A 41,148-nucleotide genomic window follows, 5' to 3' on the forward strand; every position below is an offset into this window, starting at 1 on the left:
GAGCAAGCGGGCTACCGACAGGTTACGATCTACCAGCTCACGGTCGAACGCCTGCATCGCTTGTGCGGCTTTCTCTGCTGGCGCCGCTCCCGAGAGAACCGACCACGATTGGGCGATCGCGTCGATACGGCATTCCTGGTTACGGATCGAACCTATCCATTCCGCACTATCGGTGAACGCTCTCCGGTACCATTGTCCATCCCAAGCGTATTTGTCTGCAGCCGCAGACAGCTGCTTTTTGCTCTCCAGGTATCGTTCTGCCCGCTCCAGATCACCGCGAAGACGACAATATTCCGAGAACCGCTCAAGAACATCGCATAAAAACCAGGCTAGCCACACGCTTTCTCCTCGTCCTTCTGCTCCGATACGGCTCATGCCGTCATTCCAATCACCAATTCCGATCAGCGGAAGCCCATGCTCCCCTAATCTCAGCAAAGCCCGCTCGATTGCGCGTAGACTATGTTCATACACATCGGCGCTCTGCTGAGATATCTGTGTAATCTCGTAGCGTTCGTGCTCATCTGCACCCAGAGGATCGCTGTATAGAAAATGGACCTGTTCCTCAAGAATCCGGTCGTCCTGCGTATGCTCGATATATCTTGAGACAGCATAAGGCAACCACAGGTAATCGTCGGAGAATCGAGTACGAATCCCGCGGCCTGTTTCCTCATGCCACCAATGCTGCACATCGCCTTCCTCATATTGGTGCGCGGCATGCAGCACTATCTGTGCTCGGGTAAGATCTGGACGTGTATGAAGAAGCGCGAGCGAATCCTGAAGTTGATCCCGAAACCCGTAAGCTCCTCCTGCCTGATAAAATGCCGCCCGAGCCCACATTCTGCAGCAGAGTGTCTGATAAAGCAACCAACCGTTCAGTAGAAGATCCATCTCTTTGGAAGGACTTGACACCACGATCTGCTCCGTAACCTCTTCCCAGAATCGGGTTGCTTGTACGAAAGCCTCTTGGCATATACGGGTATCACTGTATGTTTCCGCAAGGCTAACGGCCGCTTCACGCGAATCCTCACAGCCGAGCACCACATAGATAACTTTCTCTGCATCGGGTTCAAGCGTTAACTGGATTTGTATCGCACTGCAAGATTCAGAGGAGATACCCGTTCTACCGGAAAGCCTCTCCCGATTCAGTGCAGCGGGTTGCTTATGCGTGCCATTGCGGCCGATAAACTCCCAGCGGTCTCCAGTCCATGAATATTCGTTAGAGACCGAACCTTCGGAATCGGCAGTTGGATCCAGTTGCGGATAGACACCCAAAAAGGCGGTGGCACCTCTGAAATGCTCCTGATACGTGTTGTGCGCCTGTAAAGTACGGGTATGGTCGTCCCATTCCGTAACGATAAAGGAGGCATTCGCTTCGCGCCGGACCCCCAACACCCATTCCGCGTAATACGTAAAGGACAAGCGCCGCGGGATCGAAGTTCGGTTTCTCACCCTGATTTCTATAACCTTGACCGGATCTTCTTGCGGGACAAACACTGTCGCCTCGTGCAGCACGCCGATTCTCTCATGACGGAACCTTGTATATCCGCGCGCATGGGTAACCTCATAAGCTTGATCCACTGGAGCACCCGATGGGAATATAGTCCATACTTCTCCGCTCTCCTCATCGCGCCAATAGCCCATTTCCCCGGGAGGATCAAGCACAGGATCGTTGGACCATGGCGTAAGCTTGCATTCCCTGCTGTTTCGCCACCAGGAGTAGCCTGTCCCTTGCTCAGAAACAAGACAGCCAAATCGCGGATTGGCCAGTACATTTATCCATGGCGCAGGCAGAGGATGATTGTTTTGGAGCAATATTCGATATTCGCGTCCATCAGGAGTAAATCCCCCCCACCCATTAAAAAACAGCAAAGCGTTCCTGTTATCGCTTAAAGTAGGATCGTATCGGATCAGCCGTTTATGGGAAACAAGGGGCTCAGGCAGAACGTTGTGATCTGCGGGCCATCGGAGCTGTGCTTTCAGGCTTCGGCCGTTCGCTATCATCATCAAATGCGCAACCGAAATCAGCAGTGTCAGGTCTTCCTCCGGCAGGGTATTGCCGCTTATAACGAATACGCCTCCCAATTGGCCGCGTTGTTGCACGCCTTCCTGCGCTGCCCGTTGCAGCGCATCCTGCAAATCCTGCTGGTATCCTCCCGGAGATTCATTCAACAGCACCAGGTCAAAGAAGATTCCCATTCGGCGCAAATATTCGTATCCTGCAAGCAGCTTCACAACAAACGGTAAATGCTCCCGATTGGCGATTCGAACAAGAAGAATTGGACGGTCACCCGATATCCCATACGACCAAAGAGCGGATTGGCTTTTACGGTTACGTGCGATGCTTTCCTGCTGCTCTTTCCCAAGCGGCGAGCGATACAACAGCCGGCCGGCCAAACGGTGGAAATCCGCTGCTTCCGAGGCAGTAAGATGCAGATGCCGCAACTCGATCTGATTTCTAGTCCAAGCAAGCTGAAACGTTCGCTCGATCGACGAATTCGCTGAACAACGATCAACAATCTCCATCACTTCTTCTTTCGAATAACCGATACACGTAATGGCGAACAGTTGCATCTGTTGCCCCGGCTCTATGGCCAAGCGCTGCCGCATGACAAACACCGGATCCGTCACGGCACCAACTGTCCCGAGCAAACGGGAATCGATTCCCTTAGGACGGGATCGACTAAACCCGCGGCCTATAAATTTGGCTCGGTCCGTTTCTATTTCTGCCGGACCCAGAGTTGCGCCTCCGGGTACGAGCGCATGCGCCGCCCAAAGCGGCTTCTCCTCGTCATGGCGCGGCCTCCGTCGAGCCAACAAGCACCCTGCTGCCTGATTGTAGGCCGTCTCCACGAACAATTTACTGAAGGCCGGATGCGCATCGTCCACTCTCGGAGTGGCCATCACGATTTCCGTATATGTCGTTACCTCCATGATCCTCGTTTCGGCGCCGGTGTTCGTAAGAGTCAGTCTCCTCACATCTGCATTCCGTTCCGGGGACACGCCAATTTCCAGGCTTGTCCGAATATCGCCGTCTTCACGCTGAAATGTGACGCGATCAAGCGCAAACTGAACGCGTTGTTCCGCAGAGGGAACGCGGCACGGTTGAAACCCGGGTGACCACATCTTGTCCTGAGTCACATCGCGAATGTAGACAAAGCTCCCCCAGTCCTCTTTCACTATATCTTCGCTCCACCGTGTCAGAGCCAATTCCCCAAAGCGGATGAATCCGCTGCCGCTGTCCGTTACCATCGTCGTGATGCTTCCATTGGAAAGGATACCAATCTCGGGTACAGGCGCCGGACCTTCGGGGAGATGGCTCTCCCGCATGGGGGCACCATTCTGTGTCAGATCCTTGCCTTCCGAGTACGTCCGGTTCATGGCTGGATGTTTGATCATTTTGGGTCGCGCTGGTATGCGTTCCTGAAGCAGCAGCTCCGCAGCTTGAACGCGCTTGTCGGCGTGAAAGCGGTCCGTCATGCTCTGCGGCAGCAGCAGGTTGGCAAGGGAAAGGAGACTCATGCCTTGATGGTGGGCCATAAAGCTGCGAATGACTCTAAAAGATTCTTCCTTCGGCAATCGCTCGGTCGTATAATCAATGGCCTCAAAGTAACCGTACACCCCTCGGGCGTCGAGCGTATCGAGCTTGCGCAGGTTCTCGATCCCGGACCGTTTGGCAAAAGGCAGAGCCAAGATCGATGCATAAGGGGCTATCACCAGATCTTTCTCGAGCCCACGCTGAAATCCGAGCCCGGGAACACCGAAAGCCCGATACTGGTAGTTCAACTGGTGGTCATACGCATAATAACCGGATTCCGAAATACCAAACGGCACATCCCGCTGCCGCGCATATTCGATTTGCCGTTTCACGACGGCCTGATAGGTATCACTCCAGACCGTTCGCCGATATGTGCGCATGAACAGACTGGGCATCAAATACTCGAACATCGTTCCCGACCACGAGAGCAGCGCTATTCGCCGTCCGTAACTGGTCATAGTTCGCCCTAATCTGAACCAGTGGGCTACTGGAACATGTCCCAGGGCAATTGCTATAAAGCTGGTCTGTCTTGATTCCGATGCCATAAGATCATAGAGAACAGGGTCCAACCGGTTGAGCGATGCATCGTAGCCTAATGAAAACAGCATCGTTTTGGGATCGAACAGCGGAGCGAATTCCGTCTTTTCAACCAAAGTCTCTATACGCCCAATCAACCATTTTCCCCGCGTCAACCAATCACTTTCTTCTGTTTCCACCTCGGCATCCGTTACGGTCCGAACAGATTCCTTATGCTTCCCTTCAAATTCAAGCCATTGCGCCAGTCCTTCTTTGACTGCAATCAAACAGCAAATAAAGTTACCGGAATCCACACTGGATACATACTTCGGTTGCAGCGTTTCGAGCGTGGTCGTATCGATCCAGTTGAATAAATGCCCATTCCATGTTTCCAGTCGTTCCACGGTTTCGATCGTGCGCTCCAAGCGCATAACGAGTTCGGACGTATGAATAAACCCAAAATCCCGGGCAGCTAGGGCAGAGGCCATATATAATCCGATATTGGTAGGCGATGTACGGTGTGCGGTTCCATTCGGCGGGTCGATTTGCACGTTGTCTGGGGGAAGCCAATGATCTTGCTCCGTTACACTGTCCTCAAAAAATCGCCAAATCTGTTCTGCCAGCTTCCTCAACCCATCCTGCTCGATCTCGGTAAGCGTCTCCTCAGGTAGTGGTTGGGGTTTGTTCAGCCAAAGTATCAGGATTGGAGCCAACGCCCAAATAACTGCCAGGACAAGCCCAGCCACTCTGGGTCCCGCAGCCTGTTGAGTTGCTGCAGCGAGCGCACTGAGTAAAACTAGTACGTATCCACCCTTCATCCCAAGCATTATCGGTTGCCGTACACTCCGACTTCGGCGCTGTACTTCTGCAGAGCTGACCCATTCCAGCAGATTGCGTTTGGATACGAATAAACGATATAAGGTTTTGCCGATCGCATCCAGCATCAGAACGGTTTGAAATGGCAATACCGCAAGCTGAACCGCGACCTGTCCGGCAATAATCCCTAGACCGCGAAGGTTAGCAAATAGATGCCGAATGGCCATGCAATGGCGGATGGCGGGCAAAAACAAAGTGGCAAGCACCACGATCAGCCACCGCCCGGCATTCCCGGGGAGTATCGTCAACCCTAGACACAGAATCGCAAATAATGCCGGCGGCATTAGGCTTCTACGCATGTTGTCAATAATTTGCCATCGGGTTAGGGAAGACAAATCTACTGGTAAAGACGTTCCCCTACGATCGCATAAACGGGGGAGCAGCCAGCAGAGCAATTGCCAGTCACCCCGTACCCAGCGGTGCAATCTTTTCTGATAGGTGTCGAAGGCAGCAGGCTGATCATCTAATAACTCCATGTCAGAGAGCAAGCCAGCACGCAGAAAGCCGCCTTCCAACAAATCGTGACTGAGGACGCGATTCTCCGGAATCCGGTCACACAGCAGCTGTGCAAATACATCTACATCGAATATTCCTTTTCCTGTGAAAATACCTTCCCCCAGTCCGTCCTGGTAGGGATCGGATACGGCAAAGGCGTATGGATCGATTCCCGGCGCACCCGACCATAGTGAAGTAAGGCGAGATTGCATGGCTCCAGCGTAACTGGTAGCGATGCGAGGCTGGAGCACCCCGTATCCCTCGATTACTCGGGTACGCTTTTCATTCAACCGCGGCCGGTTATATGGCAAATGGAGGGCAGCGATCATTCGTTGCGCGCTGCCTAACGGAAGCTGCGTGTCGGCGTCGAGCGTGATTAGATAACGAATCTTCTTAAACCAAGTTTTGTCTCCTGTTATTACATCGTAAGTAGTGTCCATGCGTCCGCGCAGTAATTCCACAAACTCCACCAATTTGCCTCGCTTGCGCTCCCATCCCATCCATACCTCTTGGGACGGATTCCACAATCTGCGTCGCTGAAAAAGATAAAATTTGCTGTCACCGGAGCTAGTGTACTTAGCGTTCAGTGCTTTGATCTTCTCCTGTGCAGCTTCCACAACAAGCGAATCCTCTGGAAGACGCTCTTCCTTGGCGTCGCCGAAATCTCCCAGCAATGCGAAGTAAATATTCGGATCGCGGCTCGCCAAATAATGCAGCTCCAGCCGATCCGTCAATTCCTTTACTTCTTCCGGAGTCGACCAAATGACAGGAACGATGATCATCGCAGCCGCATCCTCTGGAATGCCGTTGGAAAATTCGTATCGCAGTAAAGGGGACGGCTTGCTGCGGCACTCGATCAGCCAATGAACGGCCGTAACGCCCCATTCGCTTGCAGGCAGCAATAATGCGCCCAGCACGATGATCCACTCTGACAGCTCATTGGCCATGCCGCTCCCTATCCACCAAGCGAAGCCGATCAATGCCAGCACGAAGCAGAAGATTAGCAGAGTAAAGTAAGACTCAGCTCCCTGCTTTCCCCAACCAACTGACAGATTGCGCCTTGATGTGCCGCACATCGCAAGCGCTTGCCGCAGCCGCTTTATCCCATCCGCTTCAAGCAGGTAATAGGCGGCGATTCCACGACGCGGCAGTTCATCCGAAGTGCTGTTGACTGATGACTGAGTTATCTCACATGCCTGCTCAAATACGTGCTCGTATTCGTTATCCGCCAGCTCTACGGCCTGTTCAGCAACTCTGCTCTCCGGAACACCGAAGCGGCGGGCCAATTTCTCCACTCGCTTACGCAGCAGATCGCGGCTTGTGGCATCCAACTGCGGGTAGATGCCTGAGCGTTCCTCAAGCAACACATGCTCGACCAGACTGAATCTCGCGAAAGCTTCATGCCAGTTCAACCGTTCGATTTTGCGCAGACTTCCGATCAAGTTACCTGTTTGCACTTGATAAGCGGCCTGCATTTGATATTCGTAGGACTGGATTCGGTCAAGACTATCCATTCCGTTCTCCAATTTGCACTTCAGCCATTCACGCACAATGGCAGAATCGTCCTCCCATTCACGCAGATGGCTGACCAGATGAACAATCAGAGGTCCAGACAGCGGCACTTCCAATCCTGCACGTTCAAGAGCCGCGTTCAACGCTGCAGGGTCCGACTGGAATGGTTTGATAGTCGACATTAATTGTTCCACGAACATGCAGACATCACGTCGTTCGCGAACATGGTCTGCTATTTGGGCAAGCCGGCTCAACAGGGCAATACGCAAAAATATCGGAAGAGCCCATACCTCCGCAATGGTCAGCACCGAGATCTCCTGATAACTCCGTATATAAGCAACAAACGAATCTTCGTCGAGTTCTCCTTCTGTCTGCGTCAAATATTCGATACAGAGAGGCAGCAGACGGGGTACTCGATTTTTGATCAGCTGCGGCAATTTGTTCAACAAATGTTTGCCAAGTTGGTCCCGCACAACCAGGGATTGCTCCAGAATGAACCCTGCGTGATCCAGCAGCCATTCTTCTGCTGGTTGGGAGCATAGAGCACCGCAGCTCTGCAGAGAAAATATGAAACGTTCAATTTTGTCCGTCTCGTTATGAAATTCCCGCAAGAAATGGTTTGACGGTCGCAGGCTTACTCGGGAATCATCTGTCAATGCTAGTTCATGAGCTCTTTGGCGAAGCTTCTCTAAATTCAGTGTCATAGGTTCTCCTAGTAATTACGATTAGAAAAGCCACCTGCGAATACTTCAAATTCGCAAAGCGGCCTTTAAATGCTTTAGTCTCTTATACACCTTAGTTTTGAACAGTACTGTATAAGCCCATCCCAATTTCCCCAGATGCAACCCCGACACTTCACAGGTTGTTTTTTCTTGATAGGTTCCGTTGGGATTAATAGTTTACCCATTGTCAATCCTCTTTCTTTTATTCGTTTTTGAAAACCACGTTCATTATTTCCCAGGAACATCTAAGTTATTCTTCCGAATGGAATTTGGAAAGGTAGGCATACTACAAAAAAAAAGTAATGGGGGTTCAATTGATGAGAAAAAATCCATCTGCCAAAAAAGTGATGGTTATAACGGTAGTAACCATGTCGATCTTAATGACCGGGTGTACAGCAAACCAAAGAAACAACATGAGACAGCAGGGCACCCATATGCAGCAGCAACAGCAGCCGTGGCAGCAGCAACAGGCTCAGGAGCCGCGTAATGTGGATAACCGGGTTCAAGTGGCTCATGAAGCAGCTGCTAAAGTTGCAGAAATTAACGGCGTACAGCGGGCTAATGTATTGGTAACCCAAAGAAATGCCTATGTTGCGGCTGTTTTAGTTAGCAACGGGCAATTAACAACCGAGATTGAACACCAAATCGCGAATCAAGTCAAAGCAACGGATCCGAATATTCACAATGTGTACGTTTCGACTAGTCCGGAATTAGTCGATCGCTTCAATTCTTATGTAGCTGATATTCAACAAGGAAGACCTGTTGCCGGTTTTGTTGAGCAGTTTAAAGAGATCATACAAAGAATATTTCCGAATGCCAGATAATTTCTCCGCAGTAATGGTGCCAAACAACAAAAAAATCCAACCATTGAGGTTGGATTTTTTTTGTTTTTATATTGAAAGATTCAATTATTGAGCCCTTTCCCGGGCGTGACCACGAGCTTATCGCTATCAGTCAACCTTCCGAATGAAGCAGAAATATCCGTTTTTCCTTTGCTTAGGGCTGTAAGCATGCCCGTGGAAGATACCATGGCCACCTGCTGTTCGCTGCTTGTAAAGGAACTTCGGAACGTCACATCTTGCTTCGTCCCGTCACTATATGATGCAGTAACCGTTAGCTGCTCGGACTCACCTTCCTTCATGGGCTTGATCTTCTTTAGCTCAAGACCGGTAAGCGCAGCGGTTACCTGTACGATAAATGCAACCGATTTCCCGTTATACACGGCTGTAATCGTTGTTTCACCAGCTTCTAACGCTGTTACTAGGCCAGATTCATCTACGGATGCCACATTAGGATTACTGCTTGTGAAGGTCACACCGGAAACAACTGGAACCGAGGTGCCATCCGAATATGTCGCCGTTACCACGGATTGTAGAGAATCCCCTCCCCGCATCGGGCCAAGACCGCTAAGCTCAATCGCCGCGAGTGCAGCGTTCACCTTCAGCACGTAACGGCTCTCCTTACCTTGATAAAGGGCTGTAATCTCTGTCTCGCCTGCTGCCAGAGCCGTAATCAATCCAGATGCACTCACGGATGCGATTTCGGAACGAGAGCTAGTGAACGTCACTCCTTGCGTTAGGTTTGCAACTGTGCCGTCTGCATAAGTGGCGGAAACAACACTTTGTTTCGTTTCACCCGCTGTCATTGGCGTAAGACCTGCAAGTTGGATCGAGCTGATCTCAGGCGATATCTCGACCAGAATCTGTGTCGTCTTTCCTCCGTACGATGCTGAAATTGTTGCTTGACCATAGCCAACCGCTGTTACAAGACCAGCCGGCGAAATGGATGCTGTCTCAGGTTTGCTGCTTGTAAACGTAACGCCAGCGGTAATACGGCCGGTGCTTCCATTAGAGTACGCCGCTGTCACCTGCGCTTGACGTGTCTCACCCACTTTCATCGTCGGAGTAAGTCCGCCAAGCTCGATACTAGTCAGAGACAAGTCCGTGCCTGGGATGACGCTCAGCTGCATCCCGCCATAATAGGCTTCCAGAATGCGATCATAGCTCCAGCCTTTGCTTCCCAGCAACGAAGCGCCGAACTGACTCATACCGACACCATGTCCGTTGCCCCCACCGTAGAACGTAACACCATTCACTTCCCCGTTCGCATCTTTACTTAAATCAAAAGTAAAGAAAGCGGAGTATAGAATGCTAGGGTTTTTCAAAGTGCCTGCCGGATCGTAGACGGTTGAACCGCCTTTAGCCCGGTAAGCCAGAATGTCACTTCCGCCTGTATAGGTTTTACTTGGACGGATCGTGAAGCGAATATTGAACTCTTTGACAATTTTATATGTGCCGGTACTGCCTTCTACAACAAGCTCAGTAATGTTACCGCCTGCACCGCGCTTCGCAACATACATGTTCTTGAAGTTGCCGATTCCGGTCGCGGGGATCGGCTTGCTGGCAAAGCTACCATCAGCCTGCTTCGTCAGGATGAAGTTCGGGTCTGCACTATAACGTCCAGACAGATTGGCATTAATTGTGTTTTGCAGTTCAGTATTAGTAAGCCCGACCTTCCAGCGGAAATACAGCGATTCGGAATCGTAGCTGGCATACGACAGCGTTTTATAGAATGCATTCACTTGCTGTTCGTCCTGTGTATCGATATTCAGAATTTTGCTGCTGTCAGCTGGATCATATGTGTAACTCCGTGCTAACAAATAAGGTGCCGGTGTTCCTGGGAATCGGTTCGTGACAGAGTCCGCCCACACTTCGTGACGGGAAGCGCCATATCCCCCTGAAGTCGAGTAGAATCTGGCATCGACCAGTTCACCGCCGTTCTTCATGATTGTACCGGCTGTCTCGTTCACAGCCTGATTCGTCAAAATATTCTCCGCTGAGTTGTTATAAACCTGACTCAGTGTGCTGTCATCAATATGAAAGCCCTTATCGGCAAACCTGCTGCTCACATAGTCGGTCAGCGCATAAGTCCGAGCGGCGACCGCTTGGGCCTTGAGCGCTTCCAGTCCGAATGATGCCGGCATCTCGCTAGGTACAACTTGATACAAATATTGCTCCATGTCGACCTCATTGATGACGCGCAGCTTATCTTTGACAGGCGTCATGTTCAACTCCAGTTCCCCTCTATACTGCGGTTTCCCTTGAGCACGGGTAATGGAAGTGATCTGGATCAATGTATCTGGCACAGCTGATTTAGCATAAAGCCGGTTAGCCGTTCGATAAAGCTCTGAACCGTTCACCATTGCTTTGATTTGTCCAGCATCAATTGAAAAAGCAATCGTCGAGCCAGCCGCTACATCAAACGACCGTCCTGCTATTTTATCCGTTAATTTGATGCCTTGAACCGATTTCAGATCCACTTGTGAATGATCGAGCTGCGTCATATCCGTAATGTTGCTGATATCTTTACGGATCCCTACGCGCATACGGTTCATTGGAGTCTCTCCCTCGATAACAAACCGATATACGAGACCTGCTTTGTTCGTGTAAACAGCCACATTCTCGGCTCCGACCATGACGTCGGTCATCGTACGTTCGATGGTTTGCCCGTTAATCATCTGTTGCACAATAACGGCATCCGCCAGCGCCTTTGAACCGGATAGCTCAAGCTCGATGGTCTTAGCGGCGGTGTTCTTTACCATGATCTTCTCACGAAGAATAGTAGGCGCTGCTTGGCTTACTTGAAGCGAGTAAGTGTCAGACAGACTGCCGTAGGTTGCTGTAATCACCGTCTGGCCCGCATCTAAAGCGGTCACATAGCCCGTCGAATTTATTCTCGCCACATTCGGCTCACTGCTGGTGAACTGAACTCCAGAACCAATCGGGACCTTGGAGCCGTCCATCAGAACGAAGCTTGCCTGCGCTCGAACGACTTCGCCTGTCTCCATCGGAGCCAGCCCTGACAGCTCGATCTCGTCGCCAATTGCCGAACCAGCAACTAATAGGTTGAGTTGGGCTTCACGGTTACCCGACTTGACTGTGATTGTCGCTTCGCCCTGCTTGATCCCTGTAACAATGCCCTGCGCATTGACCGCAGCGACTTCCGGAGCGCTGGACGTCCACTCCGTCTTGAACGGAGACGCAACAGGCAAAGTAATCGGATCGTTCGTGCTCGTCATGAATTTGCCGTCCGCCTTTAGTTGAACCTGCTGATTTACGGCAAGACGGTCTGGGGCCTCTTTAAAAACAATCTGCTCAAGGAGCGGGATTACATCCCATGTTATGCTGCTTCCATCGATTTTCAAGTTCAAGTAATGATAGAAGCCGCCCTGCTCAGGCGTGGTGTGTGTATATTTTCCGCCGCCGCCCGAGATGATGTAGTCCACACCTTGCACCTTCTTGTGACTGTAGGCGTGGAGATCTCCGCTCAACACGACAATATTCTTGTCTGCATTAGCATTTTTGTAAGTGCCAAGCAGGTCATAGAACTTAGCCGCTTCCTCGGGGTTCTTGAAACCATGTCCCGTGTTGTAATCTACTCCGCTTGCGCTGACTTCATCCGGCGGTACGTGCATGAATACAAGAACATTAGGCTGGTCGTTCTGCTCCAGTACTTGCTCGAGCCATGGCCATTGGGAAGCATCCGAATTCGAGACAATACCGCTTGCAGAGTCGATCCCGATGATCCGAGTATTGCCGTAATCATATACGTATGTCGTTTCTCCGAAAGTCCTCTGATAGTTCAGTCGAGAACCGCTCCCTGAGATTTCGTGGTTTCCGATGGTGACCACATACAGTGCCTTGAATAAGCTCATATTCTGCAGCCCTGTTGCGAAGTTGGCGGCTGTGTCATTCTCAACAATGTCACCTGTGTAACCTACCAACTCCGAAGCTTCGTTATTAATGCGGCTTATTTGCTCGCGAAGCAGGATGTCAGGAGCTGTCTGTCCTTGACCGGCTGTATAATAGCCGCCATCCCCGATGATGCTCATCTGGAATTTCTCCGAATTCGCCGGCTGTCCGAGCGGTGATCCGATTGTGAAGCTCCACGAGATACTTGTTACATTGCCAGCCTTATCTGCCGCCGTCAGCTTGGCTGAGTGCGTCGAACCTGTCGCTAGCTTTAATTCAGGCGTATAGTAAACTGTACTGCTGGCTTCATCGTACTGATGCGGCACGACCGCTCCGTCCAGCTCCAATACAAGCTTCGTGCTGTCGGTTCCGCTGTAATCATCTGCCGCTTTGACAGCAAGCCGCGGTTGATCAGTGCGGGTCATAATCCCGTCCATGGGGCTAATTACACTAAGCACAGGCGATTCCACATCTGGTCCAGTGTAGATTGTGAAAGTCCATTCTGCCCTTGGTACTGCGGGATTACCTGCTTTATCTATGGCATCAATGGTTACTGTGTACGTCCCATCTGCTAAGGCTGCAGAAGGAACATAGGAAACTTTCCCGTTCACAGCGTCGAATTGATGAGTGACGACCTCATTATTAAGCTTCATTGTGATAGAGCCGCTATCCACACCTTGGCCTGCATCTGTTACCACAGCAGCGACGGCCGGTTTGTTAGAGTATACCTTCTTACCAGCAGACGGTGTCATTCCGCTGAATACCGGTCCTTCAAGGTCTTCTCCTGTGTCGCTATAAATCGCGCGTAAGTGGTCGAACACAACGGCGCCGCTATTCTTGTTCGTATTGCTAGTCTCGACAAGGTATAGCTGAGTCAGCTTCATCGGCAGCGCCATCCCTTCAGGGATGTCCGCTGTCACGTACTTCCAGCCGGACCAATTCAACTCGCCTGTTCCGGTGAAGTCTATCGGCTTCTTAGTGCCGTTGCCATCCTGAACTTGACCCCGCAGCCAGTGATTCTTCGCATCGCCGTATACCCATAACCCTAGCTTAATCGGATAACCTTCGATGGAACGGCCTGCGGATCCATCGGGAGCTTTGAAGTTCAAATAAGCAGCCGATGTTCCAACAGTGCCAGTGAAATCATACGTAAGCCGGCTAGCGTGCGTCCCATAACGGACCGGATTCGGGCGGCTCATCAGATCAAGCTTCGCCGAGTTCGCCCTCACGGACGAGACGGCGATATCCGTGATATCCTCAAAATCTTCAACCATCACAGGCGGTTTGCCTACACTCACCATCGCTTCTGCCTTGACGCCGCCATATGCGACAGTCACTTTGCCGGAGACGACTTCCGACGATGCAGTTAATACGCCGGCATTTGAAATCGTTCCAATATCACCTTCCTTGCTCCACGTAAGGCGCTGCGGTGATAATTGGATCTCGTTACCTGCTGCGTCGAATGCTGCAGCCGTGAAAGTCTGAGTCGATCCGGGATTAACAACCGCCGGATTCGGCGTTATTGTAAGCCGGGCGATCTGATCGGTCACCGTTACAGGTATTTGTTCTGAGACACTGCCAGAAGCCACTGAAATTTGCCCAACTCCTGGAGTTGATGCAGAATTGAATACACCTTGGGCTGTGATCGTTCCAATTGCGGGTTCAGCAGTCCAAGCAAGCGTCGCAGAATCAACTGAGACACCGTTATAAGAGATATCCTGTCCTTTGGCCGTAAAAGGAATTGTACTGCCCACTAATACCGTAAGCGGTCCTTTTGGCTGAGGCTTGAGATATTTAAGCTCGGTTACTGGAGCCTTCGAGACTACCATGAGCGAGTTGGAATTCGATCGTTCATACCCGTCGGAAGGGCGATTCAGAACGGAAAGGGACTGATCACCCGGCAAACGGGCTGCATAGGTGGTGGATCCCCCTCCGTCCACATTGATTGCCGTTTCCATACCAAGGCTCTGCAAATATTGCGCTCCTTCGGCTAAGGTAACACCATCGCTATATGTAGGCTGCCGACCGTCGAAGGTAATAAAATAAAGCTTACCCGCTCTCTCAGCCACGAATGTCCGAGGATGACGATCTACATTATCGGCTAGCGCCTCCGCAGTCGCGGCCCCATTCTTGACGAGTACGGCACCGCCGCTAACAGCTTGAGCTGCCTCGTTCAAGCCGTTATCCATTTGCAGATTCAGCTCGACCGCTGCTCCAATAGCCAGATTCGTCTTAACCCAATCTGCATCTGTTCCAGTTGCAGACAGAACGAATTTGCCAGGCGGAATCACACTGCCGCTCTTATCCTCAACCGACTCTACTTGGGCTTGAATCGGTTTATTCAGCTCCAATCGACTGCCTGCTGCCGGAGCAAGTACAACCTCGACCCCAGTTCCTGTCGTTTTTGTTGTATTACTGAATTTGTCGGAGTAAAGGATCGTTTGATTGGCTGCAGACGTTGACCGCACCCGGTTCACTCCGTTCAGCGCTTTACTTGGTCCATTGCCTGCTAACTTTACGGAGCCAGTGAATCCGACGCTTTGTTTGATGGCAAAGCTGCCGTCCGCCATAACTCCTAGGACCGATCGCGACGAGGCCGGTGCGGTTACAAGCTCACCGTTCGTAATCTGCATCCCGCTCGGAACTCCAGCAAATGCGGGATCTGTGTTGTAAAAGTCCATGTTAAATGCACCGATGACCCGGTATTCATCGCGATCAATTTGCAAGGCTTGATTGCGTACCGTATCCAATCCGACCACTTTCCCTTTGGGCGATGTCACTTCCAGTTGAATGACCGGGTTGGACGGGTCGACCTCCATCATATTAACTGCTTCTATGTGTTCGCCGCCTTGCAGAGTCATTCCTTTATGACTGACACCGGGGGCTACAGGAAAACCTTCTTCGCGCACAACGGCGAATCCGCCGTTTTCTACTGCTAATGCCGTATTGGCGGAGAAACCCGCTCCATTTAATAAAGTTCCAACGAGTAAGATGGATGTAATGAAAGCGCTAACTTTTTTCCTAGCAGCGATACCAAAAATCATTTCACACTTCCTCCTCTAATATCGTACACGATTTTTGCTTGTGTTTGCACTTTTAGCTGTTTGTATGGGGTCAACTCCTCCTTTCTTTTTACTTATGAAATATTATTTCATTGATTTCATGTTTTTTAGTTTATAATGTTTTATGTCTCTTGTACATAGGGAAAAATGTCTGATTTTGCTAAAGTTTTTGTAAAAAAGAACTAACTCTCCTGTACTAAAAGCAGAAAAATAACTGAAAAAAAGTGGGACAATCTTAACATAACAACACCATTAAACACCAAAGAAACCGAACGTGAAGGACGTCGGCTTCGTATTGGCTGAATTCTCAATATAATATAAGCTGCATTTCTATAGTTTGTACAGTTGCTGACCACGCCGTATATTTTGTCGAAATGGGTTCAGCGCCCTATAGCAGGTTTTAGATATAACCGTTACTTTCCCCTCTGTTCCACTGTTACTTGGATGCTTTGATCTTTACCCATTCGTTGTCACTAGGGGCTTGTATGTTATACCATACGGACCCGTCATCAGCTACCCACTTCTCATAGGCGCGTACTGTTCTCGTGCTGAAATAGCCCTTCTTGTGAAATAATTGTCCAGAGACAGGAAAGTAGTAGCTCTCTGTATTGCCATCAAGTGTAACTTCATCTGTCGTTAACACGATATTCTCTGGATGGACCATTAAGGTTTTCAGATCTATCCACTTCAAGCCTTCGCCCGTTTGAAGATGAACCCAATTCCCTGATCCCTCGATGGCGTTGTAAGTTCCAGCCGCAAGCTTGCAGCCTTCGTCATAAGTGTGGATTCGGTTAGCGCACTTGGCCTCTTTCGTCACCTCGATAGGGGCATTTATCTCATAGTAGTAGCGAATAACTTCATAAAGAGGCGCAATCCAATGACTGCTGCCATTCCATTTGACCTGGTACCATTGAGGCTTGTAAGGAAGCCCCTCCCAACCGAATGCGGTCACTTGCACGACACCGGCGGGTATCCGTTCCCCTTGTCCCTCACCCTGATAAGGCTGCGCGTAGCTATTCTCATCCCCGGACAGCTTCATATCATAGGACTGTTCCAATATCCGAATATTTTCTAACAGCGCGGGGTTGATTAACCATTTCTCCCCAATCCATGTTTGCACCCTGTACCATGTACTGCTCCCCTGCATAAATTGACGGGCTGTATTCGAGAACTTTGGAGTGGTGCCAATAGCTCCCGTTACTTGAAGTTTCTGCGGCCCAAGGCTCGCGCCTATAGGTGACATGAAATCCGGAGTATTGTATAAGGAGGCCGTGTTCATAAGCGTTACTTCCCGCACGTCCTCGTTATAATTACCATAATACACTCCAGCATTGTTCTGAATCCATTTGGCCCCGAGCCATGTCTTCACCCTGATCCAATTTCCCTGATCTGGCGATGTTGCCGGATCGCGATCCCAGTTGTCCCAGTCCACTTCAACGGCTTGTATAGCCCCGATTGTACCTATCGGCTGAGCCTCTGGATCAGGGCTATCATAGATGTCCGCAGGTGAGAGGATCACTACGCTATTCGACAAGGTTGATCCAGCTTCAGCATAATTCCCGCCCCAGATTGAGGATAAGCAAACAATAACTGCAAGAACAGATGCTCCAAACGCTACTCTAAACGATTTCAATCTTCCCACCACCCTGTACGATTTACATATAATGGTTAGACGTACTGTTTTTCCATTTTGTTGCTTTCGTATAATAAAAAAGAGAAGATGCCAATTTGGCAATCATCCCTTAGGGGTAACTCTCTTATAGCTTCCTATCATTTTCTGACGCCTTTTAACCACTTTAGCTGTTTTTTTGAGTTATAATGGAATTTGAGATTGAGAGCTAGGTCGGTATGGATGGGAGTGTGCAGATTTGGCCAAAGCAAAGATATTTATCAGCTCCGTAAATGAAGACGGTCTGAAGCCATTAAGAAGACAAGCTTTTCGCGACCTGACGGCACTGGGGCATGAGCCTTTAATGTGGGAAGAGAATCTGGGGCCTTGGCCTGCAAATGTGAATCCGGTAGTCAAATGTCTGGAAGCGGTTGAGCAATCGGACTTGTACCTTTTATTTATTGGCAGTTCCGCTGGAACCTATTATCGAGAGGCAGAGCGAACCGTAACCCATCTTGAATTTATTAAAGCGTTTGACAAAGGCAAGACCATCTTGGTATTTGCGGATATTCGTGTAAAATCAATGTTCTTTTCGATCGTCAAGAAGCTGATAGATGAAGTGATCGAGCATTACCTGGTTGAAACACAGCAATACCCTTCTCCTGAAGAGGTCATGACCGCCCTGAAGCGAAATGACAAAGTTCCAAAAGAAATCGATCCTTACGTCTGGTACCTTTTGTACGATATGACCATTCGTAATGTATACGTGGATGACTTGTCCCTTGGCGTGCACATTCATTGGAACGATTACTTCAGTGATCTGTTGAGGAGAGGCTCCATGCTGCTCCCGCTCCAGAGCTCGATTATCGAGAATAATGTCCGATTGGAACAGTATGATGAAGCATTTAGCGCTTTAGCGGATATGATCCCTCAGCTGCACCTGGGCGGATTGCGGAATACGGAGTATTTTTTGAAAGCGATCATGAATAGAATGTCTGGAGGCACTATCCAACATCACTATGGCCCTTTTATGTCGGAGACGGTTGGGCATTTCGGTTCCTGTTGCGGTGCTACTTTGTACATCCAGGAAGGCGAGCGCATGAAATTTGTTGCCAAGGCCGGGGATGCTTCAGGGGTGGCAGGTTTTAATATTCAAGATCAAAGCTCTTATGTAGTGCTGACTTACAAACTGAAAACGGATGTGGTCCACTATAAGGAGTCGAAGCAGATGTTCTATTGCTCGATGGTTAGCGGTCCCTACATATTGACGCTTCACTTTCCGTCTGCAACTGCGGCAGGATGGAATAATCAGAAATACGTGCTCTACCAAGAAAGTGTAAATGATGCTATACTTAATAAAAACCCTTACTTGATCGAACTGATCAAGATTGTACTAGGAGGGATGCAGCGATGAGTGTATATGTTTCGATAGATGGTAAAGTAAGTCTCGCCATAGGGGAGCAGCCGAAGGACGCATTACTGTTCGCGCCTACTAAGAAATCGTCGGCCCAAGTCATTCGGGAACAACGCGATTCCTGGAAGCGGAACAATCAGATGATCAAGGACCGTTTCGAAGAAGCGACTAGACGACACTAGAGCTAAATCACACAAGCACCCGTTAGGTCGATATGGACTGGCGGGTTTTCTATTTGCATGAATGTGTTGGATGAAGGAGTTGACGGTTAGGCGATGGATGTCAAAGAAATAGATGTAACAGCAACAACCTGTCCTATATGTCAATTGAGCAACAAATGCGGTATAACAGCTGGGATGCCGGCAGACGGCAAGTGCTGGTGCATGGAAGGGCCGCGCTTCCCAAAGGCAATCTTCGAGCTGATTGCAGCGGAAGATCGGGGCAAGTCGTGTATTTGTCAGGCATGCCGCGATAAGTTTATACGGGGGAATGGGCTATAAGTTGACATCTATCGACTTCATCCACCTGGTAACATATGGGTTATCAAGTCGGGGAAGGGTACCAAGAAACCTGCTCGTGCACCGTGCACCGAACAGGTTTTTTCGACGTTTAACGAACCTGCAGCCCAAGCTTCCTCATCTGTTGGAAGAAATCCGGACAAGTCTTGGAGACGCATCCCGGGTCCTTCAAGCGGATGCCTCCTACCCGCGAAGCAATTAAGGCCAGTGACATCGCCATACGATGGTCATCATAGGTGTTCATCGCGCTAGAGGTCGACAGCGGCTTACCTGGGAAGATCGTCATGCCATCCCTTCTCTCTTCTACCTGGATCCCGAGCAAAGTCAAAGACTCGCACATAGCGCGGAGACGATCGCACTCATGAGCACGAATATGCTCTACATCTGTGATCGTAATCGGAGCGTCTGCGAATACAGCCAATACGGCTAATGTCAAAGTCTGATCCGACATCTCCCTCATGCTCACAGTGAACCCGCCTTTCAACCCAGCACCTGCGGCAGGCCCCCGCAATTCAATCTCGCCTTGACCTCTTTCTATCTGACAGCCCATACGATCCAGAATATCCAGCATGCCAATATCCGGTTGAGTCGTATCAGCACTGATTCCCCGTATACGCACATGCCCGCCAGTTAATGCTGCATACGCTAGAAAGTAGCAGCAAGTCGATGCATCAGACTCTAACTGTATGTCTCCCGCCACATATCGCTGAGGATTCACGACAAAATGATCAAAGCTGTCATTAACCTCCGCGTTAACGCCGAACTGCTTCATTAGATCGAGTGTAAGTCTCACATAGGCGTGCTGAACGATCCCTCCATCCGATACACGGATCTCTACCTTCTCGCGAGCATAAGGACTAGCGAGCAAGAGTCCGCTGATGAATTGACTCGATACCGCACCTGAAACCGTAACCGTACCTCCCTCCAGACCTTGCAGTCCCACACGTAAAGGGAGTTGTCCTGCCGACCCCATATACTCCACTCGTCCGCTAAGCTCATTCAAAGCATCCACTAGGGGTGCAATTGGTCTTTCCGAGAGGCGTTTGCTCCCTTCAAGCACCCAACGACCGCTTGAAGAACTCCCAGAGCCTGCAACAGGTGCAGCAGCAGCCAATGCCCCTGGGAGAAACCTGGCAATAGTGCCTGCTGCTCCCATGTATATCTTTCCCTCTGTACGCGGCCATCTCCCACCGCAACCCTCAATAGTTACTGTTGCAGGATCCGCCGCATCATCCATCTCAACCTTCAAGCCTAGCTCCCGCAGCGCTTCCAGACACCAATAGGAATCATCACTGCGCAAAATATTCCGAAGTGTCGACTTGCCATCTGCCATAGCAGCCGTGATGATAGCCCGGTTTGTTAAGCTTTTGCTGCCTGGGACAACAACAATTGCTCCATCAGGCGCGCTTATCGGAGGATGAAGTTCCACCTCAGCTTCTTTCAAACCGCTTGCCCACGGCGAACGAGCCTCTTGCTCCGGCAAAGTATGTTCCTGCATACGAATCCCCTCTTCCAATGAGTTGCACGAATTGTGCTTATTTCTTATTATAGAGAGGTGCATAACATAAAAATAATTGGTATATTCTATCCCAGACATAGAGAGGTTCTATATTATGAGTGCGATGGATTATTATAAGGTGTTCTATTATGCCGCTAAGGAAGGAAGCATCACTAAAGCTGCTCAGGAACTGTTCATCACGCAACCAAGCGCCAGTTATGCGATCAAGCAATTGGAGGAGCAGCTAGGTGTACGATTGTTCACACGTAAAGCCAAGGGTGTTATTGTGACGGAAGAAGGGGCAGCGTTATATCGATATGTGGAGCAGTCTTACCTGCTAATTCAAGCGGGGGAACGAAAAGTAGCAGAGATGCGAACGTTCCATGACGGAGTTGTCCGGCTGGGAGCAAGCGATTCTCTGTGCAAAGCCTACTTGCTGCCTTTTCTGGAGAAATTCCGTATCAAGCATCCGGGAATTCGCATTCTTCTCTCGCATGGGAGAAGTGAGGATATATCATCACGACTGCTGCAAGGATCGATTGACTGCGGGATCGTTCACCTGCCTGCAGACCACCAAGTACTTGTGCGAGCAGTCAAACCGATCCAAGATTGCTTCATAGCCACCCCTGCCTATATAGCCGCTCACTTTAACAAAAGCACAACCTCACTGTCACTGGATGAGCTTCTCAAGCAACCTTTCGTGATGCTGTCTGAGATGAGTAGAACTCGTGCTTTTTTCAACGCTTTTCTGCAAACTTACGGTCACATCCTAACACCTGACATAGAGGTTGGTAGTGTAGATCTTCTGTTGGAGTTCGTGCGCAAAGGGATGGGGATCTCTTTCATCACTAAAGATTTCGTAGCTCAAGAGCTGGAGTCAGGCGCCCTGACAGAGCTTACAGTTGAAGCTAGTCCCATCCCCCCAAGGACGATAGGGGTTATAACTCGACCAGAGAACTCGTTATCTCTCGCAGCAGCCTATTTTGTCCAAGCATTAACCGAACAGTTGAACTGAGTCCTGCTTAAGCCTGATTACGTTCCAACAAAGCTTCACCCTGCTTCCTTATCTTGGCTCTAATACATAAGCAGTTGTCACTTAATTTCTCCTTGTGACAGCTGCTTTTTTTCGTTGAAGTCGGATTTCAGGGGCCATTTTTACAAAATCTTATTTTGACCCTCTATGCATACTCTAGTAGCTTTTAAGAGAACTTGATTATCCAAGTATTACAAAAAAAGCGGAAAGGAGACAGGTCGTCCTAGGGGATGGCAGATTTTTACATGCAAGGGATTAACGATATCTCGGAAGGAAGAAGGTAGAAACCAATGACAGGTTTAAGCAAAGAGACGAGAGCAGCGGTCGTCTACACACTCTTATTCGCCATATTGTTCTCTGTATATTCACCGGTACCATTCGCACAAGCAATCGATTCTGAGACTTCTGTCACTGATTCAGTAAAACCTCAAATCGTACATGAACCGGTTGCATCCGTAAAAACACCTCAAAACCTTAGCGTAACCGCACAGGTATACGACAATGTCAACGTTTCTGAAGTCAAGCTCCACTACAAAGCGCAAAACGATTCCGATTATACAGTCATAAACATGACCTACGGAACTGTGAATGAAAATGGCTTTATCCATTATTCCGGACTCATTCCTCAATCTGTTATGACCCTGAATGAAAACGTCCAGTACTTCATGGAAGTATCGGACGGTACCAACAAGTCACGTCACCCGGAACAACCGGACAGCGCACACACCCTTCATATCGGGCCACTGGATGGCGGAGCGGGTCCGTATCTTTTGATAAGTGAAGTGGTGTTCAACTCCAGAGATTTGAAGGCTGGCGTGTATGGCGAATCTTTTGAGTATGTAGAGCTGTACAACAACAGCAATCGTCCGATCCCATTGAAAGAGTATTCGTTAATATTCGGCAATTGGACCGCTGCTCCGCAAAATAAATTTGATATTACGGATGACAAAATTGTATTACCAGGTGAGACCGCAGTACTGTGGAATTACAAGGTGGATCAAAACGCTACAATCCAAAATTTTATCGATAATTACGGAAAATCGGTGACGGCCGACAAAATCATAAAGCTGCTTCCAGGATACGGCTTTAATAACGACGGGGGCCGCAACCTGACCCTTATTACCGATACAGGGACGATTGTTTCCAAAGCCGAATACAATCTCACAGGCAGTTCAACAGACAAATCTGACGATAAGGACCACACAAGCGTGACTTATCTGGCGGATCCGAGCGGTGCCCCGCTTATGCTCAAGAGAAGCAGCAAACAGCCGCCTACACCGGGTGCTATCCTACCTGACCAGATACCAGATAAAAGAATGGTGCTTCCTGCCGACTTCTTGAAGCCGGTGATCAGACATATGATTCCTACTGGCTCGACAACGCCCCAGGATCTGACGATTTCGGCTCATGTAACCGATGATCAGAACGTTGCCGGCGTTACCCTGTTCTACAAAAAGGCAGAAGAAGCTACTTATACGTCTGCAACGATGACAGTGGGCGACAATGATCAATATATGGTTGTGATTCCGAAAGAGGCCATGACCAAAACCTCCAAGCTTCAGTACTATTTCGAAGCGACGGATGGAACAAATGTGAATAACAGTATGGAAACAGAAGGGAATTTATACGAGATTCAAATTATCGGTTCGGCTAAGCCTCTCGACTCCCAATTGTTGATTACCGAGCTTGTTCCGGCCAATAAAGGCGGCGATGATTACGAGTATGTCGAGATTTATAACAATACGAATCAGGCCATCAATCTGGAAGATTACAAGCTTCTCTATGAAAACCGCGGAGGAGCATCCACCGCGATCGATATCGACACGGAATTTGTTCTACCATCTAAGCAAACCGCTGTCCTCTGGCTTCAATCTTATACAACAAGAGGAAAGCCGGTCACGGATTTCAATTCGCATTATGAAGTCAGTCTAGACTCATCGACAGTACTCCCTGTATATTGGAACGGACTCGGATTGCCCGATGCCGAGGAAGGACGTATGCTGATCGCTGCAGACGCGGCTAACCCGATCTCACATGCGGCTGACGGCATTATTTCGCAAGCCTGGTTCAGTGTCACCGGGGACGAAGCCATTGACGGGAAAAGTGTCGTCTATGAGTACTCGAAAGAAGGCAGCAACCGGATGTTTCTGCGAGGATACGGCCAAACGCCTACGCCTGGCGAACTGCTGAATGCCCAAGTTCCTGCGGACCCGATTCGGGTTGCCGAAGACCAATTAAAACCGGCCATCAAACATACTCTTGTATCCGATCGCCCGGAAATTGCCAATCTGAAACTGGAAACGGCAGTTACCGACAAACATAGTGTCAAACAAGTCAACCTGTATTATAAACGGAATGGGGAATCCGACTACACACGCGTTAATTTGCTCGAGTCTGGCGCTGACCTGTATATCTCGGAAATCATACCCCGAGTTAATCTCCTTAATGCAGAATATATCGATTATTATTTTACAGCATCAGATGGATTCCAGACCGCTTCCTCGCTGGACAACGGTGGAGCACCCTATCGCCTTACTTTTGCCCGCCCTTCCGAACCGCTTCTGTTGAATATCGCCCAAGGCCAGTTTATTCGCGGAAGCCAAGCTGTGGAGGGACGCAGTCAGTCCGCTGGGAATGCTCTCAGCCTGTCGCTGGACGGCCAATCTATTGAGACTAAGGTTGCAATGCCAGAGGATGCCTATATTATGTTCGAAGCACAGGATATGCAGGCTTCATTTCAGAACGGTCTCTTCGTTAACGACGAACTGGCGAGCATTATGCCGGGAGTTACCAGCTATAGGTCTGCCATCTTAAACTTACCGAAGCACCTGCTCAAACCGGGTGTGAACAAAATAACGATGACCTCTGGGAATGGACAAGATCCCAAGGGCCTCGATGGAAACAATGACGATTACATTCTGCAAAACGTGCAAATTGTAAACTGGAACGGAGAAAAACCGTCCATTTCTGCACAATCGCAAACCGATAAAGGTGTGTTGGCCCCCGTCGCCAATCCGGCTGCACGGATTACGATCAAGGACACATTACCGCAAATACACTATACGATTCAGCTGCCAAATGAAGCGTTCCCTGCAGTTGTCAGTACTCTCGACACGACAACGTTAGCGGATGGAGAACATACCTTCCGTTTGTCTGCTTCGAACGGTGAAGACATAAGTGTAAAAGCTGTAATCGACAACACCGTGCCGGTTATCGGAAGCGTTTCTGTAGAGGAAGGCAAGTCCTACAAAGGACAAGTTACGCTTGACGCAGCCGTATCCGATGCGACTTCCGGCATTGGTTCAACTGAAGCAACGTTGGATGGGGATCCGGTAATTCTTTCGTCCTCCCATTACTTGGAAGCCGGGACGCATTTGTTCAAGATAAAAGTGACAGACAAAGCAGGCAATGAAGCGATCCGCGAAGTGTCGTTCATCACGGATAACGCACATCCGGACAAGCCGTCCGAACCCCTGCCAGCACTGAACGCAACTAATGATGGACGCGATGTGAACTTGAGCGTTAAAGTAACGGATCCGAACGGAGATCCGATGGATGTCATGTTCTATAAAGCCTATAAGCACGATTTTGCCGGTGACTCCAAGATCAATGCTTATTCGAACTCAACTGACCGTGAACCGCCATTGGAATTAGTTCCTGCGGGAGAAACCAAATTCACTGCAGAAGCCGTCACGAGTGTAAAAGATAAGGACGGAAGCTATTTCGTAACCGATTCGGATGGTCAGTTCCCTTATCACCGCTTCGACTTCAAATTGACCGAAGAACCTGCGCCAGAAGATGAAGTGGAAGTCGTATGGGATGGCCATTCGCTTGCCGGTCGCCAAGTGACCATGTACACCTGGAATTTCAACACATCGAAATGGGAGCGGGCTACGTCGGGAATCGGCGACCAAGACTTCCAGTTGAAAGCGAAGGTTAACGCAGGGGACATGGTGCGGGGCAAAACGCTTCATGTACTCATCCAGGATTTGTTCCCCTCCCCTGACGACGTGGATTTCACTTTCGCCTGGGTAAGTGATACGCAGTATTATGCGGACTCTTATCCTCATATTTACAAACAGATGATGGAATATATCGTCGATCAAGAAGAGGAGAAAAAGATCATTTATTCCATTCATACCGGAGATCTTGTCGACGATTGGGATCGTCCAGACGAATGGGCGGTCGCCAGTGACAGCATGAAGCTTCTCGATGACGCCGGGATGAATTACGGGGTAGTGGCTGGCAACCATGACGTTCATTTCTCGGATTCGGACTATAGTGAATATTACAAATACTTCGGACGTGACAGGTTCGAGAAACAACCGACCTACGGAGGCGACCTCAACAACAACCGGGACCATTACGACCTTGTCTCTCAGAACGGCCAAGATTTCTTGATTATGTATCTGGGCTGGGATGTTCAGGAAGAAACGATCAAGTGGGCTAACGATGTCCTGAAAAAGTACCCGAATCGTTACGCCATTATCGCTACGCACTCTTACATCACACCGAGTGGAAATTACGGCGGCGACGGATATGGACAAAAAATATGGACGGAGATCGTAGAGCCGAACCATAACGTCTTTATGGTGCTTTGCGGTCATTTCCACGGGGTTGCCTATAACGTCAAACATGTCGGTGACCGCACGGTTGTGGAGATGCTTTCGGATTATCAGTCTGGTCTGGAAGGCGGCGGCGGTTATATCCGGTTCCTTCAGTTTGATCTGGACAACCAAAAAATTCATGTTAACACCTATTCCCCTTACTTGAACGACGAAAACTATTTCGATGAGCCGGGAAAAGACGAATTTGATATCGAGTATCCGGTCAGAGCGGTGGAAAAGCAGGTTGCAACCGATTATATCGGTGTCAATGTGTACACGAAACAATCCATCGGCAGCCGTAAAAATGTAGAGAGCGGATCGAGGGCGACCGTGGAATGGGACAAGTTAAAGCGGAAAGATTACTTTAGCTGGTATGTATCGGTATCTGACGCCTTCGGTGGAAAGTCAGTTTCGGATGTCTGGAGATTCCGTACAGAAAAGGATCGGAATCAGGATGAGAACGATGAAGATGAATCCAAACAACCGGAATAGCCACAACAGGTAAACGGTTGAAACGCTAAACTGCTCGAGCAAATGTAATAGCAATAGGTTAAGCCGGACTGGCGAAAGAGCAGAACATGGCTCTTTCGTCAAACCAGGCTTGGCTGGTAATGATAGGGAGGAGCCAGGCATAATGCGTTCGCTTATTAAACGATGTTGCTTCAGCCTTGTATTTGTTGTATTGCTTATTCCAATCCTTCTGCCCGGGGCTGTTCCCAAGGGGGAAGCTCATTTATCAACAATCGGCTACTCGGATATATACATTGAGAAAAATATAATTAATTACAAATTATATCTGGATCCCCAAGAGGTCGCACAATGGGTAGACACTGGGTCTCCCACCCGTGTGTTTGTTATCGAAAAACCGTCTGAGAATAAAGGATCGGAGCAGAAAGCGGGATGGACCGAAACCGATTTGAAACCGTTGTTGGAGAAAAAATTGGATGTCCGAAGCTCGGATAATTCGGCTAAGCCTAAGATTAAGGAAATTTCGATCCAAAAACGCGGCGATACTTCCTATTTATTGGTAGACATTAACTACGAATTCCCCGACCCGGTCGATACGTATAAAATCAATTACAATTTATTTTTTAAAGATTTGGATCCGAAACACCAAAATTTCGCTACTATTCATGCAGGGACTGCAGCAGTGAATTCGGTGTTTACGGAGAATCACACTATGGTTTCAGACAGTGTTCCTAAATTAGCTGCCAGTAAGGTTACCACTGAAATTACGATTCCAGGCTGGGTGAGCACCTTCATCGATTACGTTCGTCTGGGAATGGAGCATATTTGGACTGGTTACGACCATCTTCTTTTTATCGTCGCTCTGGTACTCTTGAAACAAAGAATGACTAGTTATCTGAAGATCTTAACGGCCTTCACGATCGGACATAGTATTACAATCGCACTCGCCGCACTTGATATAGTGAGAGTGTCTGCCGATCTGATAGAGCCGCTAATCGCACTCAGTATCGTTTATGTGGCGGTAGAGAATATTTGGGCCAAACGGCTTCCGTGGCGGTGGGCCGTCGCTCTTGGCTTCGGGTTGATCCACGGCTTCGGCTTCGCGCAGGTCTTGAAAGGTTCTCTTGGTGAACAATTTATACTATCTCTTTTTTCCTTCAATTTAGGAGTTGAAATCGGACAAATCGCGGTGTTGGCGGTTCTTCTCCCCTTGCTTGTTTATTCAGGCCGCATTAAGTGGTATCGTCCGGCGGCATACACTGTATCAGGTTTGATAGCGGCAATCGGGGGGTACTGGTTTATAGAAAGAACTATGTTCTAACGGGCTGGAAGGCCCTCCTATCACAACGAGGATTTAGTTGCAGAAAAGCAATTAATTCGCCCGAACAGAGCCAGAAAACACTAATTAGTTGCAAAAAAGCAATTATCTCAATTAGTTCTCCTTCAAATCTCCTACATTCATTCATTTAGTTGCTTTTTTGCAATTAAAAACCTCTGGATAAGCAAACAGTACCCTACAGGTAGACATTTTTTGGTGTCTGCTCTATAGGGTACTGTTTAGATCGCTCCAGAGGTTGGTTATTGTGTTCAGTATGGTACTTTATTTGTTCTAGTCTACTCTAATCTACTTTACTCTACTCCACTTGAACGGCCTGCTTCTGCGCGATCAAACACAGCTCTGCTGCTTTGAAAGCATGTGCTTGCGTCATGGCGTTCTCCGTACGGTTCAAGCAATCCAGCACCAGCTGACCAAAGTAAGGGTAACCAACTTTTCCAGCTAACTCCAGATGTTGGACCCCTTCATTGTTAACCAGATACAGATGGTCGGACGCGCCGCTGCGCCCGATGTCGATATATTTGCGAAGCTCGATATAACCATTCGTGCCCATAATGACGGTGCGTCCGTCCCCCCATGTGCCAAGCCCATCAGGCGTGAACCAGTCTACACGGAAATAATTCGTAGCCCCGTTATCACCAATCAATGTAGCATCGCCGAAATCCTGAAACTCCGGATAATTCTTATTGTTGTAATTCGCAATCTTGCTCGATACTACTTGCGCGTCTTTGGCCCCCGAGAAGGACAGAAATTGCTCAATCTGGTGGCTGCCTATGTCACAAAGAATGCCGCCGTATTTCTCCAACTGGAAAAACCAATCCGGACGCGATGGCAGGTTCAGGCGATGCGGACCTAAGCCGATAACCTGAAGCACTCTGCCAATCGCTCCGTCTTGAATAAGCGCCCCAGCATGTACAGCACTCTCCACATGCAATCGTTCACTGTAATACACGGCATATTTCAACCCCGTTTCCTGCACTTTGGCCTTGGCTAGCTTCAATTGCTCAATCGTTGTGAACGGAGCTTTGTCTGTGAAATAATCTTTGCCATGCTCCATCACTTTCACACCCAACGGTCCGCGTTCCGAGGGGATTGCAGCCGCTGCCACTAAACGCACCTCTGGATCCTGGAGAATTTGCTGGGCGTCAGAAGCCGCTTTCACCTGCGGGAATTTGGCTATGAAGTTCGCTACTTTATTAGGATCGGGATCGTACACCCATTTCAGATCAGCTCCCGCTTCAATCAGACCATTACACATGCCGAATATATGTCCATGATCGAGACCCATAGCAGCAAAGACGAACTCCCCTGCCTTCACTACAGGTGCCGGTTTACCTTGCGGCGCATAGTTCATTCCATCTGACTTTTGCATATTTACATCCTACCTTTCACGTCTACCAAGAATGGTTGCACTTAGACTCTAGTTAATAGAGTACAGGAGAAGGCTTCTTTCTGATTGCACCGTATTATGTAAAAAGGCATCCTCATTTATACGTCATTGTTCATTTACTAACCATTCTTAAGAAAAAACTGACCTATGGCCAGGTCCTTTGTGTAGAATATCCGTTTGGCGCATGGAAGGGCAGCAAGATGGGCTCCAATCGCTCTTGAACTTCGGTTCTTTTGATTCTACTTTTTATCGGTTTGAACCCAAGATTCAAATGCGACCGCTGACGCTTTTCCGCTCCATCTTCCTGCCCTATTCTGTTCGACTATCGGTGGTAGTCAGCCATTACTACTTAGGTCCTGTGGAGATCAGATAGCCAGTCCTAGTATAGGTTATTAAGGCGGAAAAGACAGCTTCTTCTGGGATAGCAAGTTTTACTATTGGTTATTGGCCTGGGTTTGAGGGAAATTGGTTCACAATGCGGTAATAGGGGATAGTCAGGTTGGCTAATTAGTGCCTGGGTGATGAAATGGCCCAAATAGACAGTAGTAATATGGCTTATATGTAAGCGGCGTACCAAGACTACCCATACTTTCTATTCTCTTTAAAAAACGAGTCTCTAACCTTCTAGAGACTCGCATCGCTTTTAAACATAAGGGTTATTGGCACGCTCAAACCCGATTGTTGTTTTTCCGCCATGTCCAGGATACACCTGTACGTCATCGTCAAGATCGAACAAAGTGCCGTGAATGGAATCGAGCAGCTGTCGGTTATTCCCGCCGGCGAGATCTGTTCGGCCAACTGACATCTTGAACAGCACATCTCCGCTGAACAGATGCTTGCCTGCATACAAGAAGCTCACGCTGCCAGGAGAATGGCCTGGTGTATAGAATACTTGAAGCTTCTCTCTGAGCAGTTCTAGCGTCATTCCTCCGTCGAGCGCGTATTCCGCAGGCGTACTCTCAATCGAAGCGCCGAGATCCGGCCAACGAGCGGAGCCGTTCTTCTTCGGATCGGTCAGCCAATCGGCCTCTGCATCATGCAGATAGACCGGGCATCCTTTCAGCTTGCGGATCTCATCCACACCGCCGATGTGGTCGAAATGCGCATGTGTCAGCAGAATGGCCTCAATCTGCATCCCCTCAATGCGCCTCACAAGCGACTTCGGATTCATCCCTGGATCAATAATAACACCGCGGCTGCCATCCTCTGTACTAAGCAAATAAGCATTCGTCCCGATCGGGCCAAGCTCGAACTTCTCAATCTTCAACATTTGTATGTCATCCAATCCTATTAAAAGTCTGAGAGCAAATCGCGCAGCTCGCGCACAATAACCTGATGGTAGCCAGTACCTTCGCCATATTGCACCATCATCTCGGCGCGGGCTACTTTGATCTTCTCTTCGTAGTCCGAAGCATTACGGTCTGGATTCGCTTGCTTGAAGCTGGTCATCACAGCTTGAACATGCTTGGGACGAGGTCCCCATTGTCCAAGCACGAGTCCGCCAGTATCGGCGAATATTACGATAGGAACTGCACGCCCTCCGCCTGTGAGGAACTGGTCCATCGTGTCCGGGTGTTCTTCCATGATCAGTACTTCTGTCGGGATTTCAGAATCCTTCAATGCCTGGAATACCACCGGGATGTTGCGTACTACATCGCCGCACCAATCCGCAGCAAGGATCAAACAACGAAGATCATCGCGATTGCTAAGCGAAGCGAAGAACTCGCGGTCATCCTCATTCTCCCATACAAAAGCGTTATACCATTCCAAGAATTTCTCTTGGTTCTTAGTCATTCCATCCATAAATTGCTGCGGAGAAATTCCCTTGCCCAGCTTGTGAGACAAATTTTTTGCGCTCATCGTTTACCCTCCATTATGGTGTGTCACCGTTGGACACGAATAGGATATTGAATTGAATGATGCCATCAGTTCCCTTAGTTTTATTGTAGCAAATGCAACAACTTAACACCAACCAACTGCACTCATTCTTTTCCGCCTACAAGCTCTGATCCTGTATTCTACCGTTTGTTAATAAATTTACTATTCTTTTCAATCAATGCTGCAATCTCTGCAGCCTGACCTTCACCAAGAGGATATTTAGGCTTATAGGACTTGATATAGCTCACCAGCTGATCTGGCTTCACCGCTGCGAACACAGAACTTTTCCCCACTAACCGAACATCCGGATGCGGAAAGCATATAACCCCTACAACATCCGCTTGCACATGATGCTCGCGGAATAGCTCCTTCAGCACAAATTCATAACGGTATGATTGCGCAGTCGGATCCTCCTTCACACCAGTCTCGGCACCGGCAACCGGCGCCCCATCGAGCTCCTTCTTGATCGGCCAGTCGGCGCCATGCTCAGGAAACACAACATCACCGGACATGGTCTTCGTCTCAATATGAAACACCCCATTCGGTCCTATCACAATATGCTCAATGGCTTGGGAAGCACTGCCAGACTGCACTTGACGACCGCTGATAACGCGATATTCCACACCCAGAGCCTGCAGCTCCCGAGCTGTATTATGATTATCGGCAGCAATGTATCCGCTGATGTAAGCTTTCTTTTTGCCGCGTTTCCAGAACTTGTAGGCTATGTATAGCACAACAAGGGCAATAACTACCCAGACACTGACTTTTACATAAGGAGCGGCCTTCTCGTCAATGTTTTCCCAATTCTCACCTAATGTCTTCCCCATATAAACAAAAAATATAGACCAAGGAATAACAGCGAGTGTAGTTAAAACAGTAAATTTCAAGAGCGGCATTCGAACGATCCCGGCTGGAATAGATATAGCATGACGTACGACAGGAATAAATCTCGCCGTGAATATAACACCCGTCCCATAGCGATTGAACCATTGCTCCGAAAGATCAATATGATGCTTGGAAATTAACAAGTACTTCCCGTACTTATCCAAAAAAGGCCTTCCGCCGTATCTGCCGATCCAATACACGAATATTTGGGCAATGGTTCCTCCGATAACTCCGAAAAGAACAGCCATCCAGAAGTTAACGTCTCCTGTAGATACCAGGTAACCCCCGAAAGCCAATACAATCTCACTTGGAATAATCTCAATCATGAGGCCTAACATAATTCCCCAGTGTCCCAAATGCGTAATCCATTCTAAAGCTGTGTCAATCAAGTGGTGTACAAAATCCATCATTCGATTCCGTTCCTACTTTCCTATAATTTGTCCTTACCCAGCTTCACACGAACTCGTCCGCCAGATATCTTCTCCCATTCTATCATATGTAGGTTCACGACTGCATCTTCTGCGAACGTCACCCGTTCCATTCATCATACAGGCATGTACTGACAAGCCTATGCATAGGGTAGTAGCAGAAGAGACAAGCCGGAACACCGGTAGTCGAATATTCAGAAGGAGGCGTGCGCCTTGACCAAAATTTATTTTTTCCAAAGAAAACATTTGATTCTATTACTAGGGATCGTAATTGTTGCTGTCTCAGCATGGATCTATCTTAAGCGAGATCAGATCCGTTCCGTAACCGGTCCCATGAATGGAGAACGAGTGATCCATCTGGTAACGGGAGAGTTCGAAGCAAAGCTGCCGGACGGCAAAGAAATTGAGGCCTATAGATGGGATCCAGGAACAATTGTTGTTAACAAAGGTGAAAAGATAAAGCTCGTGATTCGAGGGATAAGCGGGCCCAGTCATCCTTTTATTATTGAAGGGTTGAACATTAAGGGGGAAGTAAAGCAAGGAAAAGAAACCGTGGTGAACTTTCGAGCGGATACGGAAGGCACCTATCGAATCATTTGCCTTACTCACCCGGACGCTGCGCATAACGGACCTATGATAGGTTATATCGTTGTAGACTAAGGAATTACAGGAGCAAACTGTAGCCTATCGACCTCTCCCTGCATAATGTGATAGGGAGAGGAAGTGTTCATCATGAAGCCTACCAATGAGAAGCATAAAGCCGCTATGCCTACTCTCCGCAAGCTAAGGCGGGCTTGCAACAACGAATTGTACCGGACCGTTAAGCGGATGAAGATATGGATTCCGCCCGCGCAGCTAGTCCAGGCAGAGGATTTGTATCTGAAGAAAGTCGTATTTAACCTGCAGTTTATAGTGGATAACGGCAGCAATCGCAAGCTGTTATCGGACTGGTGGGATGAGAACGTCTGCCCCGAGATTGCTGAACTGTGGAATGTGGACCCTAAGCTGCTCTCCGACTCGTTCCGTGAAGCATTCGGAGGATGAATCGCCACACCAAATGGACCTAGCGGAATATAATCGCTAAGTCCTTTAACTATGGTCGGACAATTCATCACACATAGGTTTTTGCCAATTCGGCAATCCGATCTGATTCGTATACCTTCGCGCTTGTAGCCTTATCGAGAGGCCGCTGCTGGGCCGCTGCCAGCATGGCCGCTGCAACTGCTCTTCCTGTGATCGGCTTATACTTGCTGAGGGGGCCTCTAAAGAAAAGCTTCATCAGTGGAGCGGCAGCCGTTGCCACCCGTTCCCCCAAGCGAACCTCTTCTCGCTCCCCAAGCAAAAGCGAGGGACGGAATATATGCAGCTCCGGCAGGTTAAGCTCTTGTAAGGATTGCTCGACCTCACCCTTCACTCGATTGTAGAAGATGCGGGAGTTCGGATCAGAACCCATGGCCGTGACAATTAAGAATTTGGAGGCACCTTGCAGCTTGGCCATACGGCCAAGCTCCATAGGGTATTCGTAGTCGACTTGGCGAAAAGCAGATTGGGACCCGGCTTTCTTAATGGTAGTTCCGAGCGTACAGAACACCACGGCATTCGTTAGCACATCTTCAGCTTCCGTCAAAGCAACAGTTAGCTGGTCGAAAGGCAATATATGCTGCTCTAGCTTGCGATTGTGCTGAACAGCAAGGTCTCTTCGTGCTAATACGACAACCTTGTTGTAATTCAGATCCTCCAGTAACAATTGGATCAATTGCTTCCCGACCAGTCCAGTAGCACCTACAACTACGGCGGTTAATGGATGCTGTGAGGCTGCTTTCTTGTTCTCGCTTATGCTCATATTGCGGCTCTCCTAACCAGCAGCTTACCTTTACTCCCTGTCTTCTCCCAACTCTTCCGGATCGACCTTCTGTGCAGGCTCTGCTACGACATTATTGCGACCTCTATGCTTTGCTTTGTAGAGCGCCTTATCTGCCCGTTCAATCATATCCTCCAGCACATTCGTCCCGAATATACGTGTTTCACTGTTCTGAGTAACTCCGATACTCACGCTTAATTGTATCGAGATATCCTGCTCGCAATAAGGCGAGTTCTCGACCCAAGTACGAATTCTTTCGGCCAGCTCCTGTCCGCGCTGCAAATCACAATTGGTCGCGAGTACAACGAATTCTTCACCGCCATACCTAGAGACAACATCAGATGTCCGCACGCAGCCCACAAGCACTTGGGCGATATGCTTCAACACCCGGTCACCGATTAAATGGCCGTAACGATCATTCACATGCTTGAAGAAATCCACATCGATGAGTAATACGCAGCAGGGGACACCCGCACGCAGCGATGCCATCTGCATCTTGTTGCCTTCATTCATCAGGAAGCGGCGATTATACACCTCGGTCAAATGATCGATTACAGCTGACTCTTCTAGCAAAAGGACAGTCGATTGCAGCTTGTGGGACATTACATTGAAATTATTGGACAACTCCTTGAACTCAGCTGGAGCAGAATCGATCACAGCCCGAGCAATCTGAAAGCCGTACTGCCCTTCCCTGATAGAGGTTGTGCCTTTTACCAAATGATTAATTAGAACCTCTGTGCGGCGAGTTAACACGATAGCAATGAAATAGCTGACAAGGAGAATGGCAAGCGTGATAATCACAATAAACTTGATCAAAGTATAATAGGGCCTATACACTTCCGCGCTATCTAACTCTGCTACAATAATCCAATTGTGATCTTGGGTCCATGCAAAAGCCCCGAACACACTCATTCCTTCCTCGTTCTCATAAGCGGATGTCACCTGCCGATTAGTCAATGCACGTTCATAAACAGCAGTTCCATATACACGGCTAAGTCTAGGCAGATCCATGTCCGTCGTCGATTGTGTTATGCGGACACCCATGCTGTTCAATATATAGGTTTCCCCCGACAAGCCGGGCTTGAATTCAGTCATTAAGACATCCAGCTTACTAAGCTCAACCGCGCCCCCGACTACGCCTGTAACCTTACCGGCAGAATCGACAACAGGAGAGACGAATACAATGACATATTTGCCTGACACCCGGCTAACTATGACATCCGAGATCCTATCCCGATTCTGCATAGCTTCTTTAAAATACTCCCGATCAGCTACGCTTGTGCCCACTATTCCCAAGCTGTTCCATTGAATAACCCCATTAACATCTATAAAAGAGAGGGAAACAAACTCCTTGTGCGTTCGGATAAATTGATCAAATTCTACTTTGATTCTCGAGAGATCGGGACCTAATTGACTAGAAATGCCTGCCAAATATTGAATATCCGAAAACCTCTCGTCTTTCCATCTATCTACGAACAAGCTTTGCAGCTTCACGGTTTCTTGTAAGTGATCCGAGGTTTCTTCTTCTTTAATAATCTTTACTACGATCGATAACAAGAATATGATCAGTAAACTCATTATAATGATGATCGCTCCTACCCAGAACCTAATTCGTCCTTTGAAGGATTTGATATGCAATACATTGTAGAATGGACTCATGAGGCTTTTCACCCTCTTTATGCATCTCGGATATTCGAAGAATAGCCTTGCCCTGATATTCCCAGTCTATGTTTTGGCAAGTGATGCAGAACGTTCAATCGGTAAAGTGAATACCCGTGAACCAACAGCGGATTCAGGTTCAAAGTATGCAATAAGCAGAGTAGGCTTACCTTCAACCACCTGCCCTGTTTCAAGGAATTGCTGTAGATCAAAAGAAACGGTCTCAATTACCGCATGCTTATGCAGTTCTTTCTCATTCATGCCTAGATCAGAGAAGTTCCCGCCTTGCACGAGCTCAGGCTGAGCGGCAATTCGCCGCATCCATTCCATTTGCTCGCTTTTTTCCATAGTGAAGGTCCACCAAGTCTTGCGAGGCTTGTATTTGTGGTTCATGAAATAATCGAGCTTCATTAGACCTTCTACTATGTCCATTCCTGGTGTTTCACGCTGTTGCAGAAATGACTGAAGCCGAATGAATAAATCCTCGAGCTGATGTCCAATCCGCTGCCACCCCTGAGTATCCCAGTAATCCCCGAACTGCTGGAAGAAATCGAAAGGTGTTTCGAAATATTCACGTATGAGGTAACCCACCGTATGATCCATTCGATGCGCATTCCAATATTTCTCGAGCACATCCTCTACTCGTTTGATCCGCACAATGTCCGAGAAAGGCAGCAGACGGTTTCCTAGTATTTCATAAGGGGCATGGTCCATATAGACGTATCCATACTTCTCAGCATCATGCCGTAATCCCGTTCCCCTCAGCATCTTAAGAAAGCCCAGCTGCAGCTCTTCCGGCTGTAAGGCGAACACATCATTGAACGTCTTGCGGAATGATTGATAATCTTCCTCAGGCAGTCCTGCAATCAAATCCAGATGCTGATCAATCTTGCCGCTGCTCTTGACTTTGCTTACCGTCCGCGTTAATTTGTTGAAATTCTGTTTGCGCTTGACAAGCTCGTTCGTAGCGTCATTAGTAGATTGTACGCCAATCTCGAATCGGAATATTCCAGGAGGAGCCTGTTCAGCCAAGAAATCCAGCACCTCAGGACGCATAATATCTGCTGTAATCTCAAATTGAAATACACAGGAGCCCCCATGATGATCAATCAGAAATTGGAAAATTTCCATAGCATAATCACGCTTAATATTAAACGTGCGGTCAACAAACTTGATCAGCTTCGCTCCCGAGCTTATTAAGTGCAGAAGATCGGCCTTCGTGCGTTCCAGATCAAAATAACGCACACCTACTTCTATGCTCGATAAACAGAATTGACAGCTGAACGGGCATCCTCGACTCGTCTCGAAATAAACAACCCTTTTGCCAAGTGCGTCATGATCCTCAGGGAATCGATGCGGGGAAGGAATCTCATCTAATGCCAGCTTGGGACGTCCAGGGTTCAGCAATACTTCTTCCCCTTTGCGATAAGCAATCCCGAATATAAGATGAGGCTTCGGCTTCGTCCGTGGCGACCCACTAAGTTCTCGCAGCAAGTGCAAAAACGTTTCTTCCCCCTCACCCATTACGATGTAATCCACTTCTGGAATCCGCTTCATCCAATAGTCCGTATCGTAGGATACTTCCGGTCCACCAAGCACAATGGTCAGCTCCGGTTTGATCTTCTTCAGTATCCTTACTACTTGTATCGTCTCTTCGATGTTCCAAATGTAGCAGGAAAAGCCCAGTACGTCAGGATTTTTTTGATAAAGATCAGAAACAATGTTCATAACAGGGTCTTTGATCGTATATTCAGCCATTTCGACAGCAAACTCGTCGCCGCAAAAAGCTTTTAAGTACCGAAGGGCCAAGCAAGTATGGATATATTTAGCGTTTAAACTGGAAACAACAACTTTCATAGGAATCCCTCTTTATTTAGAATGCTTGCAATCGTCTTGCAATCCCATTCTACATGGAAATAAAGCGTAACACAAAACAAAACCAGCCGAAACCGCAATATCTGGTTTAGACTGGTCTACTGTATAAAATGAAGCAAGCAAAAACGTCTTTGCTTTCGTTATGAGCGGCGACCTGATAGCGTATTCTTACCCGTGAGTTGCAATATCTTGAGAGTCGGGTAGAGATTCGAACATGTAGGGATTCACGAATGGCTGCGTTTGCGGTTCACTTTTCTGTTCAAGCTCTATCCATTTGGTAGCTTTCAGCAGCATTTGTTGTTCCACTTGTTCTTTTCTATATTGCAATAGCTGATTGCCGCCTTCGGACTCGTCAATGATCTGTTTCAAGCGTCTCCGCTCTTCCATCCATTGGGCTATTTGGTACAGGATCATCTGTATCACTCCTTAACGTATCGAAAGCTTTCTTCAAGTTCTTATTCTTATTGTAAGATCCGAACATGAAGAGTACATTAGCGTATCGTTAGAGCCACATTAAAATTCCATGACAATACGGTTACAGGGACTATTATTCCCATTTAAACGTAATTGTAGAAATAATAAACGCAACAATCATCCAACCCGCTAACAGCAACGCTTCCGAACCAAGCTCCGTGATTCCCGCACCTACATTCATAACCTGCCTTAGCGCGGTGGTCAGATGTGAAATAGGCAGTAATTTGACGATCGGTTGAAGGAATTCCGGCATGCTTTTGATTGGGAAAAATACCCCGCCCACAAACAGCATCGGGAATGAGATGAATCCAGAGATCGGTCCTGCGCTTTCCGGCGTTTTGGCTAGACCTGCAATAATAAACCCGATCGACATAAACGTTAGCGTTCCTAAAACAACAAATAAGAACAACAACAACCATGAGCCGTTCACTTGGGTGCCGAAGAAGATCATCCCAACCAGCACTACAATTAAAGCCTGCAGTCCATTTAACGCTAATCGAGCTGTAATCTGCGCAGCTATGAAAGTGCCGGAGCGCAGGGTTGTGCTCTGCATACGCCGCAGGATGCCGCGCTCTCTCCATGAAGCGATCTGTCCGGCAACGCCGTTGAGATTATTGGACATTATCATCATGGCTAGTATGCCGGGCACCAGGAAATCAATATATTTCAAATGCAGCGATTCGACTGCAAAAGCTTCAACTGAAACGACAGGTGTATAGTTAGCCAGCGATTTACTGACAGCATCTACTTCTTGGGACAATACCGTAAGCGCGAGCTGGGAAGTCGTTAGATTCGTCTCATCATAATGGGCTTCAATCTTGGCTGCTTCATCCAGCTTAGTCTCGATTTGAGTTTCTCTACTGCCATGTGTGGAAATGGATTCCTGGTACCCTTTGCGGATAATGGCTACGATCTGTGTGTCGCCTTCCTTGAGTGCTTCAAGCGATTTCTTGCGATCTGTGTTAATCTCGAAATCTATGAGTGCATCTTGAGCGCTAAGCGCTTGGACCAGTGCTTGGGATGCCGTAGACTGATCCTCATCTATCACAATTCCGTTCAACGACACGCCGCTGCCATTCCCCATAAAAGACCCTAGCATAACCATGAAGAAGACCGGGAATAGAAGCGTCCAGAATAAAACTTGCCGATTGCGTCCGAACAGGCGGAGCTGGGCTAATGTTAATTGAATGTAGGCTTTCATTCTTCCCTCAGACTCCTTCCCGTCATATGAATGAACACGTCCTCCAGGGTTGCAGTCCGAGTTCGAAGATCAGAGAATTTCAAGGAACGCTCTTCTGCTCGTCCGATCCAATCCGTTAAGGTGGATTGCATTTTGTCGGTATAGAGCACATACACCTCTTTACGCTGATCGACCTGTTTCACGCCGTTTAAGCCTCTGAGCAGCTCCAGCACAGCTTCCTGTTCAGCAAGACCTGCAGCCTCCAAGTCAGGCAGTCTGAATTCTACAGCGCTCTCGGATTGCAAGCTGTGCACGAGCCGTTCTGGCGTGTCAAGCGCGATAACTTGCCCCCGATCCATGAGACAGATCCGATCACACAGAATATGGGCTTCGTCCATGTAATGTGTGGAGAGGACGACGGTCTTTCCTCGTTCCTTCAAGCTAAGGATGATTTCCCATAATGTTCGCCTGGCTTGCGGGTCGAGACCCGTGGTAGGCTCGTCGAGAAAGACCACTTGTGGGTCGTTCACCAGCGCCAGCGCAATGGCAAGCCTCTGTTTCTGACCGCCTGACAGATGCTTAACTCGGTCGTTCTGCTTCTCCTCTAGAATCATGTCCTTTAGGAGCGGTGCAATGGGTACCGAATAGGGATAAAAGCTTGCATACATGCGTACGATTTCTTTGACCTTAAGCAGATCAAACAAGGATGTTGATTGTAATTGCACACCGATGACCTGCTTGACATGATTGAGCTGCTTCTGCGTGTCAAAGCCGGCAATCTGGGCGATTCCCCCATCCGGCCGACGAAGTCCTTCCATCATTTCCATGGTGGTTGTCTTCCCCGCGCCATTCGGACCCAACAAGCCGAACACTTCGCCGCGATACACCTCAAAGTTAACATCGTTCACTGCTGTGAAATTTCCATAACGTTTGATGAGTCCCTGTACTTTTATTACTGGCTTGTCTTGTTCGATTATTGGCATAAGGAGGTTCCTCCGTTGGGGTAGTGGACTGCAAATAAATGCATGGTGTATGGTGCTGGAGCATGGTGCATGGTGCTACGAACGAAAGAAGGGTTCCGACCGCTGTTGAACTTTGGTTCCTTTGATTATAATTTTTATTGGTGTGAACCAAAGATTCAAAGGCGGACGCTTCGCTTCTCCACTCCTTCTTCCGTTCTCCGCACCACTCTTGCACCGCATGCATTTATCTGCAGTCTAAGGGTGTGATAATAAATAGAAAGATGATGACCCAGAGTCATCTATGATTATACCACGTTCACAGGAATCCTTTATTAAAAGAAAACGTTACCTACCCATTCTACTACAAGTGGGTTAAAGTAAAGATATCCCAACGAAGGGAGTGATGCAAATTGGTTCAAATGGATAAGGTGATTGACATTTAGCAGGCGGAATTTCATTCTGTCGGCTGAAGCAAAAAGGGAGACCGGAAACGCAATGTCATTAAGTTAAGGCGCATGGCCAAAAATCAAGAACAAGAGCTGGTTATCGAAAGATAGCCGGCTCTTTTTTTGCACGAAAAAGAGAAATAGGACTTGACAAGCAG

At 48.5% G+C, this 41,148-nt stretch carries 23 protein-coding genes and 1 pseudogene (1 of these 24 cut by a window edge); 9 read left to right on the top strand and 15 right to left on the bottom strand.

All coding sequences use genetic code 11. The features are described from left to right. A protein-coding gene (locus tag AC58QD_RS25650; protein WP_497337874.1) for a glycoside hydrolase family 94 protein crosses the window boundary here: on the bottom strand, nt 1-7,638 show its 5' portion. The gene continues 591 nt to the left of window position 1, outside the view; the window shows 7,638 of its 8,229 coding nt (coding positions 1-7,638); its start codon is at nt 7,636-7,638; its stop codon lies beyond the left edge, outside the window. A gap of 335 nt (nt 7,639-7,973) precedes the next feature. Here AC58QD_RS25650 and AC58QD_RS25655 point away from each other — a divergent pair, with 335 nt between their 5' ends. Beyond that, nucleotides 7,974-8,480 carry a YhcN/YlaJ family sporulation lipoprotein gene (locus AC58QD_RS25655; protein ID WP_497337875.1) on the top strand — a complete coding sequence of 169 codons (507 nt, stop codon included), beginning with the start codon at nt 7,974-7,976 and terminating at the stop codon, nt 8,478-8,480. Nucleotides 8,481-8,560: 80 nt separating this feature from the next. Here the strand turns inward: AC58QD_RS25655 and AC58QD_RS25660 are convergent, their stop codons facing one another. Both AC58QD_RS25660 and AC58QD_RS25665 read right to left on the bottom strand, forming a co-directional pair. Further along, a complete protein-coding gene (locus AC58QD_RS25660; protein ID WP_497337876.1) occupies nt 8,561-15,451 on the bottom strand; it encodes a SpoIID/LytB domain-containing protein in 6,891 nt (2,296 codons plus the stop codon). A gap of 454 nt (nt 15,452-15,905) precedes the next feature. Continuing rightward, nucleotides 15,906-17,102: a hypothetical protein gene (locus AC58QD_RS25665; RefSeq protein WP_497337877.1), complete on the bottom strand. Its 1,197-nt coding sequence runs from the start codon at nt 17,100-17,102 to the stop codon at nt 15,906-15,908. Between the two features lie 235 nt (nt 17,103-17,337). Between AC58QD_RS25665 and AC58QD_RS25670 the strand changes: the two genes are divergently transcribed. The 3 genes from AC58QD_RS25670 to AC58QD_RS25680 all read left to right on the top strand — a co-directional run bounded on the left by AC58QD_RS25670 (nt 17,338) and on the right by AC58QD_RS25680 (nt 18,992). Beyond that, entirely contained in the window at nt 17,338-18,492 is a 1,155-nt protein-coding gene (locus AC58QD_RS25670; protein WP_497337878.1) for a DUF4062 domain-containing protein, read from the top strand. Then, the gene (locus AC58QD_RS25675) at nt 18,489-18,674 is read left to right on the top strand and encodes a hypothetical protein (RefSeq protein WP_497337879.1); all 186 of its coding nucleotides are present in this window, start codon (nt 18,489-18,491) and stop codon (nt 18,672-18,674) included. Before AC58QD_RS25670 ends, AC58QD_RS25675 begins: the two co-directional genes overlap by 4 nt. Before the next feature lie 93 nt (nt 18,675-18,767). Then, nucleotides 18,768-18,992 carry a cysteine-rich CWC family protein gene (locus tag AC58QD_RS25680; RefSeq protein ID WP_497337880.1) on the top strand — a complete coding sequence of 75 codons (225 nt, stop codon included), beginning with the start codon at nt 18,768-18,770 and terminating at the stop codon, nt 18,990-18,992. Nucleotides 18,993-19,101: 109 nt separating this feature from the next. Here AC58QD_RS25680 and aroA read toward each other — a convergent pair whose 3' ends face one another. Continuing rightward, nucleotides 19,102-20,508, bottom strand: coding sequence for a 3-phosphoshikimate 1-carboxyvinyltransferase (gene aroA, locus AC58QD_RS25685; RefSeq protein WP_497337881.1), 1,407 nt, complete (start codon nt 20,506-20,508; stop codon nt 19,102-19,104). A gap of 115 nt (nt 20,509-20,623) precedes the next feature. On the opposite strand from aroA, the gene AC58QD_RS25690 reads away from it, so the two are divergent. The 3 genes from AC58QD_RS25690 (at nt 20,624) to AC58QD_RS25700 (ending at nt 27,937) form a co-directional block, all read left to right on the top strand. After that, nucleotides 20,624-21,523 (top strand): LysR family transcriptional regulator, encoded by a 900-nt coding sequence (locus AC58QD_RS25690; RefSeq protein ID WP_497337882.1) that lies wholly within the window; start codon nt 20,624-20,626, stop codon nt 21,521-21,523. 308 nt (nt 21,524-21,831) lie between these two features. Beyond that, nucleotides 21,832-26,640 (top strand): lamin tail domain-containing protein, encoded by a 4,809-nt coding sequence (locus tag AC58QD_RS25695; RefSeq protein ID WP_497337883.1) that lies wholly within the window; start codon nt 21,832-21,834, stop codon nt 26,638-26,640. Between the two features lie 142 nt (nt 26,641-26,782). Next, nucleotides 26,783-27,937, top strand: a complete 1,155-nt coding sequence (locus AC58QD_RS25700) for a HupE/UreJ family protein (RefSeq protein ID WP_497337884.1) — start codon at nt 26,783-26,785, stop codon at nt 27,935-27,937. Between the two features lie 313 nt (nt 27,938-28,250). Here the strand turns inward: AC58QD_RS25700 and AC58QD_RS25705 are convergent, their stop codons facing one another. From AC58QD_RS25705 to uptA, 5 genes and pseudogenes are all read right to left on the bottom strand, one after another. Then, nucleotides 28,251-29,324: a Gfo/Idh/MocA family protein gene (locus AC58QD_RS25705; RefSeq protein ID WP_497337885.1), complete on the bottom strand. Its 1,074-nt coding sequence runs from the start codon at nt 29,322-29,324 to the stop codon at nt 28,251-28,253. A gap of 661 nt (nt 29,325-29,985) precedes the next feature. Beyond that, the gene (locus AC58QD_RS25710; protein WP_497337886.1) at nt 29,986-30,612 is read right to left on the bottom strand and encodes an MBL fold metallo-hydrolase; all 627 of its coding nucleotides are present in this window, start codon (nt 30,610-30,612) and stop codon (nt 29,986-29,988) included. A 20-nt stretch (nt 30,613-30,632) separates the two neighbouring features. Beyond that, nucleotides 30,633-31,202 (bottom strand): thioredoxin family protein, encoded by a 570-nt coding sequence (locus AC58QD_RS25715; RefSeq protein ID WP_497337887.1) that lies wholly within the window; start codon nt 31,200-31,202, stop codon nt 30,633-30,635. A gap of 158 nt (nt 31,203-31,360) precedes the next feature. Further along, nucleotides 31,361-31,903 (bottom strand): nuclease-related domain-containing protein, encoded by a 543-nt coding sequence (locus tag AC58QD_RS25720; protein WP_497337899.1) that lies wholly within the window; start codon nt 31,901-31,903, stop codon nt 31,361-31,363. 6 nt (nt 31,904-31,909) lie between these two features. Then, nucleotides 31,910-32,512, bottom strand: a pseudogene (gene uptA, locus AC58QD_RS25725) (undecaprenyl phosphate transporter UptA); the annotation flags it as partial. A gap of 234 nt (nt 32,513-32,746) precedes the next feature. On the opposite strand from uptA, the gene AC58QD_RS25730 reads away from it, so the two are divergent. Together AC58QD_RS25730 and AC58QD_RS25735 are read left to right on the top strand one after the other, a co-directional pair. After that, nucleotides 32,747-33,193 (top strand): cupredoxin domain-containing protein, encoded by a 447-nt coding sequence (locus tag AC58QD_RS25730; RefSeq protein WP_497337888.1) that lies wholly within the window; start codon nt 32,747-32,749, stop codon nt 33,191-33,193. Between the two features lie 72 nt (nt 33,194-33,265). After that, entirely contained in the window at nt 33,266-33,577 is a 312-nt protein-coding gene (locus tag AC58QD_RS25735) for a dehydrogenase (protein ID WP_497337890.1), read from the top strand. A gap of 67 nt (nt 33,578-33,644) precedes the next feature. On the opposite strand, the gene AC58QD_RS25740 is transcribed toward AC58QD_RS25735, so the two are convergent. The 6 genes from AC58QD_RS25740 to AC58QD_RS25765 form a co-directional block, all read right to left on the bottom strand. After that, nucleotides 33,645-34,376 (bottom strand): NAD-dependent epimerase/dehydratase family protein, encoded by a 732-nt coding sequence (locus AC58QD_RS25740; RefSeq protein WP_497337891.1) that lies wholly within the window; start codon nt 34,374-34,376, stop codon nt 33,645-33,647. Nucleotides 34,377-34,406: 30 nt separating this feature from the next. Then, entirely contained in the window at nt 34,407-35,972 is a 1,566-nt protein-coding gene (locus AC58QD_RS25745; protein WP_497337892.1) for a sensor domain-containing diguanylate cyclase, read from the bottom strand. 147 nt (nt 35,973-36,119) lie between these two features. After that, the gene (locus tag AC58QD_RS25750; protein ID WP_497337893.1) at nt 36,120-37,910 is read right to left on the bottom strand and encodes a B12-binding domain-containing radical SAM protein; all 1,791 of its coding nucleotides are present in this window, start codon (nt 37,908-37,910) and stop codon (nt 36,120-36,122) included. A gap of 186 nt (nt 37,911-38,096) precedes the next feature. Beyond that, entirely contained in the window at nt 38,097-38,342 is a 246-nt protein-coding gene (locus AC58QD_RS25755) for a hypothetical protein (RefSeq protein ID WP_497337894.1), read from the bottom strand. A gap of 133 nt (nt 38,343-38,475) precedes the next feature. Next, complete coding sequence (locus AC58QD_RS25760) at nt 38,476-39,603, bottom strand: ABC transporter permease (protein ID WP_497337895.1); 1,128 nt, start codon at nt 39,601-39,603, stop codon at nt 38,476-38,478. Further along, on the bottom strand, nt 39,600-40,565 hold the full coding sequence (locus AC58QD_RS25765; RefSeq protein WP_497337896.1) for an ABC transporter ATP-binding protein: 966 nt from the start codon (nt 40,563-40,565) through the stop codon (nt 39,600-39,602). The genes AC58QD_RS25760 and AC58QD_RS25765 overlap by 4 nt, the downstream gene beginning before the upstream one ends. Between the last annotated feature and the right edge of the window lie 583 nt (nt 40,566-41,148).

Source organism: Paenibacillus sp. J2R1T-4 (genome assembly GCF_059692235.1).

Bases quoted from the DNA above. Each gene is read 5' to 3' on its own strand.
- AC58QD_RS25655 (WP_497337875.1), top strand. From the start codon at position 7,974: ATGAGAAAAAATCCATCTGCCAAAAAAGTGATGGTTATAACGGTAGTA.
- AC58QD_RS25660 (WP_497337876.1), bottom strand. From the start codon at position 15,451: ATGATTTTTGGTATCGCTGCTAGGAAAAAAGTTAGCGCTTTCATTACA.
- AC58QD_RS25675 (WP_497337879.1), top strand. From the start codon at position 18,489: ATGAGTGTATATGTTTCGATAGATGGTAAAGTAAGTCTCGCCATAGGG.
- AC58QD_RS25680 (WP_497337880.1), top strand. From the start codon at position 18,768: ATGGATGTCAAAGAAATAGATGTAACAGCAACAACCTGTCCTATATGT.
- aroA (WP_497337881.1), bottom strand. From the start codon at position 20,508: ATGCAGGAACATACTTTGCCGGAGCAAGAGGCTCGTTCGCCGTGGGCA.
- AC58QD_RS25690 (WP_497337882.1), top strand. From the start codon at position 20,624: ATGAGTGCGATGGATTATTATAAGGTGTTCTATTATGCCGCTAAGGAA.
- AC58QD_RS25695 (WP_497337883.1), top strand. From the start codon at position 21,832: ATGACAGGTTTAAGCAAAGAGACGAGAGCAGCGGTCGTCTACACACTC.
- AC58QD_RS25700 (WP_497337884.1), top strand. From the start codon at position 26,783: ATGCGTTCGCTTATTAAACGATGTTGCTTCAGCCTTGTATTTGTTGTA.
- AC58QD_RS25705 (WP_497337885.1), bottom strand. From the start codon at position 29,324: ATGCAAAAGTCAGATGGAATGAACTATGCGCCGCAAGGTAAACCGGCA.
- AC58QD_RS25710 (WP_497337886.1), bottom strand. From the start codon at position 30,612: ATGTTGAAGATTGAGAAGTTCGAGCTTGGCCCGATCGGGACGAATGCT.
- AC58QD_RS25715 (WP_497337887.1), bottom strand. From the start codon at position 31,202: ATGAGCGCAAAAAATTTGTCTCACAAGCTGGGCAAGGGAATTTCTCCG.
- AC58QD_RS25735 (WP_497337890.1), top strand. From the start codon at position 33,266: ATGAAGCCTACCAATGAGAAGCATAAAGCCGCTATGCCTACTCTCCGC.
- AC58QD_RS25740 (WP_497337891.1), bottom strand. From the start codon at position 34,376: ATGAGCATAAGCGAGAACAAGAAAGCAGCCTCACAGCATCCATTAACC.
- AC58QD_RS25745 (WP_497337892.1), bottom strand. From the start codon at position 35,972: ATGAGTTTACTGATCATATTCTTGTTATCGATCGTAGTAAAGATTATT.
- AC58QD_RS25750 (WP_497337893.1), bottom strand. From the start codon at position 37,910: ATGAAAGTTGTTGTTTCCAGTTTAAACGCTAAATATATCCATACTTGC.
- AC58QD_RS25755 (WP_497337894.1), bottom strand. From the start codon at position 38,342: ATGATCCTGTACCAAATAGCCCAATGGATGGAAGAGCGGAGACGCTTG.
- AC58QD_RS25760 (WP_497337895.1), bottom strand. From the start codon at position 39,603: ATGAAAGCCTACATTCAATTAACATTAGCCCAGCTCCGCCTGTTCGGA.
- AC58QD_RS25765 (WP_497337896.1), bottom strand. From the start codon at position 40,565: ATGCCAATAATCGAACAAGACAAGCCAGTAATAAAAGTACAGGGACTC.